Annotated in this window: 50 protein-coding genes (1 of these 50 running past the window's edge); 27 read left to right on the forward strand and 23 right to left on the reverse strand. The window is 43.0% G+C overall.

Annotated features, from left to right (window positions below):
• A partial coding sequence (locus tag R7M72_RS16940) for a cadherin-like domain-containing protein (protein ID WP_318056264.1) occupies window positions 1–1,198 on the reverse strand: 1,198 nt, incomplete at its 3' end.
• A 400-nt stretch (window positions 1,199–1,598) separates the two neighbouring features.
• Here R7M72_RS16940 and R7M72_RS16945 point away from each other — a divergent pair.
• The 6 genes from R7M72_RS16945 to R7M72_RS16970 all read left to right on the forward strand — a co-directional run bounded on the left by R7M72_RS16945 (window position 1,599) and on the right by R7M72_RS16970 (window position 7,798).
• Window positions 1,599–2,909 carry a TolC family outer membrane protein gene (locus R7M72_RS16945; RefSeq protein WP_017635971.1) on the forward strand — a complete coding sequence of 437 codons (1,311 nt, stop codon included), beginning with the start codon at window positions 1,599–1,601 and terminating at the stop codon, window positions 2,907–2,909.
• A gap of 2 nt (window positions 2,910–2,911) precedes the next feature.
• Window positions 2,912–3,526, forward strand: coding sequence for an OmpA family protein (locus R7M72_RS16950; protein ID WP_005377354.1), 615 nt, complete (start codon window positions 2,912–2,914; stop codon window positions 3,524–3,526).
• Window positions 3,527–3,701: 175 nt separating this feature from the next.
• Window positions 3,702–4,055: a DUF2750 domain-containing protein gene (locus tag R7M72_RS16955; RefSeq protein WP_005377352.1), complete on the forward strand. Its 354-nt coding sequence runs from the start codon at window positions 3,702–3,704 to the stop codon at window positions 4,053–4,055.
• 187 nt (window positions 4,056–4,242) lie between these two features.
• Window positions 4,243–6,213 carry a diguanylate cyclase domain-containing protein gene (locus tag R7M72_RS16960; RefSeq protein WP_054577010.1) on the forward strand — a complete coding sequence of 657 codons (1,971 nt, stop codon included), beginning with the start codon at window positions 4,243–4,245 and terminating at the stop codon, window positions 6,211–6,213.
• Window positions 6,214–6,273: 60 nt separating this feature from the next.
• Entirely contained in the window at window positions 6,274–6,999 is a 726-nt protein-coding gene (locus tag R7M72_RS16965) for an IclR family transcriptional regulator (RefSeq protein ID WP_212755904.1), read from the forward strand.
• Between the two features lie 106 nt (window positions 7,000–7,105).
• Window positions 7,106–7,798 carry an SDR family oxidoreductase gene (locus tag R7M72_RS16970; protein WP_054577009.1) on the forward strand — a complete coding sequence of 231 codons (693 nt, stop codon included), beginning with the start codon at window positions 7,106–7,108 and terminating at the stop codon, window positions 7,796–7,798.
• Window positions 7,799–7,996: 198 nt separating this feature from the next.
• Here R7M72_RS16970 and dkgB read toward each other — a convergent pair whose 3' ends face one another.
• Window positions 7,997–8,797, reverse strand: a complete 801-nt coding sequence (dkgB, locus tag R7M72_RS16975) for a 2,5-didehydrogluconate reductase DkgB (RefSeq protein ID WP_053304418.1) — start codon at window positions 8,795–8,797, stop codon at window positions 7,997–7,999.
• 112 nt (window positions 8,798–8,909) lie between these two features.
• On the opposite strand from dkgB, the gene R7M72_RS16980 reads away from it, so the two are divergent.
• On the forward strand, window positions 8,910–9,815 hold the full coding sequence (locus R7M72_RS16980) for a LysR family transcriptional regulator (protein WP_017635966.1): 906 nt from the start codon (window positions 8,910–8,912) through the stop codon (window positions 9,813–9,815).
• Between the two features lie 132 nt (window positions 9,816–9,947).
• Window positions 9,948–10,853, forward strand: a complete 906-nt coding sequence (locus tag R7M72_RS16985; protein ID WP_315956357.1) for a TIGR03571 family LLM class oxidoreductase — start codon at window positions 9,948–9,950, stop codon at window positions 10,851–10,853.
• Window positions 10,854–10,968: 115 nt separating this feature from the next.
• On the opposite strand, the gene R7M72_RS16990 is transcribed toward R7M72_RS16985, so the two are convergent.
• On the reverse strand, window positions 10,969–11,853 hold the full coding sequence (locus R7M72_RS16990; protein WP_315956358.1) for a LysR family transcriptional regulator: 885 nt from the start codon (window positions 11,851–11,853) through the stop codon (window positions 10,969–10,971).
• A gap of 159 nt (window positions 11,854–12,012) precedes the next feature.
• On the opposite strand from R7M72_RS16990, the gene R7M72_RS16995 reads away from it, so the two are divergent.
• The 3 genes from R7M72_RS16995 (at window position 12,013) to R7M72_RS17005 (ending at window position 14,905) form a co-directional block, all read left to right on the forward strand.
• Entirely contained in the window at window positions 12,013–13,194 is a 1,182-nt protein-coding gene (locus R7M72_RS16995; RefSeq protein ID WP_017635963.1) for an MFS transporter, read from the forward strand.
• Between the two features lie 143 nt (window positions 13,195–13,337).
• Entirely contained in the window at window positions 13,338–13,859 is a 522-nt protein-coding gene (locus tag R7M72_RS17000; RefSeq protein WP_115386009.1) for a TetR/AcrR family transcriptional regulator, read from the forward strand.
• Window positions 13,856–14,905, forward strand: a complete 1,050-nt coding sequence (locus R7M72_RS17005; protein ID WP_054577007.1) for an alcohol dehydrogenase family protein — start codon at window positions 13,856–13,858, stop codon at window positions 14,903–14,905. The genes R7M72_RS17000 and R7M72_RS17005 overlap by 4 nt, the downstream gene beginning before the upstream one ends.
• Before the next feature lie 205 nt (window positions 14,906–15,110).
• Here R7M72_RS17005 and R7M72_RS17010 read toward each other — a convergent pair whose 3' ends face one another.
• Window positions 15,111–16,022, reverse strand: coding sequence for a GlxA family transcriptional regulator (locus R7M72_RS17010; RefSeq protein WP_054577006.1), 912 nt, complete (start codon window positions 16,020–16,022; stop codon window positions 15,111–15,113).
• 120 nt (window positions 16,023–16,142) lie between these two features.
• Here R7M72_RS17010 and R7M72_RS17015 point away from each other — a divergent pair, with 120 nt between their 5' ends.
• Together R7M72_RS17015 and R7M72_RS17020 are read left to right on the forward strand one after the other, a co-directional pair.
• Window positions 16,143–16,661: a cysteine hydrolase family protein gene (locus R7M72_RS17015; protein WP_136976242.1), complete on the forward strand. Its 519-nt coding sequence runs from the start codon at window positions 16,143–16,145 to the stop codon at window positions 16,659–16,661.
• A 120-nt stretch (window positions 16,662–16,781) separates the two neighbouring features.
• Window positions 16,782–17,543 carry a transporter substrate-binding domain-containing protein gene (locus R7M72_RS17020; protein WP_005388903.1) on the forward strand — a complete coding sequence of 254 codons (762 nt, stop codon included), beginning with the start codon at window positions 16,782–16,784 and terminating at the stop codon, window positions 17,541–17,543.
• A 98-nt stretch (window positions 17,544–17,641) separates the two neighbouring features.
• Here the strand turns inward: R7M72_RS17020 and R7M72_RS17025 are convergent, their stop codons facing one another.
• Window positions 17,642–18,715, reverse strand: coding sequence for a permease (locus R7M72_RS17025; protein WP_250155405.1), 1,074 nt, complete (start codon window positions 18,713–18,715; stop codon window positions 17,642–17,644).
• Between the two features lie 346 nt (window positions 18,716–19,061).
• On the opposite strand from R7M72_RS17025, the gene R7M72_RS17030 reads away from it, so the two are divergent.
• Window positions 19,062–20,054 (forward strand): zinc-binding dehydrogenase, encoded by a 993-nt coding sequence (locus R7M72_RS17030; RefSeq protein ID WP_213971017.1) that lies wholly within the window; start codon window positions 19,062–19,064, stop codon window positions 20,052–20,054.
• 147 nt (window positions 20,055–20,201) lie between these two features.
• Here the strand turns inward: R7M72_RS17030 and R7M72_RS17035 are convergent, their stop codons facing one another.
• The 4 genes from R7M72_RS17035 to R7M72_RS17050 form a co-directional block, all read right to left on the reverse strand.
• Entirely contained in the window at window positions 20,202–21,104 is a 903-nt protein-coding gene (locus R7M72_RS17035) for a homocysteine S-methyltransferase family protein (protein ID WP_054577002.1), read from the reverse strand.
• Window positions 21,105–21,380: 276 nt separating this feature from the next.
• Window positions 21,381–22,115 carry an amino acid ABC transporter ATP-binding protein gene (locus R7M72_RS17040; RefSeq protein ID WP_005377326.1) on the reverse strand — a complete coding sequence of 245 codons (735 nt, stop codon included), beginning with the start codon at window positions 22,113–22,115 and terminating at the stop codon, window positions 21,381–21,383.
• A 14-nt stretch (window positions 22,116–22,129) separates the two neighbouring features.
• Window positions 22,130–23,077, reverse strand: coding sequence for an amino acid ABC transporter permease (locus R7M72_RS17045; RefSeq protein ID WP_005377325.1), 948 nt, complete (start codon window positions 23,075–23,077; stop codon window positions 22,130–22,132).
• 135 nt (window positions 23,078–23,212) lie between these two features.
• On the reverse strand, window positions 23,213–24,001 hold the full coding sequence (locus tag R7M72_RS17050; protein ID WP_005377324.1) for a transporter substrate-binding domain-containing protein: 789 nt from the start codon (window positions 23,999–24,001) through the stop codon (window positions 23,213–23,215).
• Window positions 24,002–24,462: 461 nt separating this feature from the next.
• On the opposite strand from R7M72_RS17050, the gene R7M72_RS17055 reads away from it, so the two are divergent.
• Window positions 24,463–24,807: a DUF3316 domain-containing protein gene (locus R7M72_RS17055; RefSeq protein ID WP_005377323.1), complete on the forward strand. Its 345-nt coding sequence runs from the start codon at window positions 24,463–24,465 to the stop codon at window positions 24,805–24,807.
• Window positions 24,808–25,416: 609 nt separating this feature from the next.
• On the opposite strand, the gene R7M72_RS17060 is transcribed toward R7M72_RS17055, so the two are convergent.
• Together R7M72_RS17060 and R7M72_RS17065 are read right to left on the reverse strand one after the other, a co-directional pair.
• Complete coding sequence (locus R7M72_RS17060; RefSeq protein WP_025768142.1) at window positions 25,417–26,391, reverse strand: porin; 975 nt, start codon at window positions 26,389–26,391, stop codon at window positions 25,417–25,419.
• Window positions 26,392–26,531: 140 nt separating this feature from the next.
• A complete protein-coding gene (locus R7M72_RS17065; RefSeq protein ID WP_017821684.1) occupies window positions 26,532–27,455 on the reverse strand; it encodes a LysR family transcriptional regulator in 924 nt (307 codons plus the stop codon).
• Between the two features lie 378 nt (window positions 27,456–27,833).
• Here R7M72_RS17065 and R7M72_RS17070 point away from each other — a divergent pair, with 378 nt between their 5' ends.
• The 3 genes from R7M72_RS17070 (at window position 27,834) to R7M72_RS17080 (ending at window position 33,231) form a co-directional block, all read left to right on the forward strand.
• A complete protein-coding gene (locus R7M72_RS17070) occupies window positions 27,834–29,003 on the forward strand; it encodes an efflux RND transporter periplasmic adaptor subunit (RefSeq protein WP_318056265.1) in 1,170 nt (389 codons plus the stop codon).
• A 12-nt stretch (window positions 29,004–29,015) separates the two neighbouring features.
• The gene (locus R7M72_RS17075; protein ID WP_054579511.1) at window positions 29,016–32,156 is read left to right on the forward strand and encodes an efflux RND transporter permease subunit; all 3,141 of its coding nucleotides are present in this window, start codon (window positions 29,016–29,018) and stop codon (window positions 32,154–32,156) included.
• 145 nt (window positions 32,157–32,301) lie between these two features.
• Window positions 32,302–33,231, forward strand: a complete 930-nt coding sequence (locus R7M72_RS17080; protein WP_054579510.1) for a LysR family transcriptional regulator — start codon at window positions 32,302–32,304, stop codon at window positions 33,229–33,231.
• 1,229 nt (window positions 33,232–34,460) lie between these two features.
• Here R7M72_RS17080 and R7M72_RS17085 read toward each other — a convergent pair.
• Window positions 34,461–35,360 carry a LysR family transcriptional regulator gene (locus R7M72_RS17085; protein ID WP_318056266.1) on the reverse strand — a complete coding sequence of 300 codons (900 nt, stop codon included), beginning with the start codon at window positions 35,358–35,360 and terminating at the stop codon, window positions 34,461–34,463.
• A 112-nt stretch (window positions 35,361–35,472) separates the two neighbouring features.
• On the opposite strand from R7M72_RS17085, the gene eamB reads away from it, so the two are divergent.
• The 3 genes from eamB (at window position 35,473) to queC (ending at window position 37,428) form a co-directional block, all read left to right on the forward strand.
• Window positions 35,473–36,057, forward strand: a complete 585-nt coding sequence (gene eamB, locus R7M72_RS17090; protein WP_005388201.1) for a cysteine/O-acetylserine transporter — start codon at window positions 35,473–35,475, stop codon at window positions 36,055–36,057.
• A 308-nt stretch (window positions 36,058–36,365) separates the two neighbouring features.
• Complete coding sequence (locus R7M72_RS17095) at window positions 36,366–36,704, forward strand: helix-turn-helix domain-containing protein (protein WP_005388200.1); 339 nt, start codon at window positions 36,366–36,368, stop codon at window positions 36,702–36,704.
• Between the two features lie 67 nt (window positions 36,705–36,771).
• Window positions 36,772–37,428 (forward strand): 7-cyano-7-deazaguanine synthase QueC, encoded by a 657-nt coding sequence (queC, locus tag R7M72_RS17100; RefSeq protein ID WP_005377298.1) that lies wholly within the window; start codon window positions 36,772–36,774, stop codon window positions 37,426–37,428.
• 309 nt (window positions 37,429–37,737) lie between these two features.
• On the opposite strand, the gene queE is transcribed toward queC, so the two are convergent.
• Window positions 37,738–38,388: a 7-carboxy-7-deazaguanine synthase QueE gene (gene queE, locus R7M72_RS17105; RefSeq protein ID WP_031777254.1), complete on the reverse strand. Its 651-nt coding sequence runs from the start codon at window positions 38,386–38,388 to the stop codon at window positions 37,738–37,740.
• A gap of 216 nt (window positions 38,389–38,604) precedes the next feature.
• On the opposite strand from queE, the gene R7M72_RS17110 reads away from it, so the two are divergent.
• On the forward strand, window positions 38,605–39,414 hold the full coding sequence (locus R7M72_RS17110; RefSeq protein ID WP_315957058.1) for a Cof-type HAD-IIB family hydrolase: 810 nt from the start codon (window positions 38,605–38,607) through the stop codon (window positions 39,412–39,414).
• Between the two features lie 160 nt (window positions 39,415–39,574).
• Here R7M72_RS17110 and R7M72_RS17115 read toward each other — a convergent pair whose 3' ends face one another.
• The 10 genes from R7M72_RS17115 to R7M72_RS17160 all read right to left on the reverse strand — a co-directional run bounded on the left by R7M72_RS17115 (window position 39,575) and on the right by R7M72_RS17160 (window position 53,066).
• Window positions 39,575–41,020 carry a bifunctional NUDIX hydrolase/phosphatase PAP2 family protein gene (locus tag R7M72_RS17115; protein WP_053304405.1) on the reverse strand — a complete coding sequence of 482 codons (1,446 nt, stop codon included), beginning with the start codon at window positions 41,018–41,020 and terminating at the stop codon, window positions 39,575–39,577.
• 384 nt (window positions 41,021–41,404) lie between these two features.
• Window positions 41,405–42,736 carry a trypsin-like serine protease gene (locus R7M72_RS17120; protein WP_031781180.1) on the reverse strand — a complete coding sequence of 444 codons (1,332 nt, stop codon included), beginning with the start codon at window positions 42,734–42,736 and terminating at the stop codon, window positions 41,405–41,407.
• 191 nt (window positions 42,737–42,927) lie between these two features.
• The gene (locus R7M72_RS17125) at window positions 42,928–43,407 is read right to left on the reverse strand and encodes a GNAT family N-acetyltransferase (protein ID WP_005377290.1); all 480 of its coding nucleotides are present in this window, start codon (window positions 43,405–43,407) and stop codon (window positions 42,928–42,930) included.
• Between the two features lie 189 nt (window positions 43,408–43,596).
• Window positions 43,597–45,474, reverse strand: coding sequence for a propionyl-CoA synthetase (locus R7M72_RS17130; RefSeq protein ID WP_318056267.1), 1,878 nt, complete (start codon window positions 45,472–45,474; stop codon window positions 43,597–43,599).
• Between the two features lie 77 nt (window positions 45,475–45,551).
• Entirely contained in the window at window positions 45,552–46,748 is a 1,197-nt protein-coding gene (gene prpF, locus R7M72_RS17135; RefSeq protein ID WP_258470552.1) for a 2-methylaconitate cis-trans isomerase PrpF, read from the reverse strand.
• Window positions 46,749–46,757: 9 nt separating this feature from the next.
• The gene (acnD, locus tag R7M72_RS17140) at window positions 46,758–49,349 is read right to left on the reverse strand and encodes a Fe/S-dependent 2-methylisocitrate dehydratase AcnD (protein WP_017633775.1); all 2,592 of its coding nucleotides are present in this window, start codon (window positions 49,347–49,349) and stop codon (window positions 46,758–46,760) included.
• 156 nt (window positions 49,350–49,505) lie between these two features.
• On the reverse strand, window positions 49,506–50,648 hold the full coding sequence (prpC, locus tag R7M72_RS17145) for a 2-methylcitrate synthase (protein WP_005377283.1): 1,143 nt from the start codon (window positions 50,646–50,648) through the stop codon (window positions 49,506–49,508).
• Between the two features lie 132 nt (window positions 50,649–50,780).
• Window positions 50,781–51,677, reverse strand: a complete 897-nt coding sequence (prpB, locus tag R7M72_RS17150) for a methylisocitrate lyase (protein ID WP_005388185.1) — start codon at window positions 51,675–51,677, stop codon at window positions 50,781–50,783.
• Window positions 51,678–51,689: 12 nt separating this feature from the next.
• Window positions 51,690–52,403: a GntR family transcriptional regulator gene (locus R7M72_RS17155; RefSeq protein WP_005377279.1), complete on the reverse strand. Its 714-nt coding sequence runs from the start codon at window positions 52,401–52,403 to the stop codon at window positions 51,690–51,692.
• Between the two features lie 264 nt (window positions 52,404–52,667).
• Window positions 52,668–53,066, reverse strand: coding sequence for a GFA family protein (locus tag R7M72_RS17160; protein ID WP_318056268.1), 399 nt, complete (start codon window positions 53,064–53,066; stop codon window positions 52,668–52,670).
• A gap of 266 nt (window positions 53,067–53,332) precedes the next feature.
• On the opposite strand from R7M72_RS17160, the gene R7M72_RS17165 reads away from it, so the two are divergent.
• The 5 genes from R7M72_RS17165 to R7M72_RS17185 all read left to right on the forward strand — a co-directional run.
• Complete coding sequence (locus R7M72_RS17165; RefSeq protein WP_005388181.1) at window positions 53,333–54,304, forward strand: tripartite tricarboxylate transporter substrate binding protein; 972 nt, start codon at window positions 53,333–53,335, stop codon at window positions 54,302–54,304.
• A gap of 238 nt (window positions 54,305–54,542) precedes the next feature.
• On the forward strand, window positions 54,543–55,037 hold the full coding sequence (locus R7M72_RS17170) for a tripartite tricarboxylate transporter TctB family protein (protein WP_005377273.1): 495 nt from the start codon (window positions 54,543–54,545) through the stop codon (window positions 55,035–55,037).
• A 19-nt stretch (window positions 55,038–55,056) separates the two neighbouring features.
• On the forward strand, window positions 55,057–56,583 hold the full coding sequence (locus R7M72_RS17175) for a tripartite tricarboxylate transporter permease (RefSeq protein ID WP_318056269.1): 1,527 nt from the start codon (window positions 55,057–55,059) through the stop codon (window positions 56,581–56,583).
• Between the two features lie 279 nt (window positions 56,584–56,862).
• Window positions 56,863–57,378, forward strand: coding sequence for an adenylate kinase (locus tag R7M72_RS17180; RefSeq protein ID WP_206949673.1), 516 nt, complete (start codon window positions 56,863–56,865; stop codon window positions 57,376–57,378).
• An 81-nt stretch (window positions 57,379–57,459) separates the two neighbouring features.
• On the forward strand, window positions 57,460–57,671 hold the start of the coding sequence (locus tag R7M72_RS17185) for a sulfite exporter TauE/SafE family protein (RefSeq protein WP_005377266.1). Its footprint extends 559 nt past the window's final position; only the first 212 of its 771 coding nucleotides appear in the window; its start codon is at window positions 57,460–57,462; its stop codon lies off the right edge, out of view.

Here is a 57,671-nt window from a genome sequence, read left to right on the forward strand (position 1 = left end):
GTGTGAAGACCAGTTTGCCGTCAACAATCTCGACTGTCCCTTGGTCACTCGGCACAGATGCCGAGTCAATCGACAGCGTATCGCCATCAATATCGGTGTCGTTTGGCAGGACATCAACCGTTACTGAGCTATCTTCCTCTGTAATTATTGTATCATTAGAGGCAATAGGCGCATCGTTAACTGAGTTTACTGTTACCGAAACTTGAGCTTCATCCTCTAACTCACCATCTGTGATGGTGTAGCTAATCGTTGCATTACCGTTGAAATTTTCAGCCGGAGTGAAAACAAGCTTACCATCGATAATCTCAACGATACCTTGCTCTTCTGGTACAGAAGCAGAGGTAATGATTAAATCATCACCTTCAATATCACTGTCGTTAGCGAGCACATCAATTACAACCTGGGAATCCTCGTCAGTTTGAATCGCATCATTAGTTGCTATTGGCGCGTCATTAACAGGCGTAATATCTAAGTTAGCAGTGCCATTAATAACACCGCCATCGTTATCAATAATGTCATAGGAGAATGACACTTCAGTGTCATCGTCAGCCTCTGGAATGTAAGTCCAAGATCCATCGCTGTTATCAATTAAGGTGCCATTCCCACTCTCAATAGTGACGTTTGTAATGACAAGAGTATCGGCATCATCAATATTGACGTTCGATAGTAATTCTTCAGTAGTTATCGTGATTGGATCGCTATCTTCCTCAACAGCGCTTAATGTCACTGGAGAATTAGTAAGTGGCTTACTTGAGCCATCCCCACTTGTCTCGATACCTGTTGTGAAGAAATCATTTAAGGTCAACGCTTGAGTTTCAGATAAGCCGAGGGATTCTAAGCCAATAGTTTCAAAGTTTGTTGAGGCTAGCACTTCAGTACCATCTCGTACAATCGTGGCACTATTTTGCAAACTGGAGCCACTATTTTCACCCGCTGCAGGTGCGAGTTCTTCATCAATAGCAGAAGGGTCTTGACCTTGCTCAATAGCACTAATAATCTGTGCTACATCGTCTGAAATATCTTTTAAACCTTGCTCTTGAGCAAGCTGAATTTTCAGGTCTTGAGGCGCAGCATCTGTCATTGCCACTATCACTTCACCTGGTAGAGGCTGCTGTCCTTCTGCAAGGACTCTCAGCTGCCCATCCAAACCTATTACGACGACTTGATTACCGAGTGGCACTAATGCTGTACGATCCATATAAACCTTAACCCTAAATAACTGTCAAGTTTTTGACTAATAATACTAATTTGCTATATATTGCCCGAATATATAGTGCAATAACAGCAATTTGATGCTCAATGAAGTAATTATGTGTCATACATCAATAAGAATCCAGACGCATAAGTGTTTTATTTTATTAAAATCTGGACACTCGTTTCTAGCCATTACCTCCATCTTTAATTTGAGATCTTAATTCAAGTTTTAGGCAGATTTAGTAGGTTGATTTATCAAAATTGAAACAAATGAACAGCGAATCAACAGGTTACTTCATCGCATATTAATGTTATTGTGCGCTAAATTATTGACGCCCTTATAAGTATTCCACTTATAAGCCCTATCACCTCGAGAATTTTTACCATTATCTAGGAGAATCACAGTGAAGTGGACTCGTGCCAACGCCTTTTGTATTGGTATGTTCACCGCTAGTCATGCTTTTGGGCAAACGCTAGAGCAAGCGGTTGAAAACACATTAAAAACCAATCCTGACATCAAAAGTGCGTTCAATGAATTCGTTAGCAAGCAGTATGTGAATGAAGCATCTGGTGGTGCTTACCTCCCATCCGTAGACTTAGATGCCGGTATCGGTTACGAAGGAATCAAACCCGCAGAGTCAGGGCGAGATTCAACCGATCTGACAAGAAAAGAAGCCACCGTGACACTAACCCAGCTAATATGGGATGGCTCAGCGACACTTAATGATATGGATCGAACAGCAGCTGATGCTGAATCGGTCCGTTATCAACTTCTAGCTGATGCCCAAGACACCGCTCTAGAGGTCGCGAAAGTTTATTTAGACTCAGTAAAAGCTTATGAAATTCTTACACTTTCCGAGAATAACTTGAAAGTGCATAAGAAGATCTATGAAGACATTAAAAAGCGAGTTAACTCAGGTATCGGTTCTACAGCAGACCTAACCCAGGTAGAGGCTCGTTTAGCAAAGGCTCATGGTAACTTGGTGGCAGCTCAGAACAACTTATATGACAGCCACACCACCTTTACACGCCTTGTCGGACAGTCACCACAAGGATTGATTTTCCCAAGAGCGGACCAAAACTTTATTCCCTACACCATCGATGAAGCGATTGACTTGGCATTCGAGTCACATCCAGTAATCAAAATTTCGGTAGCTGATGTGGACTCTGCAAAGTTCCAATACAAGCAATCTAAGGGAACTTACTACCCAACGATATCGGTAGAAGCGGCTCAAACATGGCGTGATGATGCAAGCGGTATCGAAGGAAGCAGCGAAGAGACAACAGCAATGTTACGTATGCGTTACAACCTCTTTAACGGTGGTAGTGACGTAGCCAACGCTGAAAGTTTTGCCTACCAACTAAATAAAGCAAAAGACCTAAGAGAACGTGCATACCGCCAAGTAGAAGAAGGTCTTCGTCTATCTTGGAGTGCGTTAGATTTAACACTTCAACAAAAAGAGTTCCTAGCGGATCACGTAGATTCGGCCTCAGAAACTGTCATCGCCTACGAAAAGCAGTATCGCATTGGAAAACGCACTCTGCTGGACTTGTTAAATACTGAAAACGAACTTTTCGAAGCGAGAAAGAACTACTTGGATGCTCGATACTCAGAGCAGTACGCCAAGTACCGCGTTATGAACGCGACTGGCCAATTGTTAAATGCCTTGCGTGTCGATGTACCTACAGAATGGAATGAAAAGGTGGAGTACTGATCATGAAACCAGTGAAGATTCTATTTGCATTGGGTATGCTCGCCATCACTCAACACGTTGTTGCTGAAGACGAATATGAGTATCGTCCTGTACCAAATGCAGAACAAATAGCAGATTTGCAAGATGACGATAACGATGGTGTCATCAATGCTCGAGATATGTGCCCAGGTACACCTGAAGGCTCAGAGGTCGACAACGACGGTTGTGGAGAATACATTAAAGCATCAGATAACATGCAAGTGCGGATACTTTTTGCTAACGACTCTGATGAGATCAATCCAGTCTTCAGAAGACAAGTCCGAGAGCTTTCCGACTTTTTAAAAGAGTACCCTACTACTTCGATAGAGCTGCACGGCTATGCTAGTAAAGTTGGTGGTTCAAAGCATAACCAAGATCTTTCTGAAAGACGAGCACGCAATGTCCGTGAAGCCCTACTAAGCTACGACATCGAACCGAGTAGAGTCCGCATTGTTGGTTTTGGTGACACTCACTTAGCACAGCAAGGGACCGATGAAGTCAGCCATGCTTTAAATCGTCGAGTAACCGCATCAGTCGTTGGTTACAAAGGCGAGATAAAAAGAGAGTGGACAATATTCACAACTCTTCCAGAAAGGTAAAGTACCTGTTTTTGTTTGCTCTGCAAGCACAAAGCAAACAAAAACGAGTGAATGCTTAACCTCAGAAAAGGAGCTTCGGCTCCTTTATTTTTACTCATTTCGACAACCGTATTATGCTTTAGGAATCGGCACTTTAGTGTTACTCTAGCCACGTCATAACAACGAGAGTTTTGAAATGAGCAAACTTACATCAGATATCCAAGCGAACCTTGACCTTTTTGTTGCAGAAACGAAAGAAAACCAATTGGTTTGGGGTTTACGCAATGAAGAAGGTTGGCTATCTTGCGATTCAACTGAATTCGAAAACAGCGAAGTCATGCCTTTCTGGTCTTCTAAAGAAGATGCAGAAGCACATAATGTTGAAGAATGGGCAGATTTTACTGTACTAGAAATCCCATTAGATATCTTTGTTGAAGATTGGCTTTTGACTCTTGCTGAAGATGGTGTTCTTGTTGGAACTAACTGGAACGATCAGTTAGAAGGCAAAGAAATGGAGCCTCAAGATCTAGCAAAGCTTTACATTGATTAAAGATTTCTGACCTCAACTTTATGTTGAGGTCTTTCTTTTTTATGCCTCTTCTTTCAATATCTCGACCAAGTGCATAGTTTTACTACTCTTTTTCTTAGTACACCCAACTTAATCACAACGCTGATGCGTTAAAAGCGCTATGATAACTCAACTTTAAAGGCACCTTAAATTAAAGGCTCGTTTAAACATGCGCGTGCTCTATCCCTTGCTTGCGTCACTTTTGCTCACTCCAGTATATGCAAGCGACACTCAAGATATTGAACCAAACCAAAATATCACACAGTGGCACTCTGTCTACCAAACCACACTACGAAGCAACCCTGAGTCGGCATTGAGCATGCTTCAAGATCGCTACCATACAGCGAAATCGGACAGCGAAAAGCTCTACGTAAGTGGATTGATTTATGAATATATGTCAAACATAAATCAGCCTTACTACGGCAGCAGTCAAGTCTTAGACAACCATTTTTCTCAATTAGAATCAGAATATATTCTTGCCTTAAATGAACGTAAGCATGGTAGTTACGAGGCCTCAGTAGATAGCTTTTCTTCTTTGCGACAGACAATGAAGAAAATATCCGATTCCGAAGGCAAGGCTCTGATGAACTATCAACTTTGTTATACGCTGAATCAACAAGGTCGTTATCACAAAGCAAACTTTTATTGCTCATCCATAGAGAGCCACTTAAATCATAAGCATCAAGAAAACTTCCCTGTTGATCTTGCTTTGCGCGTGGTAGCAAATAACTACAATTACCGTGGTGACTATGAAAAAGCCTTAAGTTTGTATCGACAGTTGATGGCCAACATGTCGACGCAAAGCGATCCTTCAGGGATTTACAATGACATCGGCAATTTACTTGCAGAGCTGGGGCAATTTGAACAATCAGAGCAATATCTCATTCAAGCCTTACTGGTTCGCCAAGATGAAGGGACACCTCTTGAAGTTGCGCAAGTCGAACATAGTCTAGGAGCGATGTACAGAAAATCCAAAGAACTCGATAAGTCCATCAGCCACTACAAAAATGCATTAACGATTCTCGAACAACTTCATTATCCATACGGGCAAGGGTTGACCTATTTAGGGTTATCTGCTGCTTTGGCCGATTCTGGGCAATTGGATACCGCGGTAGATTACATTGGAAGAGCATTAAACATTGCCCAAACTTATGAGAATACGCACCTTGAAACAGAGGGTCATTTGGCTGCTGGATTGGCATATTTAAAGAACCATACACCCGAAAAATCGATTGAACACGGTACAATTGCGTTAAGATTAGCGGTAAAAAACGCTAGGCCCTTATTGCAAGCGCAAGCCCAATTACTCCTCTCAAAAGCATACCAAGCTCAAAATGATTACAAAAAGGCGCTGGAGCATCACAAGGCCTACTCGACGATTGAACTAACGAACCGAGACGCGAGTAATATCAAGGCGTTAGAGGCACTAGATCTCACTAAAAAAGAGTATGAATATGATCTACAAGTCGCGCAGTTGAACAACGAAACTCTTCTAAGTCAGTACCAGTTTGAAAAACTCACAGACCAACAACGCACTTATAATTTTGTTGTTTTCTGTTTATTGATTCTCCTCGCTCTGGCATTGATGGTTCAGCGACAAACACGCTTAAAAGCCAAAATAGACAGCTTAACGTGTGCATTAAACAGAGCGGCAATTATAGAGACGATTAAAAGCCACACCTCCAAAGCGGAAGGAGACTTCCGCTACGTTCTAGCATTAATCGATCTAGATGACTTTAAGGCGATTAATGATCAGTATGGTCATCCGACTGGCGACTTAGTACTACAACAGGTATGCAAAGCGCTTAAAGCTAAACTTAATAAGGGAGAGTACTTGGGTCGTTTAGGTGGAGAAGAGTTTATCTTGCTATTGAAAAACGTCGATGAGATTGACGTTCCCTTTAGAATACAAAGTCTGCATAAAACAATTTCAGAAAAGAGTGTACATTCGCTTAATAACCATCAATTGAATATATCTGCGAGTCTGGCCTATCTATCAACCTCAATGCCACTCACCAACTTTGATGAGCTCTATTCGATATTAGACCAAGCGTTATACAATGCTAAGAAGCAAGGAAAAAACTCCCTTGTGGATGCATACAACGAGCCGATGAGTTTAAGTGCTGAGTATATTCTCTAATAAAACCAAACCACCAGCGTAGTGGTTTGTTATAGGTGGAAGCATCAGTAAGACATTCAGATGCAACACCATCATCAAGGAGTCTTTGTGCCCAAGGCAAGAAAAAACATTCAGTCTCTAGAGCGAGGTTTTCTAATCCTCGAGTTGCTCTCGATGAGTGAGTCTCCCCTATCATTACAGACGATCAGTAATGCGATCCAGTTAAATAAGACGACTGTTCACGGGTTACTTGCGACTCTACACTCTCTTGGATATGTATCCAAACACAACCATAGCTACAGCCTAGGGTTTAGATGCTATGAACTGTCTAAGCCGATTGAACAAAAAAACGAAGCTATCCGACAACATTTTGTTCCATTGCTGAAAAAAATGGCCCAAATGACTAACAACACTGCTTACCTCGCTGTACAAAGTGGCGCTAAAGAGTACTTGTATATCGATGCTATAGAGCAGGATAACCCTCTTACTATCCGTAGCCCGAGAGGGAAACGAGAAGGACTCACAACATCTGCGATCGGCAAGGTTTTTCTTAGTTTTGATGATGAGCTTCGCCGAACATTGCGCCTTGAAAGCCAAATATCCCCCACGTTAGAAACTGAACTTAATCAGGTTGTATTATCAGGTTACGCACTCGATTTAGAAGAGGCAGAGCCAAACCTCAATTGCTTAGCGATCCCCCTTTACTTGGATGGTAAAGTCGTTGCTGTTGCAGGTGTTAGCGGTGCTGCCTCCGAACTGACGGTCACTAGGCTAAAACACTTTGCCAGCATCTTTCTCAAACTTTAAGATTTGACAATGTCGAATCCTAGGCCATTTTTGTACTGTTTTGATTACATGCTTATACGTCGCCTCTAATATAGTCGTTGTTCAACTCAACAACGTAGGAGAAGCGATGTCTACTGTATTAATCACTGGCGCTAACCGTGGCTTAGGCTTGCAATTTGTCCGCCACTACCTTGGAAAAGGTTGGCAAGTTATCGCAACTTGTCGTTCACCAGAAAATGCTAAGCAGCTCAATGAACTAGTAACCCAACCCAATCAACTTCAACTGATGGCTCTAGACGTCACTAACCAACAAGATATCGATCAGTTAGCCACTCAATTAGCGGATCGTCCGCTCGATCATTTAATTCTTAATGCAGGTGTATTAGGCGAAGAGTGTGCAAAGCTTGGCGAAATGACCCAGAAAAAATGGCTAGAAGTACTAAACATAAATACCGTCGCACCTGCCCTGCTAATTCAAGCCCTACAAGACAACGTTGCGAAAAGTCAGCACAAAACCATCGTGGGAATCTCAACCCGAGTTGCGAGTTTAAGCGATAACAGTTCAGGTAACATGTACAGTTATCGAGCATCTAAAGCAGCGCTTAATCAGGTTCTAGTATCAGCAGCACGCAATCTCGAATCGCAAGGAGTAAAAACTGTCGCAGTTCATCCCGGCTGGGTAAAAACCGATATGGGCGGTGAGGACGCAACCTTTTCTGCCGAGGAAAGTGTTGCAGGCATTGTTTCGGTCGCAGAACAGCTAACACTTGAGCAATCCGGAAGCTTCCGCGTATTTGATGGCTCTACAATCGAATGGTAACTGTTCTCTAAATGACGTCTCCCGGCCAAATTGAAGGCCGGGAGAATACAGTAAACTAATAGGCCAAAAAGATAAAAGCTCGCACTATCGTCAGACAAGCGAGCCGTTATCGTCTATGGTGTTGTACTACCGTCAAACGCTGAGGAAGTCAGCGATTGCAGAGGTGTCATTTAGGCAATGATTTCCTGTGAAACTCACTCAATCATCCCACTCAGGCGCTAGCCCTTCAGGGTTTACTTCGCGGCCATTTCTTTCCAACGCATCTATCTTTGCAATCGCCTCTTCACTCAGATTAAGTTCAAGTGCTTTCAGGTTACTTGCTAAATTCTCTCGTTTAGTTGAAGACGGGATCACCGCGTAACCTTTTGACAAAGCCCAAGCAAGCGCGACTTGAGCTGGCGTGGCCTGATAGTCCTCAGCAATACCTGCAATAGTTGGGTCCCCAAGTACTTTCCCATATGCCAAGGTCATGTAAGACGTTACCTGAATATCGTTTTCCTGCATGAAGCTGACCAACTTACGATTTTGCAAATAAGGGCTAAGCTCGATTTGGTTAGTAACAATATTCTCTTTACCGACCACTTCTATCGCTTGTTGCAACAAGTCAATATTAAAGTTGGATACGCCAATATTACGGGTTAAGCCTTGCGATTTAGCTTCAAGTAATGAAGCCATGTATTCGTTCAAGTTATTGTTATTGCCAGGCCAGTGGATCAAGGTCAAATCCACATAATCTGTATTTAGCTTTTCTAAGCTCTCTTTTAGACTTGGAATGAGTTGTTCCGTGTTCATGTTATCAACCCAGATCTTGGTCGTAATGAATAGCTCATCACGTGCAATACCGGACTGTGTCAATACTTCACCGATTTCTGCCTCATTACCGTAAATCTGTGCAGTATCAATTACGCGGTAACCCACTTCTAACGCATTACGGACTGAATCCTTAACTACTTCACCCTCTAAACGAAACGTGCCGACGCCAAATGATGGTACTTTCATCTAAATCTCCTGAATTATCGATTTTATAGTTGATTCGAAGCAAAACTTTACGCCGCAAGAAACTTTCCGTAAAGTTAACAATACTCAAATCTAATTTGAAATATATTCAACAATGAAAGCTACTCTAGATGAAATGCGCACCTTTATGGCCGTGGTCGATACGGGTTCAATCAGCTCTGCGGCTGAACTGTTATCGATGACCGTCTCGGCGGTGAGTCGATCGGTATCTCGGCTAGAAGCCAAACTCGAAACGACCTTGTTAAATCGCACAACCCGTAAGTTAGATGTTACTAATGAAGGAACGATATACCTCGATAAAGTCAGACATATTGTAGAAGCAGTAGAGAATGCCGAAGCACAACTGAAAAGCCAGAAATATAAGCCTTCTGGCCTCCTACGAATAAACGCAGCTACCCCCTTCTTACTGCACGTACTAACGCCGCACATTGCTAAATATCAGAGCTTGTATCCAGAAGTCGAAATCGATCTCAATTCCAATGAGGAAAATATTAGCCTTTTGGGAACAAAAACCGATGTTGCTTTTCGTATCGGTGAGCTACAAAACTCAACCATGCGCGCGATATTTCTTGGTAAAAGTCGGATTCGAATCGTCGCGAGTCCAGAGTATTTAAGACAACATGGTACTCCAACCTCAATAGATCAGTTACTCAATCACAAGCTACTTGGATTCAACAAGCCGGAGTATCTTAAGGAATGGCCGATCATGGATGATAAGAACAAACTTCTGCGTATTATGAGTAGCCTAAGATCTGATAATGGCGAGACGCTAAGATGTTTAGCCTTACATGGTGCGGGGATAGCTTGCCTGTCTGACTTTATGACCTACTCTGACCGACAAGCTGGTCGCTTAGTGGGCGTGCTTAGTGAACACACGCATAATGTCGAACAGCCAGTTCATGCGGTGTATTACAAAAATGCCAGTACCTCACGCCGGATCAGCTCTTTTATTGACTTCATCAAGCAAGAAATCAAGGTAGAGAACCACCAGTTCCTTTAAAGACCACCGCTGTTTGTGGCAAAACACTTTTGTCTTTTTGCCGCTTTTTCTCACAACAAAAATCTCATAGTGTCCTGAATATCAGGGAGGCACCTTGCCTCCTAGTACTCAAAGTAATAGTCAGGCTTCATAATGCATAAAGATTTAAGTAACAGATTCACCATCGGTGTTGAGCTCCCCCTAGATAATGACTGGACCCAAGAAGGCCAGACAAAACGCCTGCTCCAACGAAAACCATTCGGCGTACCAGACATGAGTGCACATAAACAGCGTATTATGTTAGCCGATAAGTTAGGCTTTAACGTAGCGTGGGTGAGAGATGTCCCGTTGTACGACCCTAACTTTGGAGACGCGGCACAAATTTATGAACCGTTCAGTTATCTTGGCTATCTCTCTGCGTGCACCGACAACATTCTACTAGGGACAGCAGCGATAGTATTACCGTTAAGACAACCTTGGCTAGTGAAAAAAGCCGCTGCGACCATCAACGAGTTAAGTGGTGACCGCCTGATACTCGGTGTGGCTAGTGGAGACCGCCCTAGTGAATATCCCGTTTTTAATGCCAACTTTAACAGCCGTGGCTCAGCTTTTCGAGAAAGTGTAGAGATTTTGAAAGATACGCAAAATGATAAGCTGGGTAACGATCTACAGTTATTACCCGAGTTTGCTGATATTCCTATCTATGTCGCAGGGTTAGCGCAGCAAAGTCCACAATGGATAGGAGAAAACCTAGACGGCTGGCTCGCCTACCCAGGCACACCTGATGATCATGAACACCGCGTTGCACTTTGGCGCTCCGTAGCGGGAAACAAACCCTACGCCAGCTTTATTCATCTTGATTTAGTCGATAACCCAAATGCACCAGTCGTTCGGCATCATTTTGGTATCCAGGCCGGAGTCAATGGCTTGAGCGATGAGCTAGAAAAAATGCAAGAAGCAGGAGTCAATCACATCGGGTTGCATTTCCGTCGTAATAGCCAACCAATTGATAAATCAATGGAACAGATCGCTCAGTACGTGTTGCCACGCTTTAACTAAGAGCAAATAAAAATATGTGCCACCTTACTAAGGGGTGGCACGCTAGGCTTGGCAGTTGGAAAAACAAAAGCTGCAATAACGACAAAACTCTTTTGTTAAAACAACAATAATAGTGTTATTTTAAAGTAAGTCTTGGTTGAATAAAGTCGATGAACGCGGAAATACGCTTAGAGACTGAAGAAGATTTGTAGAACACAGCATTGACCTGTTCTCGTCCAGTATTTGTGATTTTTTCCGATTCAAACAATGCCACTAACCGTCCAGAATCAAGATCATCTTTCACCATAAAGCCAGATAAACATGCAATGCCGTTCCCTGCCAGCACTAACTGTCTAACCGTTTCACCACTGCTGGATAGGATATCAGGCTCTATCATCTCAAACCCTCGTAATGGCCACTGATTTAACACTTTAGCGCCAGAAAAACCGATCAAGTTATGACTGCGCAAATCGCTCACCGCTTCAGGGAAACCTCGTTTAGATAAATAACCAGGCGTGGCAACTATAAATAGTGGGCTTGTTCCTAAAGGTTTAGCATGCAGTGTTGAATCCGATAATCGTCCAATACGTATCGCCACATCGGTTCTTTTTTCCAATAGATCCACAAAACCCTCATTAGAGGTAAGATCGAGTTGAATATCAGGATAAGCCTCTTTAAATGGCTTAATTAACGGCACGAGTTGATGTAAAACAAATGGGCTAGCGGCATCAACTCTTAAGCGCCCCTTGGGTAATTCACCTCGTGTGATGATCTCTTCTTCAGCTTGCTGTATTTGTAGTAAACCTAAGCGAACCGCTTCAACAAACTGATGCCCTTCCTCAGTAACTTCCACTCTGCGTGTCGTGCGATTCAGCAAGGTTACCCCCAACTGTGATTCAACTTTACTAACCGCACGAGATACCCTAGCGACTTGAATACCTAGTGCATCAGCAGCGGAAGAAAATCCACCACTATCCACAACTGCCATAAGAATCTCTAATTCATCTGATCGGGTTAACATTTCATCCCCTTTCTTAACTGCGCACTTTCATCATTTATAACAAAAGTATTTTGTAATAAACACCATTTTTCGCAACGAATAACTCTTTAATAATACACGACATGGAAACGGGCTATTCGTTTATCCATTCATATTCAATGATTATAAGAGAGAGTTGTTATGCCTTTAGCTTTACTTGCATTGACGCTTAGCGCCTTTGCTATTGGAACCACGGAGTTTGTAATTGTCGGTCTGATACCGACTATGGCCTCCGACCTCAACGTATCATTACCTTCAGCGGGTCTTTTAGTTAGCCTGTACGCACTTGGTGTTGCGGTTGGTGCTCCCGTTTTAACAGCGCTGACTGGTAACTGGAAAAGAAAGTACGTTCTGCTTTCTGTTATGGCACTGTTTGTTCTTGGCAATCTGTTAGCCTGGCAAGCACCTGGATACAACACACTAGTTACAGCAAGGATACTGACCGGGCTTGCACACGGTGTGTTCTTTTCGATCGGCTCGACTATCGCCACTGGCCTAGTGTCAAAAGAAAAAGCCGCTAGCGCAATTGCTATTATGTTTACCGGTCTGACCGTAGCTCTAGTGACGGGCGTGCCACTTGGAACCTGGATTGGCCAGACATTTGGTTGGCAGGCAACCTTCCTAATCGTCGCGATCCTTGGAATCATCGCACTGATAGGAAGCGCTCTACTAGTGCCGAGTAATCTGAAACAACCACCAGCAACCAAGCTGTCATCGCAAGTAAAAGTCTTGACTCAGCCTCGTCTACTTTTGGTGTACGCAATCACCGCGCTCGGTTACGGTGGTACGTTCACAGCCTTCACTTACTTGGCTCCTATTTTGGAAGAAGTTTCGGGGTTTGGCTCTAGCGCTATCAGCCTAATTATGTTGGTTTATGGTGTATCGGTCGCATTCGGCAACATCTGGGGCGGAAAGATGGCCGACTCTATGGGGCCAATCAAAGCTCTGACAGCGATTTTCTCGGGCCTAATTGTGGTATTGCTCGTGTTTAGTGTCACAGCATTTAATCCAATTTCTGCAGTAGTGACCATTCTTGTCTGGGGTGCCTTTGCCTTTGGTAACGTTCCAGGACTTCAAGTTTATGTTGTCAAACTAGCAGAGAAATATTCACCTGATGCAGTCGACGTCGCTTCTGGTCTCAACATTGCTGCATTTAACGTAGGTATTGCACTGGGTTCTTGGGGCGGTGGCCTTATCGTGGCCAATGCTGGGCTGATGCACACACCTTGGATTGGCGCGATCGTAGTATTAGGTGCTCTACTACTAACCCGTTTCAGCGGAATGCTAGACAAGCGTGGAGAGCAGCACGCAACGGCACACTGATTCACGTTCCGAATCGATAAAAATCACTTAAGTTAGCCCGGCATTACGTCGGGCTTTCAATACAGAGTTTAAATACACCATTGACTGAGGTAGAAAGTTTATTCTACCCTTAGGTAAAACAAACGTTCTACCTGGTATGTCAAATAGTGAAAGAAAAAATCGCAGCAAGCCTAGAAAAAGCATTCAGTCAGTATGGCTTCGCCGAGCCGAGCGTACCTCAACTCAAAGACGCCTGCGAAGTCAGCCTGAGAACCCTGTACAAATACTACCCCTCCAAGGAAGCGATGATTGTTGCAGCTCTCGAGCATCGCCATCAAAGGTATTTGAGTTTTTTGCTCGAAGACGCCCCTGCCAATGGAACACCGGCTGTATTACACCTATTCACTCGCCTCGAGGATTGGATGAAGGAGTTTGCACCGAATGGCTGCATGTCCATCAATGCATTAGCAGCCTATCCAGAAAATCTATCTATTAATCAAGCAGTAAAACAACACAAATTGGCGGTTCGTCAGCTTATGGTCCAACTAAGTCAGCGAGAAGACCTCGCAACCACACTCTTCTTGTTACATGAAGGTCTATCCAACGCATGGCCGGTTCTCGGTCACGCTGCCTTTGCATCCGCTGAACACACTCTGCTAGAACTAATGAAGGAGAACAATCAATGACCACAATCCCGAAAGTCATGAAAGGCGTCCAACTTATCGGTCATGGTGGGCCAGATATGCTTCGTTACCGCGATGATCTACCTGTGCCAGTCCCCTCGCCTGATGATGTATTGATCCAAGTTGCCGCCGCCGGAGTCAATAACACCGACATCAATACCCGAACAGCATGGTATTCTAAAAACGACGCCAATAGCATGGATGCAAGTTGGTCAGGAGACGCGCTATCTCTCCCTCGAATCCAAGGTGCCGATGTATGCGGTACCATCGTCGCTGTTGGTGAGAATATCTGCCCATCACGAATCGGCCAGCGTGTGCTTATCGAACCATGTATTACGCGCTTCCACAGTCAAGCACTTAGCTCGCCTTGGTACTTCGGTTCAGAATGTGATGGTGGCTTTGCTCAGTTCACTGTTGTTGACAGTAAACATGCATATGCTGTGAATAGTAGTTTATCGGATATCGATTTGGCCTCCTTCCCTTGTTCTTATTCAACTGCCGAGAACATGCTTGTCCGCTCTAATGTCACAGCGAGCGATACCGTACTGATTTCAGGGGCATCCGGTGGTGTTGGCTCTGCCGCAATCCAACTGGCGAAGGCGCGTGGAGCATACGTCATTGCTATCGCCAGCCCAGAAAAGAAAGAACAGATCACGGCATTAGGAGCAAACCAAGTTATCCCTCGCGATGCAAATTTGACGGCGACTCTCGGAGAAAACAGCGTTGACGTAGTGATTGATCTGGTCGCAGGAGAGCAGTGGCCACAATTTCTTCAGGTACTAAAACCAGGATCAAGATACGCTGTTTCCGGCGCCATAGGCGGCCCAATTGTCGAGCTGGATGTAAGAACTCTTTACCTTAAAGACCTAGCGTTATTTGGTTGTACCGTTTTGGCACCAGAAGTATTCGGTAACTTGGTTCGCTATATCGAACAGAACGCAATTCGTCCCTTAGTCGCGGAGTCATTTCCCTTGAACCAGATAGGTCAAGCGCAAGAAGTATTTTCACGCAAGCAACATACTGGGAAACTGGTTTTGGAAATCACATAGCTTTTGTGATTAACAGCGGCCTATACAAGTCGTTGTAATTTGAGAAACCTTTAAGCATCCTAAAAAGTTCTCAATATTTAGAAGATCGCTACGGTTGGCTTAGCTTGTTATCCCTTTTCATCACGCTAAGCCAGCTTGTAAAAATATGCGGTGTTTGCTTCTGAGTTATAAATGTTTAATACCAACATTATCTTACTTCTGGCGTTCATGAACAGAACCGAGATCTGAACGACTTCGGTGTTAACCCTACGATTCTATTAAATATTTTCCTGAACGCGCTCACATCTTGGTAACCCACTCTAAATGATATTGCGTCAAATGTTAGGGTTGTCGACTCAAGTAAATCACAAGCTTTTTGTACTCTTAAGCTTTGTATGTATTGGTTAACATTGAAACCTGTCGCCTTTTTAAAGCGTCGCTGCAATGTCCTTTCTGTTAAACAACTCAACTCTGCAAGCTCTTTATTGCTCAGTTTTCCTTGATAATGATCGTTTATATAGTGCTGTAGTTGAACAATTACCTCATCACCATGTTGGAAGTTTGGGGTAAACTGTTGATAAAAGCGTTGCTCTCTCGGACCAGTATCAATAACCAACATTTTGCCTAACAGGCGCATTACTGCCGGTGACGCAAATAAGGAAACCAGCTCCAAACCTAAATCCACCCATGACATCATACCCCCAGCCGTAATGATCGTTCCTTCGTTAATAAGGATGGCTTCTTGTCTTACGTGGATATCGGGAAACTGACTCGCTAATGAAGGAGCCAAGCCCCAGTGTGTCGTACAAGACTTATTGGTCAACAACTGGGTTTGAGCAAGAATAAAAGTACCGGCGCAGGCGGAGGCTAAAATCGCACCTTTACTATATTGGATATTTAACCAGTCGAGTAGCTCTGGCTCTGGTTCTAAGTAATATTGACCAGTGCCGCTAGGCGGAATCATTACCGCTGTTTTCACATCGAAGTGCGTGTTTGACCAGTGAGCCAATATCTCTACTTCAAAGTGCACATCAACGCCCAATTTAGCCGCCGCACGGTTTGCCATCTCGAAGAGTTCGCTTAAACCATATACGGAGGCTTGCGAGCTATCTGGGTAATTAACGAGTGCTATTTTCATTTTCAATTATCTTCAAGTGTCGCTTTTTGACTCTTTTGTGTCATTTTAGACTCTAAAGAAGGTAGCTAAAAGTCTTTATATTATTCGTACCGCAATGATCCTGAATAAAAGGAAAAGAAAATGACTCAAAAAGCCCTACTTGTAATTGATTTGCAAAACGACTATTTCCCAGAAGGAAAGTTTCCTTTATGGAATACAGAATCAACTTTAGACAATGTTAAGAGAGCAATAACTAAAGCCAATGAGCAAAACATTCCTGTGATTCATATTCAGCATATTGCCGATCCTGCCATGGGCATTGCCCCATTCTTCAATGAAGGCAGCGACGGTGCCAATATTCACCCAGAAGTTCTTGCTTTAGCGCCGAATTCCGAAATCGTGGTAAAGCACTTCGCAGATAGCTTTGAAGGAACACGTTTAAAAGAAGTATTGGCAAGCAAAAATGTAACGGAGTTACTTGTATGCGGAATGATGACACAAAACTGCGTCACACATACTGCTATCTCAAAATCTGCGGACAAGTATGATGTTTCGATCTTAATGGATAGCTGTACCACGGTCGATGAAATGATTCACAACATTGCACTTCACGCTGTCTCAACGAGAGTTCCCCTCGTAACTATTGAAGATAAGCTGTAATACACGCAAAACCTTTCGCTCACACAATGCGGGCGAAAGGTCACACATATATGCACTTTCATTGATATTTGCTTACTTTGTGTTAAACATTGGTTTCCAAACAGTTACAAGGAAACGTTTATGAAATGGATAGTCGTATTGTTTATTAGCTTATTTTCAGTTTTCAGCCATGCGAAAGAGTGGAAACAAATTCGCTTCACTGTTGAAGGGGCTTACCCCCCATTTAGCTGGACGACAAAAGAGGGAAAGCTAGAAGGGTTTGAAGTCGACCTCGCTAACGCGTTATGCAAAGAGTTAGAAGTAAAGTGCGTTATCTCAAAAATGGATTGGGATGGCATCATCCCTTCTCTCCTTAGTCGCAAGAACGATGCGATTATTGCTGCAATGACAATCACAGAAGAACGAGAAAAGAAAGTCGATTTCACCGTCCCTTATGCAAAAGTACCGACTCGTTTTGTAATGAAAAATGATAGAGAAATCAACATGGATGACGGCAGCCTAAATCGTTTATCTATTGGAGTTCAAAGAGCCACAATTGGTGATAAGTACCTTTCTGCCTTGTATCCAGATATTGATATTCGTCGTTATGGTACGTTCGATGAGGCATTTACCGATCTACTCAATGGACGGTTAGATGCTGTATTTGGCGGCTCAATCGGTTTAAGTGCTGGTTTTCTTGAAACTGCACAAGGTGAAGGCTATCACTTTACTGGACCAGCGTTTACAGAGGAAAAGTGGTTCGGCCGTGGCATTGGCGTAGCAGTGAGAAAACAAGACAAAGAATTAAAAGCATTACTCGATAGCGGAATACAAAAATTGATCCAGAGCGGTAAGCATAAAACCATCGCCAGCAAGTATTTCTCCTATAGTATTTACGAGTAACCTCTTTATCTTTTTATTGCCTGCGCGGTATAGGAAACTTCCCTTTCCCTATATGGCGACAAAAACAGAGCCCTCGAGCAATCGCCCGAGGGTTATTTTTATAAAAAAGCCCACGTATATAAGTAACCCGCTCCCATGGCCATCGTTAAGATAACGATTAGGAAGGCAGCGATCATTTGGTTCTTAAAAATTGATTTCAACAAAATCACTTCTGTAAGACTTGCGCCAGCACTACCAATAATAAGCGCCATAACAGATCCAAGAGCCATACCTTTTTGTACTAGTGCCGCGCTAAGTGGAATGACCGCCTCTGCACGGATGTACAATGGAATACCAATGATTGCTGCGACCGGAATCGCGTACCACTTCGCTTCACCAGCGAACTCCGCAATGAACTCCGTCGGGATGAAGCCATAGATAAATGAACCAATCGCAATGCCCATCATGAGATAAGGGAACACTTGCTTAAAGTCTTTCCAAGTTGATTGCCAAATACGTGCCCAGCGGCTAGGTTCTTTCTCTTCCAAGACTGTCGCTGTTGCACTACCGTCTGATGAACAGCAAGACACTTCCACTTTAGGTTCAGGTTTTGGTGCATCACCACAGCAAGATGTTTTCGCCGCAACTGGCGTAGGTTCATTGCAGGCGCTGGTACCACAGATTGATGCTGGTCTCGCTTCTTCTTTTTTCTTGCTTGAATCGCCACAAGAAGTACCGCACGAAGAAGAACCTACCGCTTGATATGCTTCTGGTTTGACGTAACGTTCAAACCCTAGTTTTTCAAGTACATAGCCTGCTACCACTGATACTGACATCGCGATAGCAAAGTAAAATACCGCAACTTTCCAACCAAAAGTCACCACAAACAAGCCAATAATCACTGGGTTAAGCAACGGGCTTGCAAATAGGAACACCATCATAGGTCCAAAACCTGCTCTTGCACGCAACAAGCCTTTTAAGAAAGGAATGGTCGAACACGAACAGAAAGGCGTAATCGAACCTAGCAACGCAGCAATGAAGTAACCTTTACCCTTTTTCGAGCTGAGAATAGATTGAATTTTTTCTGGCGTTAGAAAATCTTGCAACACACCGACAATGTAGCTAATTGCCAGAAATAAGATGATAAGTTCGGTTGCTAGAAACGCAAACATATCCAGCGCTTCTTTAGCCATAGTTATAATTTCTGTATTCACATTTACTCTCCTCGTCATTTTTCGCTAACAAGCTTACCTGATAGACAAGCCTTTATTTCGATATTTCTGGAATTATAGAATCACAAAACAAAAGATCAACAAAATATTTCCATAAAAATGGAATAATAAAACTAGTCATTACTTATCATAAAATTACATGTCATTAGCTATGCAGACTGGTTGTCGATGATAATTTCAGAGCATCTCGAATCCTTTTTATCAAACATAACCTAAAATTATCAAAATAAGAAAAAACCATAATTATTACAGTACTACCCTCTGAGTTAGTATGACTTTCGACCATTCTTAATAATGAGGAAAACCTATGAGAGCGATAACTTACCAACGAGATAACGATACTTTCTCTTTATCCGAATTACCTACACCAAAACTAGAAACCCAATTTGATGTATTGGTTAAAGTTAACGCTGTTGGTTTGAACCCTGTCGATGCAAAAATTCATTATTGGTCAGACATGGTCACTAACATGGGTAACAATTTTGTTGGCGGGTTAGACGTATCAGGAGAAATAGTCTCTGTAGGCGATGCGGTCGTTGATTGGAAGGTTGGCGATAAAGTGTTGTATCACGGAAACATGAGACGCCATCACGGTGGATTCGCTGAATTTGCTATCCATGATTCAAGAACGCTCATAAAGCACCCTCAGGTTCCGGTTGAAGTGGCAGCATCTACACCTTGCGCAGCCTGGACCGCATATCGCGCTTTGGTAGACAAGCTCGATATTTCAAATCGAAGCAGCATTTTTATCGCCGGAGGTGCTGGCGGCGTTGGAAGCTTTGCTATTCAGTTAGCAAAGACATTTGGTGTTGAACAGATCATTGCTACTAGTTCAGAAGCTAATCACGCATATTTGTCCTCGTTAGGAGCAACCCATACGATTGATTATCATCATGAAGATGTAGTTCAACGAGTAATGGACATTACCGGAAATCATGGCGTTGAGGTTGCACTCGATTGTGTAGGCGGTGATAACGACCGAATTGCAGCCTCGGTGTTAACCTTTGAGGGAGAAATGGTGGAGCTCGTCAAGACTGTCGACCCTTCTCAATATCCAGATGCCTTCTTAAAAGGCTTGGGCTTCCACCAAATAAGTTTGGGCTCTGGTCATGTCTTTGGCGAGAGAGGGTTTGCAAGTATCGTTAATGCCGGAAAGGAAGTGTCTGAGCTATTAGAAAATGGAGAATTGGAAGTACCGAAACTGAAGATCATCGGCTTAGAGGATGTAGGTAACGCACTCTTGGACATGCGAAATCAGAGAACAGTTGGAAAGATTGTCGTTAATCTGAACCAAAAATAATTAATAAAAATCTCGAGGCACACTGGCAAAGTAATGAGCAAGTTAAAGCATCTTGTTACTTTGCCAGATACGAAAGACTTTTATTTTATCTATAACGATGAATGAAAAACAAAATCTCTTGTCATGCTTCCCTGCACTTCACCAAAATTAGGCGTTTTCGAGAGTGTCTCTCCAAGCCGCTAGCAATTTAATATGACGTGGTTCAATCCCACAGCAACCACCAATAATGCTTGCTCCCTGCGCATGCCACTTTTTAGCATACTCAAGATATTCAGTCGGAGAGAAATGGCGAACTTCCTGAATGGTCTCGTTGGCTTGGTGCGCTTGCTTTATCGGAGCAAAGCTATTTGCGAAAGCACCTATCGTCAATTCTCTACCTGACTCACTCAATACTGCTTGTGTATCTATGATCGCTTGCTCGACAACTTCAGGAATAGAGCAATTGAAAAAGATACCTGAAACATTTGTTTTCAACAGCGTATTAACCGCGACTTTAAGAGATTCCCCTGAGCGAAGGCGAGCCAAAGAGTTAGGCTCATCCATTAAGGTGAAAGCAAGATAATTGGGCTTATCTGTTTTGGCTAAAATTATTGATAGAACTTCAACTTCAGCGAGGCTAGACACGGTCTCAGCTAACCAAATATCAACATATTGATCTTGCGCTTCAAATAACTCAGAAGCCACTTCCAGTGCCCTTTTCGGCTCGAATAATTCAGGCCTGTAAGACCCCATTACAGGAGGAAGAGAACCCGCAACGAGCACTCTATCGTTAGAGCTGGTGACTACATCTCTTGCAATTTTGGCTGCAGATTTTGCTAACTCAGTCCCCCGTTTTGCATAGAGTTCCTCGCCTAAGTGAAATGGAACACATGCATAACTGTTGACAGTGATAATCTCTGCGCCAGCGTCTATGAAATTCTCATGTGCCATTTTTACATATTGTGGTGATTCAATTAGCGCTTGTGCACTCCAAAGCGGCTGAGAAAAAGGGGCGCCAATACGTTTTAACTCTCGCCCCATGCCACCATCTAAAATTGTTACTTTCTTCATTTAGACATCCATACCGCCAAACATCCATAAGCTCTATTCAAACACAATTTTTATCAATTCAAAATGAAATTGTTATGTTTAAAGTGAACAAAAACTTAATGGCTGATTAAACACTCTAGTATTTACCAGACCTTTCATTCGGACCAAGATAATGTTATCGCCATTAACTTCGAGTAAAAAGCCCATTATCTATGTCTCTCGGCGAGGCGGGCGTTACGAGCCACAATAGTGCATGAAGTGATTGAGGGACTAACCCTCAATCAAATTTTCTTTTTATTATAAGACCTTAGATAAAAACTTCTGTAATCTAGGATTGGAGGGGTTATCAAAAAATCGCTCAGGAGAGTCAGAAACCAAAAGCTCACCATCTTCCATAAACAACACCCTATCAGCGACCTCTTTTGCGAAACCCATTTCATGAGTAACCACGACCATGGTCATTCCGTCCTTGGCCAAATCTTTCATCACATCAAGAACTTCTCCAACCATTTCAGGGTCTAGTGCTGATGTGGGTTCATCAAACAACATAATGTTGGGCTTCATTGCTAACGCACGAGCGATTGCGACGCGCTGCTGCTGTCCGCCTGATAAATGATTAGGATAATTATCCATTCTCTCCGACAGACCAACTTTATAAAGCAAATCTTTTGCTTCTTTCTTCACCGATTCAGGGTCACGTTTAGAAACCTTTAAAGGTGCCAACATGACGTTCTCTATCGCCGTTTTATGTGGAAAAAGGTTGAAGCCTTGAAATACCATGCCCACATCAGCGCGTAGTTTATTGATATCCGTAGATTTGTGGTACATATCGATACCATCTACGATTATAGACCCACTATTTATTGTCTCTAATTGATTAATCGTCCGTAAGAATGTTGACTTACCAGAACCTGACGGTCCTACGATGACAATCACTTCCCCTTTTTCTACATTTACCGATACGTCCTTGAGCGCATGGCAGCCATTAGGGTAAATTTTATTAATTGTTTTTGCTGAAATAATGTATTCCATTAATGACTCCACCATTAATCACTTGCTGCCAATTTCTTTTCTAACGTTTGTATAGCCCAAGATAAGGTACTAGTCAGAAGCAAATAAAGGGCCGCTACGGTAAACCAAACTTCAAATGGGGCAAAACTACCACTTACGACTTCCCTGCCCGCTTTTGTCAGATCAGTAATCGAAATCACGGAGACAAGTGAGGAATCTTTTATCAGGTTGATAAACTGCCCGGCTAAGGGAGGTAATGTCTGCTTAAACGCTTGAGGTAAAATGACATAAATCATCGCTTTGGGATAATTCATTCCTAGTGAACGCGCCGCTTCCATTTGTCCTCTTGGGATTGACTGGATTCCTGACCGCACAATTTCTGCGACATAAGCGGCGGTAAACACGGAGAGCGCTATCACTCCCGCAGTAAAACGCTCAAGGTCAAGCACAGTACCAATAAAGAAGTAAACGATAAAAATCTGTACTAAAAGAGGCGTTCCACGAATGACCTCGACATAAACAAGCGCCAGCTTTTTTAATGCCGGATTGCTGGATATGCGCATTAGTCCAACAACTAAGCCTAACGCTAGAGCAATGATAAGTGACCAGAGTGAGATTTTAATGGTCGTCACAACACCATCTAAAATTGGGCCAGAGCGCCACTCTTTTATAGTTGCTAAGGTATCTCCTTCAAAAATAAGATCACCTTCATAGACGTCCACAGACTTATATTGGCTTAGTTCAAGAACAATATCACCATGAATACTCTCCAGAGCCAGTTGGTTATTCTCGTCGAGAATGATGTTCCCATCGACAGGCGCGGTAATGGATGAAGCAGCGTTAGTGGCAATATAAGGAAGGACACGCTCCCAATTCCAGCTGTAATCGATTCGCTTACCTGACAGATAGACAAGACCGCAAATTGATAGCAAAACAAGAACAAAAACAGCGTTCCACAATAGGGATTTAAAGTTATTTTGCATGTGATTCCGAGAATGACTTTGATTAAAGTTGGTTGGGTATTTGAATAAAGAAAAGCGTTAGCTTCACAGCGCGAACCGTTTGGTTGGCGATGAACCGAGCCAGAAGCTAGCCGCTCCTCTACAATAACAAAATGATTACTTAACTTGCTTTAACCATTTATCGTCGTTAAACCACTTATCGTAAATGCGATCGTAAGTTCCATCGCCCTTAATTTGACGTAAATAGTTGTTTAAGAAGTTAAGCGTATCTGGATTTCCTTGCGGCACAGCCCAACCCAAAGGCTCGTAAGTAAACGGTTTAGCCAAGTGCATTAACTGCCCTTTGTTTTCCGCCACATAAATAGAGTTGTAAGGAAAGTCATAAACAAACGCATCTACCTTTCCGTTGGCAACCTCAAGTACCGCTTCAGACTGAGTTTCGTATAGATTTATCTTAGCTTTCGGAAGGTATCGTTTTACCGCTTGCTCACCCGTTGTCCCAAGCTTAGTTGCAACAACATATTCTGGACTATTGAGATCACGGTAACTAGACACTTTACCTTCATGTTTGAGATCTACGAGAATGGATTGACCAATAACCACATAGGGATCAGCGAAATTCACCTGAGTATTTCGCATAGGTGTGATCGTCATCCCGCCCATAATCATGTGACACTTACCAGTCAACAGTGTTGGGATAATGCCATCCCATGAAGTGTTTACCGGCACAAACTTAACATCCATGGCACGCGCCATTTGTTTACCCAAATCGATATCAAACCCGATGTACTGCCCATTTTTTGCTGTCATTTCAAAAGGCATATACCCAGAATCAAAGCAGACTTTTAGCTCCCCTGTACTTTTGATGTCGTCTAAAATTGGGTCTGCATTAACCGTCGTCGAAACAGCTAACCCCAGTGCAGCAAAACACAATAACTTTTTCATGGATATTCCTTTATCATTTGTTGTAAAGTTTTTTTATACACGACAATAGAATAAAAAACCACAAATAATGACTTTTTAATCACTAGAATTTGTAGAATCGTCACTAAGACGGAAGATCTGAATGAAAATCTATACCAAGGCATTGCAATTGAATTGCATGCATTAAGTGATTAAGTTGTAGGCAGGTCACTATAACGACAACAAACATACGCTTTGACTGAATAGTCAGCGTTTCCGAAAGTGGTTTAATTATTAACGAAACCATACAGATATTCGCTTTTTCACATTGACCGTAATGTCAAAAGTGCTTGAGTTTTATTGTTGACAATTCTTCCATAGTCAATGGTCACAAATGTGATGTACAGCACATTTCTATAATGGCACTATCACCTTTGTCGAGAGATATTAACAAGGATTCGTTGGACATCTTGACTTTGTAATACAAATAAAAAGGTGACTATATGAAAAAACTAATGACGCTCTCATCACTATTATTATTCAGTTTATCTGCTACTGCTGGTATTCATGTCGAACACTCTACAAACAAAGTTGTTCTCAATGACTTTACGACAAAAGATGCCGCTTATAGCTCTGCGTTTGATCTTGTCGATGAATACCAAACGCTATCAAAACATGAACTTAGAAATCGTCTAAACATCATTGGAAGCGGTTTCCCTCGTGATATTGCAATCGATGATAGTAAGGTGAGAGTTGAAGAATACGCACTTAACCGTGATGAAGTTAAATATCGTGCAATCATAAACTTCGATTATCACTTCAGAACAAGTGACGGCGGTAAAAACTAAAAAATCATCTGCACCTTTACTTTCTTAGAGCCCTTCCTATTTTAAGAAAGTAAAGGTGTCTAATCACATTGAAACGACGGCTTTTCATAAATCGCTCTCTCCTTACATAAACAGTATCAATCCCTACCTCTATCGTTTACATAAAAATAATTTTTCCAATCTTCATTGAGATACATTTCGTCGTTTGGCGCTTTATCATTCACTTGGTTCGCCATATGGATTCCACATCACTTAAATGAAAAAGACCCTTGAAATTGAGTTCACTTTTTTATGAAGATTAACTCAACCTAAGATTGACAATTGTCGTTATATTTTTCTCGTTTATAGCAATATATAAAAAACTCTTTTTGTTTTAATTAACCATAAGACGTAAAAATAAAAAAAGGCAACAAGATACTTCTTGTTGCCAAAGAAAAAAATCATCATTCAAAAATATGAAAATGAAAACTAGCAGTGGACTAGCTAACAAAACAATTATATCCAAAAGACTTTAACAAGTAACGATCAATATAATCCATTATATATGGATGAAAATCAGCACTTATAAAATTACACCGATAAATAAAAAAGCCTGAAAATAGTTTCAGGCTTTTTATATTTATTAATTTTTTAGAATGAATATCTCGCAGCTATTGCAAGAATATCGTCTTCATTGTCTACATCTGTAATTCTGTATTCTGCTAGTGCTTTAAAATTAGAAGTCAAATCGTACTCTGCACCTAGTGAGTAGTAATCGACGACGTCTTCATCATCACGCTCTAGATTGTTATAGCCAACAAGTGCCCAAAGCTTATCTGTTATTTCATAAGTGGCAACTGCTTCAATACCGGTGTAATCAATATTACTTTCAGAACCATCTTTAGCCCAGTTTTCACCATCACTGTATAAAACAGAGGCATAAAACTTGTCGTATTCAAATGCAATAGCACCCGTTAGCAGCTCTGCATCTTCTGCACCCGATTGCCCTTCACCTTCGTTGTAACCAAGCGCAACTTTGAAGCCATATGGCAACTTGTAGTCCGCCGCCGCACCATAAGAGGCTGCATCTGTTGACACTTCATCGTTTTCAGCCTGATAGCTAACATGAATATTCAAACCTTCATAGCTTGTCGTTAGCTTAAATACTGAATCGGAGCGACCGGTACCATATAGATCCGCACTTACGCCAGCAGCTTCATTACCAAACTCCGGGAAAATATCCGTGTAGTCAGATACTAAAGTGACCGCACCGTATTGACGTCCATAACTTACTGTTCCGTAATCTGCACCAACTCCTACATAGCCTTTTCGGATATCAAATTCATCATCTTCAATCCCATCAGCATCTCTGCGATTAGACTTAAATTCCAACTCATATAAGCCGAAGGCATAAAGATCTTCATTTATTTTAGACTCACCTGCAAGTCCTACACGAATGTAGCTATTATCTCCGTCTGCATTTTTATCATCAGAGAAATAATACATCCCTTGCGCTCGGCCATGAATATTTAATACTGATTCTTGATCTTCATAAACTACGGCTGAATTTGCAGCACTTGCAGAAAAAAGTGCAGCGATTGCGATCGACGTTCTTGTCATTTTCATTTAATTACCACTACTTGTGTTGTTTGAATCGAGTGAAATTATGAACAGTGGCAATTATTTTTAAAGTGCAAATTCAACCATATTCTATGGATAAATATAAACAAGCCCTCAATCTAAAACATTATGTCCTAGTACTCATATTAGTCGAGATAATCCATCCAAACAGGAGGCGTTCCTATTATTTTTTGAACAGTATCAATGAACAGTTTGGCTAATGGTTGTTGATTTCGGTGAGTATACATTGCATATATTTCCCCTATTGCGGGAAGATTATAATCAGGAAGCAACTGTACAAGATCTTGTTTACTCAAACTCTCCTGAAGAAAGAACTGCCCTATTAAAGCATACCCTAGATCAGATTTTACGGCATCGAGCATTAACTCAGTTTCATTCACGAAGTACTGCCCGTTGATATTATACGTTCTAACGTCGCTTGATGACTGGCTTGGCGCTATACGTAGCTTATCCGCCTTAAAGTTAGCATTAGAGTATATTACTGCTGGCATTTTTATAAGCTCTTCTGGAGAGCTCGGGGTTCCATACTTGTCAATAAAACTCTTCGATGCAACCAGTGCCATATTATTGCTTGCCAACTTACGTACTATCATGTTGGACTCTCGGATTGGTCCGATACGAAACACAACATCAAAACCTTCGTGGATAACATCGACTCGATTATCATCGAGCAGCAGCTCTACAGTAATGTTTGGGTACTGTTTTATAAACTCTTTAACTGCCTGATTTAAGTATGCTCTGCCAAAGAAAGTGGAGCTTGATATTTTCAAGTTACCCTTCGGTTCATCCTGAAATGTAGCAGCAATACTACGAGTTTCGGTTAGAACCTCTCTTACTTTCTTGGCTTGCGCCACCATCTCAACACCTGCATTGGTCAGGGATAGCGAACGCGTGGAACGGTTTAACAGCCGTAAGCCCAATTCATCCTCTAGCTTTTTGATCTGTTTTGACAAAGCTGAACGATCTATATGATTTCTGTCAGCAGCTTTAGCAAAAGTTCCGTATTCAGAGACATCCAGTAGTAATTCAAGTTGGCTTGCGAGATCCACTGCACAATTCCTTATTTAGTTTTTATTCTTTATGTGATGGGAAATGGATTTTACAAAATTAATTTCAATTTTTTATGGTTCAAATTGCATCAGTGAATTGCAAATAATGCACGAATTAAAAACGCTTTAATTTTCGTCGCTATCTTTAGCTTCTGTTTAGTTATTCCTATCTATTATGGCTTATTACATTTAACAATACTCCACGTCTTTAAAACCCTAAACTGACCTTTTTCAAACCAAAATGCGAGCATTTTGACCAATATTTAATCGTGCATTTTTATCACTACTCTATGTTCGCTGAGGGCCTATTTACCCATAGGTACAATGAATACAATGCCGTTCCTTTTAGTATGAACAGAATCATTTAGGGCGCGACAAATGTTAAAGAAAGTTTTCGGCATTGGCCTTTTATCCGTTTTAGCTGCTTGTGCAGACGAAGAGATAACCAAACAACCTAATACTCCCTTACCTACGATAGACGTCTCCAAAGTCATCTATGAGCCCGTTCAATCGTGGTTCACCTTTACAACAAGGCTTCAAGCACCAGAGAAAGTTTCTTTAATGCCACGCGTTTCCGGAGTTATTGAAACGGTAGAGTTCAAAGACGGACAGAGTGTCAACAAAGGCGACTTACTTGTCACTCTTGATGATCGAACCTTCAAAGCTCAGGTCTCACGACTTGAAGCGCAAGTTAAGAGTGCTCGAGCTGCGCTAGAGCAAGCAGCAAACGAACAAAAGAGAGCCGCTCAACTGGTTAAGCGAAAAGCCATCTCAGCGGAACAAGCAGAGGCCCGAGATACCGCAGTAAAGCAACGCTCTGCAGAACTAATGGCTTTGCGTGCTCAGTTAGAATCCGCAAAGTTAGATCTTGAGTTTACGAAGATATATGCCCCTATTAGCGGCACTATTTCAAGAGCATTCATTACTAAAGGAAACAATGTAAACGCAAATCAAAGCGTTATATCAAACATTGTCTCTAACGATCAGGTATATGCATACTTTGATGTCGATGAGCGAACTTGGAACCGTTACTTCTCGACAATCAATGCCGACTCTAACTTACCTACTCGTCTTGAACTATCTGGACAAAATGGGCAGGAGTTTTTTGGACGCGTTGACTTTGTCGACAACTCCATCAACGAAAACACCGGTACTTTGCAGGTTCGAGCGGTATTCGATGCAACAAAATCAAACTTAAAAGTGGGATCGTTTGGCCGAGTTCAGATATCAACAGCCAAACCAGTTGAACGAGTTCTCGTTCCAGAGCGTTCTATTGGCACAGATCTAGAAAACCGCTTTGTATTAACACTCAATGAAGAGAATACGTTGCAATACAGCATCGTAACCTTAGGCGAACGTTACGGAACATTTCGTGCCATCGAGAATGGCTTGAACGCCGACTCAGTTATTGCGGTAAATGGCCCAGCAAAAGTTGGCCCAAATAGCAAAATCACACCAAAAAATGTCACGCTAGATGTTAGCAACACTTCATTGATTATGGCTTCAAACTCAACATCGTTGCCAAACAAACGTTTAGCTCAAGACTAAGAAGACAACCGAATGAAATTTGCACACTTTTTTATTCAAAGACCCATATTTGCCTCTATGTTATCGCTATTGATATTAATAGTAGGCGCAATTTCACTTTTACAGTTGCCTGTGAGTGAATATCCAGAGGTTGTCCCTCCTACAGTGGTAGTTACAGCAAACTATCCTGGTGCGAACCCAAAAGTAATCGCAGAAACAGTTGCTACGCCTCTGGAGCAAGAAATTAATGGTACAGAAAACATGTTATATATGTTTTCGCAGGCAACCAGTGACGGCAGAATGACATTGACCGTAACCTTTGCTTTAGGTACGGACTTGGACAAAGCTCAGGTTCAAATTCAAAACCGCGTCACTACAGCTTTGCCCCGATTACCAGAAGCAGTCCAACGGTTAGGAGTTGTTGCCGAAAAAGCCTCTCCTGATCTCACTATGGTTGTGCATATATATTCTCCAGATTCTAGCCGTGAAGTCAGTTATTTAGCTAACTACGCTAATTTAAACTTGAAAGATGAGATAGCTCGGCTCGGAGGCGTTGGTGATGTGCGCCTTTTCGGTGGTGATGAGTACTCAATGCGCTTGTGGTTAAATCCAGATGAGCTCGCTTCTAGAAATCTAACCGTAATGGACGTTGTCTCAGCCGTCCGATCTCAAAACCAACAGGTGGCAGCAGGCTCATTAGGTGCGCAACCAGCCGCTAATGAAAACCAATTCCAAGTTTTGTTGAACGTAAAGGGCCGTTTGGAGAATATTGATGAATTCAACGACATTGTAGTAAAAGTTGACGAAACAGGGGCTTTGACACGTCTTAAAGACGTTGCACGCGTAGAGCTAGGTCAAAACTCTTATGCACTGCGCGCCTTGTTAAATGGTAAACCAGCGGTGGCGATGCCCGTATTCCAGCGCCCTGGTGCTAATGCTATTGAGCTATCTAATCAGGTTCGTTCAACCATGGACCGTTTACAAACAGCCTTTCCAGCTGGAGTTTCATATGAAATAGCCTACGACCCGACCGTCTTTGTTCGTGGTTCGATAGACGCGGTGGTTCATACTCTGCTAGAGGCAATTGTACTTGTTGTTGTCGTAGTCATTTTGTTTTTGCAAACATGGCGCGCGTCTATCATCCCTATCATTGCGGTGCCTGTTTCATTAATCGGTACGTTCGCCGTAATGCAAATGCTTGGAGTATCGATTAACACGCTTTCGTTGTTTGGGCTTGTTCTCGCCATAGGCATCGTCGTCGATGACGCCATTGTCGTCGTCGAAAACGTGGAACGGAACATCCATAATGGTCTTGCACCACTAGAAGCAACGAAACAAGCAATGACCGAAGTTACCGGGCCAATTATTGCAATTGCTTTAGTATTATGTGCGGTGTTCATCCCGACGACCTTTATTACAGGGTTATCCGGTCAGTTTTATAAGCAGTTCGCACTAACAATTACGATCTCGACGATTATTTCAGCAATTAACTCGTTGACGTTATCGCCTGCTTTATCAGCACTGCTATTACAAGATAAGAACGCAAAACCCGATCGGCTAACCAAGCTATTGGATGCGGTTTTTGGTAAGTATGTTTTTGCGCCATTCAATAGAATTTTTGAGTATAGCTCGAACCAATATCAAGCTCTGGTCAAGAAGCTGATTCGTTTTAGCCTTGTTGTTGTGGTGGTATACATTGCGTTACTCGGGGGAACGGTTTCTCTATTCAAAGCGGTTCCTGGTGGATTCATTCCTCAACAAGATAAGCAGTATTTAGTTGCGATCGCCCAACTTCCAGATGCAGCAAGTTTAGATAGAACAGAGTCCGTTATTAAAGAAATGGAAAACCTCGCGCTGGCAACACCTGGCGTAGCACAAACGATTTCTTTCCCAGGCTTATCGGTTAATGGTTTTACTAACAGTCCGAATAGTGGCATCGTTTTTGTTACGCTTGAGGACTTCGATAAACGAAATGATCCAGCTCTCGGAGCAAATGCGATTGTTGCATCTTTGAATAAGAGCTTTTCAATCATTGATGAAGCCTTCGTTGCGATTTTTCCACCACCACCAATCCAAGGACTTGGCTCAACTGGCGGCTTTAAGCTTCAAATCGAAGACCGTGCGAACAAGGGGTTTGATGAGCTCTTCAAGCAATTGAACTTGGTAATAAGTGAGGCATCAACAAGACCCGAGCTGATGGGATTATATTCCACATTTCGTATACAAGTGCCGCAGATGGACATCCAAATAGACCGTGAACAAGCGATGCTGCAAGGTGTTCCTCTAGAGCAGGTTTTTGATGCGCTTCAAGTTTATTTAGGATCATTATACGTCAATGACTTCAATATGTTTGGTAGAACATACAAAGTGAATGCCCAGGCAGACATGAACTATCGTCTCGAACCTGACCAAATACTTAACTACAAAGTAAGAAATGCTGCCGGACAAATGGTTCCTCTCGGCGCTGTACTGGAGATCATACCCACGATTGGGCCTGACCGCGTGATGCACTATAACGGCTACCCTAGTGCAGAACTAAACGGCAGTCCTGCTTTTGGTTACAGTTCAGATCAAGCCCAAACGGCTATTGAGGAAGTACTGGATCAAAACCTAGCAGAGGGAATGGTTTATGAATGGACTGATGTAACCTACCAGCAGATTTTGGCTGGTAACACGATGGTGTATATATTCCCACTTGTTGTTTTGTTAGTTTTCATGGTGCTAGCTTCGCAGTACGAGAGTTTAAAACTGCCATTCGCTATCATTTTGATCGTTCCTATGACCATTTTTTCTGCACTAGCAGGTGTTTGGTTCATTGGTGGTGACAACAATATATTCACACAAATTGCTTTGATTGTCCTTGTGGCTCTAGCGTGTAAAAATGCCATCTTGATGGTGGAGTTCGCTAAAGAACTTAAAGACAATGGCCAAGATACCTTATCAGCGATTTTGGAAGCATGTCGTTTACGTCTTCGACCGATTCTAATGACATCAATTGCATTTACCGCTGGTGTTATTCCATTAATGATTGGTACAGGGGCCGGAGCGGAAATGCGACAAGCAATGGGTATTGCCGTATTCTCGGGTATGGTAGGCGTAACGGTATTTGGATTACTACTCACACCTGTTTTCTACATGTTAGTGAGTCGAAACAAAAAACGTCAAACACTATAACCATAATATAAATACTCATTTAAATTCATAATAAAGGGAGCTATTGCTCCCTTTTCTTTTGGTTATTAAGTATATTAATAATTTCTAGACAGAGCAGCAGTTATACATGAAACTAATACGCTAATATCTAACTTGGATAAACATTGTGGATTTAGCAAATAAACTACACCTGCTTTTAGAAGTCTCTAAAGCTGGATCTTTTGCAAAAGCAGCAGATGGGATGAATATCGACCGCTCTGTTTTATCTAAACATATCAAGCAGTTAGAAGAGCACTTAGGCGTTAGGCTATTAAACAGAACAACTCGCTCTCTTTCATTAACACAAGTCGGCAAGCAAATAGTTGAAAAAGCAGACCAAATATCTCAACTCCTTGATGATACTCAACAAATAGCGGAGAACTTTCAGACTGAGCCTTCAGGGAAAGTACGAATTTCAAGCTCAACATTATTTGGAAAACTCTATCTACAACCTTCGATAGAGAAGTTTTTACATAAGTACCCAAAAGCAAGTGTTGAACTAATGCTAGATGATCTTCATGTAGACGTGATTAGAAGTAATTTTGATATTGCTTTTCGAATCGGACCTATGAGGGATTCATCAATGGTAGCAAGAAAATTAGCAAAAAATACGACTGCAATCATTGCTTCTCGAAATTTAATTGAAAAACATGGTAACCCAGAAACGCCTGATGAGTTAGTTAAGCTACCTTTTATTATTTATTCAAATGGTAATTTTATTGTCGATAAACTTAAATTCTACGACAAAGAAAAATCAGATGGTTTAGATACATACCCAATATCAGGATCATACATGGTCAATGAAGCTGAGCTAATAATTGAAAGCGTAAAGTCAGGTCTGGGCGCAGCACTCATAGGTCAATTTATGCTTCCTAACAACCTAGAGTCTTCTAATTTAGTTCAACTTTTACCAGAATATGAAACTCAAGATTTTGGTGATATTTATGCCATGTACTCACACCGTCAGCAATCACCATTGGTTAGGGCATTCATTGATATCGTTCAAGAAGAAATTGGCATACCACCAGTATGGGAAAAGCATTTCAATAAAAGCTAGGTGATTCTATTTAACCAAAATTAGCAGAAAATAAAAAATAAAATAAAATCAATAAATTAAACCAGGAATGTTTAATATTCATCGAAGTTTAATGTTAGGTGAATTAAGTTCCATTCTAAATGGCGCTTAATTCACTAAATATAAAAAATTCTTGATTTATAATACTAACAAATCCATCACCTATACGAGTTACGATGTATATTAAAGAAAAACACACCTCGGTCACTAGTTTGTTAGTATATAAAATATCTTATCTTATTTTTTTGGTTATTTATACGTTAGCAACGATTTATTTTAGCGTACAAATGGACAAAAGCACATCGGAGAACTCTCTTATAGAAATGACTCAAATAGCATTTGTGCTTTTTTCATCGTTAATGTGTTTGTATAAATCTAAGGAATATCTTGAACTCAAACACATATTAGTAATAATGTCTTCATTTTTTATGGTTATATTCGTTAGAGAAATGGACTACCACATAGAGCAGTATTTCCCTCACGGTTCATGGAAGTATCCTGCTTGGATTATAATAGTCTCGGTCTGTTATTTTTGTTTTAATAATATAGTTAACATAAAAAATGAGGTAAAACTTTTCATTTCTCATTCTAGCTTCACGACATTAACGATTGGATTTTTTATTGTTTTCTTATTCTCACGATTTGCAGGGTATGGTGATTTTTGGGTCGAGTTCATGGGGAACTCATACAATAGAGACGTGAAAAACTTGGTTGAAGAAAGCTTAGAGTTACTAGGTTACGCGATACTTTTAAACGGTGTTTTACTTATTAAAGTAGAAAATCACTAAGTATAAATAAGAGTTCAGAGCTTGTAGTTCAAGCTTTGAACTTTTTTGGCTAAAAAAAAAGCAGCAAATTATATTTGCTGCAAATGATGAAAAAAACAATATGCGTAAGTTAACTTCCTAGCAATGGATGCGTTAACGAGTTAATAATAACGAACCGTAACAATTAAGTCTCGTTGAAAATAATCCATAAAGAATGGCATTTATTACACTGTTAATTATGTAATCTAATCTAGTTATCACACGCCGTCGTTTTTATATCTTATCTCTTTCCGTCAATAAATAGCTCTTCACATCAGATCCCATTTATCATCCCACAACAGTCGGATTCAAAACAAAGCAATAAAAATCAATAAATTAGAAGTAGCCACTTAAAAAATAAAAAGGAGTAAAAACGAAACTATATCAGATAGAACATATTAAAGATCACCGACTCTGAGTAGAAAGCCGTTCATACTCGTTACGCATACAATCAATAAAGACTTCCATCGCCGGCGTCACACACTTCCCAGAATGATAAGCGCAGAGTGGCTTGATCATCTTTGAAAATTCGGTGAACTCAAGCTCTTGTAAACTGCCCTCTTGCAACTCTTTTTCAACCGTAAAACGAGGTAAGTAAGAGATACCAATATTACTCTCAACGCAATTTTTGATCGTATTAATACTGCTAAGTTCGATCATGTTGTCGATGCTAATATCACGCTCTTGAATAATGCTCTCAAACATCTGTCGAAAAAGGCACTTAGGGCCATTGCTTATAAACCCTAAATCAATATGTTGCTCTCTCTTCTTTAAATCTAGCCCTTTTAAAAGCGGTGAAGCAACCAATACCAGTGGCTCCTGCTCAAACTCGTGGACCTTGAGCGTATCGTCATTACCTACTCGATAAAACACACCTAAATCAGCTTTATCCGCTATCAACTCATCTCGAATCTGATAGCAATTTTGTGATTGCAGAGAGAGTCGGACATTGGGCGCTCTGATCCTGAACTCTTTTAAAACATTAGCCATCTTATAAGCAAGTTGAGTCTCAGCAATCAGCACTTTCAATTCACCGGTCGGCTCCGAGTTTTCTTGCTGTGCTGTTCCCTCAATATTTTCCATCACTCGCGCCAGTTCATAGACGTAAGGCAGTATCTTTTCTCCTGCTTGAGTCAAAACCATCTTACGCCCTATTTTTTCGAACAGCTGCAGAGACAGATCTTGTTCCAACTGCTTGATTTGAAAGGTGACGGTTGATTGCGTGCAATAAAGCTTCTGTGACGCTTTTAGAAACGATCCTTCTTCAACAATAGCTTTAAAAGTAAGAAAGCGTTTTAGATTCATGACTAGACTCCACAACCAACAGTTCAATAAATTAAAAGTCTAAGTTTTAATTTATTCAATTTTTTAATCAATTGTAGCGAAGTATAGTGCAGTAAAAACAGGAGAGATAGAGATGACCGCCATCTACACCGCATTTTTTACTTACGTAATCATTACTTCAATTACACCAGGGCCAAACAACATTTTATCGCTCAGCATCGCGACGCAATATGGACTAAAACGCTCAACAAAAGTGATTTCGGGGATGTTTTGTGGCTATGTTGTTTTGATGCTACTTTGTGGCGCTTTCACGTATAACATGATCAGCCTCTTGCCCGTGATTACACCTTGGCTAACATGGATTGGAGCAGCTTATATTGTTTGGTTGGCTTGGGGGCTTGCTACGAGTGAGATCAAAACTTCATCGGATAATTCTAAAGGTATCAGTTTCTTAACAGGTTTCGGTTTGCAGTTCGTTAATGTGAAAATCATTCTTTATGGAATTACCTCTATTTCTACGTTCGTACTGCCCCACACTCAGAATATCTACTGGATCTTAGCGACTAGCCTCATTCTTGCTTTGATCGCACTTCTTAGCAACGTAGTTTGGGCCGTTGCAGGAAAGCTACTTCAATCGCAATTCCAGAGATATGGCAAAGTCATCAATATGAGCTTAGCAGCAGCTCTGATCTATTGTGCGACACAGTTATTTACTTAAGTATATAGTTGATCATCAAGAACAATATTGCTCTTCAACTTAGACGACTACGTTTATGTGAAGAGCAAATTCTGCTCTACAAATCGCTGCGGTTTCTCGTGCCCTTACTCGCTCCTCCCACTCCTTCATACGGCAGTTTTTGAAGAAGTAGATTCAACGTCACTTAATCAACCTAAAGATACGAAATCTTGTTTAGCTATACATACACGGCCTTGGCGACCTCGGTAATAACTAAGTATTACTTAGTATACACAAATCAGAAAAACTAAGATAATCTTAGTCATCCAAGTCCTTCGTATGAACTTTAAGTGTTGTTTAATAACCCACTCCCAGCCCGCCTTAAGCATGCGCGTAAACAAGCGAATCTGTCCCAAAAAGCACTGGGCATCCGTATCGGCATGGATGATAGTTCTGCAAGTGCAAGGATGAATCAATACGAAAGGGAGCGCCATACTCCCGACGTAAAAACGCTCAAACTTATCGCAGATGAGCTAAACGTGCCTCTAAACTATTTTTTTTGTGAAGATGAAATCACCGCTGAACTTGCTGTGAATCTCCACAAGCTGTCAAATGATGACAAGCAAAGAGTGCTTGAGAGCACAGCCCAGCTGATTGCGGACGCAATCGCCACGAAGTCGAGTACGTAATTGGGATTAAACGCCTAAGAATACGTATCAATACCAAAGAATCAAAGAGCATAACTAAGGGTTCAACATGGCTACAACAAAAGCACTTGTGGTTTTTTCCGGTGGGCAGGACTCTACGACCTGCTTAATCGATGCATTAAATACATATGATGAGGTTCATGCTATAACGTTTGATTATGGCCAGCGTCATTCAGATGAAATAGATATCGCTATCGAATTAGGTAAGCAACTTAACATCAAAAGCCACAAAGTCCTGGATGTAAAATCAATTAATGAGTTAGCGATAAGCTCGCTGACAAGAGACAACATTCCGGTATCTAATGACTTAAGCGACGCTAACGTACCCAATACATTCGTTCCAGGGAGAAACATTCTCTTTCTTACTTACGCATGTATCCATGCTTACCAGCTTGGCATTCAAGACATCATTACGGGAGTCTGCGAAACAGACTTTAGTGGTTACCCTGACTGCCGAGACAACTTTATTCGCTCTCTAAATCTCTCTTGCAATTTAGGTATGGATAAAGCCTTCAATATTAAGACTCCTTTGATGTGGCTTACTAAAGCCGAGACCTGGGCTCTAGCTGATAAGCACAATATGTTGGAGTTTGTCCAAAACAATACTTTAACATGTTACAACGGAATCGTTGGTAAAGGCTGTGGTGAATGCCCAGCGTGCCTACTGCGACAAAGCGGCTTAGAAGAATACTTAGCGAGCAAATAGTCTTTGTTAGCGGTAATAGCGGTGGATAAAACCTTTTGCGTTAGCTTCTAAACGTTTTATCTCAGCGTGAAACTCCAGCCAACAGAGCTTCATTTTGATGCCGCCAGATTGGTGGCATCAATTAAATGCGAAACGATTGTCGAACCAAAGATAGCACCACACCACAACAGCCAACACTGCTTGGCTTTTACAACGCTATAAATTGTTTAGATATATCGACAATGTTTCGATAGCAAAGCTACCAACGGCATTACTCGCGAAACCGGAATTAGATAGAAAAGCTACCTCGAATGATGACGAGTCTCTCGTCTAAGCAATACTCAAATATTTATGAGTTTGAACAGACAAACGCCAATTGCGGGCAATGCACGTATCAATACACAATTGCGTAGCACGAGGCTTCTGGCTAATTGGTTGTAGTGCAATGATAGTCTCAGCCGCTACGTTCGCATTTGCTAAAAGGTCATCAAGGTGGTCGATGTCTTTCTGGGTGCCGACTGGATGCTTAATCTCATTTGCTCGCTCTAACGCGCTATTAAGCACTGGCAATTTACCTTTCATTGCCACTTTTGGTGACACTGTCACCCACGTATTTTCTGAAGTAATCACTTCTGATGTGCCACTGGTTTCAATTTGGCATTGGCACCCCATATCTTCAAACGCCTTTGTTAAAGGGCGCAGATCATAAATACAAGGCTCTCCACCAGTAATCACGATATGCTTAGCATTAAAGCCTTGCTGTTGGTATTGCTCTACGATGTTCTCGGCAGATGCAACACACCAAGTCGGAGAGTCTTCCGTTTTCACCAGAATATCGCCTATTTGACGTTGATCATTCTCATCTGCATACCACGTCTGTTTGGTATCGCACCATGAGCAACCAACCGGACACTCTTGAAGCCGAACAAAAACAGCAGGGACTCCAGTGAAAATCCCTTCCCCTTGGATGGTTTCAAACATCTCATTTAGCTTATACAACGCAGAACTCACTCAACTCATAACATTTCAAGGCGAAGACCATAATGGACACGCGTGTCTAGGTCAATTTAAACCAAAAATTAATTGTTAAAATAGACCATTTTGTAGTTTCATAGCGTAATGAATGCAGGTTTCTGGTTAACGTTAAACCAAGCCTTTTTCACTGACAGATCCCAAAAAACTTTAAGGTAAGAAATGATGTATAAACTGATCGCACTAGATATGGATGGCACGCTACTCGATAGTGATAAAGCCATTTCTGAAGAAAACAAACAAGCGATCGCAAAAGCTCGAGAAGCAGGCGTTACTGTCGTTCTCGCTTCTGGTCGCCCATTAGAAGGAATGCAAGACAAGCTCGACGAACTGAATATCCATTCCGATCGAGATTTTGTTCTTTACTACAACGGTTCGATGGTCAAGAACGTAGGCACAAACGACATCATCCACCAGCAAATCATAGATGGTAAAGCTGCAAAATTGGTGGCGCGAAAAGCCGAAGAGCTAGGTGCGTACGTCCATGCTTTTAGTCAAGTTCATGGTTTAATCACCAACGAACACAACCCTTACACCGATATTGAAGCAAAGATAAATGGCTTAAATGTCACCGAGATGAACTTCGAATCACTAGAAGACGATCATCCAATCATCAAAGCTATGATGGTTGCAGAGCCAAGCAAACTAACAGAAGTTATAGCAGCACTGCCAGCTGAAATGCGCGAAGCGTTTACGGTTGTTCAAAGCGCTCCGTTTTTCCTTGAGTTTCTTAACCCTGCGAGCAACAAAGGTATTGGTGTTGCCGCAATTGCCGAGTATCTGGGAATTAAACCGGAAGAAGTTATCTGTATGGGTGACGCAGAAAATGACCACCACATGCTGAAATACGCTGGCCTTGGTATCGCGATGGCAAATGCAATGGAAGAAACCAAGCAAATCGCTGACTACATTACGGCAAGTAATGATGAGCACGGTGTCGCTAAAGCTATAGAAAAGTTCGTGCTCAATGCATAGCCCTTTCCGCCATGTCTGTTGCGTTAAGCTTCTTACGTTTAACACCCCTAGCCGTCCAAGATAGGCAAGCGGCGTTGTTCGTGGACTAAACGTGTAAAAGCCTTGCTGTAATGCAAGGCTTTGTTTTTACTCAAATACTAATAGATAACAAATACAGCCATCAATCTAGCAACGTTTTGCTCGGTTGGTTTTCACAAGTCAGCTTCCTTGCAAGCAGCATAAATAACAACATTAATAATGGATAATGTAACGTCGACAAGACTAATGACCACAAACCGCTAAACGATACGATATTAGCCGAGTACAAATAGAGTTGATCAACAAGCAACAATGCCAGCGTTACAAAGATCATCTGCCGAGTATCTAAATGTGCTTTCGACTCTTTAAATGTCATGACCAACGCTGATGCAGTGATTAAAATTGCTAGCCAGCGACCAAACACAGGTAATGGCCAGATGACGGAGATGACCGCTGTTGCCGCAGTCATAACGAACCAGACGCCTTTTGAGCTTAGAACTTGATCAACGTTCACATCTTGATTTGTCTCCAGTCGAAGAACATGCCAAGCCACCAAGCTGCCTAACAGCGCGCCAAATAACATATCTAAAATAAAGGCACTGCCGAGGAAAAACTTACCTAACACCACAGTAAGAGTGATGAACACGAAGACTGCCGTTGTTCCATTCAAACCAAAATACTGGGTTCTATGAAACAAGAACGTCAGCACACAAAACCACACAGCGATAGGCAAGCTAGGAAAACTAAAGCCAAAGCTGTGCGTTAACTCCATCATTGGTATATAGACATGTGGGCGCGGTAGCGAAAAGCCTTGTTGAGCGACAAGCACCATAAGCGACGTTGCACTAATTGCGAAAAAGAGTCGGTACACAAACCGGCTACCAAAGCGCATCATGGCAAAAGGAAATAGAAAGAGTAGTACCGTTGGTTCTGTCAGATCTATAACGAGTTTCGAGATCTGACTAGCTACCTCGTAACTCGTTTCTGACAACGCCCCTACCCAACTCTGTAAATCTATCAGCCACGCCAATTCAACCTGACGAAATGAAGGCGCGGATTCGATCAGCTGAGTAACATAAGATACTGATTGCTTGGTAGCTTGATCAAAAAACTGAGTGACTTGTGGCCATTGCTCAGGATAACGATACAAAGATGATGGTAATTCAGATGGGCTAAGCAGCATCGCTGACGCAACTTCTACTCCATAATGAGGGGCAAACCAAATAGGCAGTTCATTTCCACCTAAAGAATTATTCATAGAAAAAGCGATAATGTCAGAGTCTGATATACAGTCGTAAAAAACCGCAGTGTCCGTTCTGCCAAGCTCCTCTCCAACCGTAACCACTATACCGGTTTCTTCCCACGTTTCTCGTTGAGCAGCAACTTGTGGAGACTCACCATCAATAATGGTTCCGCCAGGTAGAGAAATCTTATCCGTTAATACTTCATGAACTAGCACTAACTTGTCATCAGCGCGAACAATACAGAGCGCTCCTTTAACTTCGCTCGCAGTGGCTTTAGCCGTAGAGATCGGTGAAACAGGTAACAAAATAAAACAAAGGATGAGTAATAACAGCTGTCTCAACACAAAATATGACCTTAAATAAACATAATGATAACCAATGAATCATGGCAGTTAATCTTATCTTTTTCGACAAAAATTAAGTAACGAGTTATGCCAAACTGAGTTGATCGCGTAAAACCTGAGCTCAACGCTCACTGGAGAATAATTTAATGCAAACCTGACAAAAATCAGACAAAACATAAAATGTTGATCGCAATTCTGCCAGTTATATAAAGATAACGTCAGGAAAAAGTCATACACATTTTGTGGGTTCTCATAGTTGACACAATAAAAAGGGCTTATTATTCGCAAACAATAAACCCCAGTTATAATAACTATGTACTGATCGTTGAAACCAAGAATGAATCTTATCTCATGGTCAACGAATCAAGTTCACTGGCCCGATAGTTAGTTAGACTTGCAATTCGCATCGCCTACTTTTTGCCAAACACCCCAAGGCCCTGAGTCTGCTGGATTATCACCTTGAGTCCACCACTGCGCTTGCCAAACTTTACCATTCCAAGTAACCGTATCTCCTTTGAGATACACTAAGCTGGCTTGCCATACAGTTGTACAGCTATCTGTGGGAGGCGTTGTCACCGTTTTCGCTTGAGCGGATACTAACGCTTGGTATTGTGTGCTGGTCTTATCAACGTTGAAGTTCAAAGCCACTCTTGCTTCTCCGCTCTGAGTAGCACCAAATTCAACATCAACACGACAACTTGCATTCATTGCTAACGTCGCCTGAGAGCACTGATCATTGGCAATAACAGCTGCATCAGTAACACCCGAAGCAAACGCGCGAACATTTTCCACAGTGAAGGTGGTGCTCCCTGAATTCTGGATAACAAAGCTATGTTGCTGTAACTCCCCAACATTAAATGATGCCAGTGTCTGTTCGGTGGTGTATCCAACAGAAACATTTTCTTTTGGTGGTGTTGCTGTTCCGATAACACCATCGACAAAATTGCGCATAGCAGCGATATCGCTATAAACCCCATACATACCAGGACGAGCACAACCTATTCCCCAACTGACCACACCAAGTTGAGTAATTACACCACTGCGATTAATAACGATTGGACCACCACTATCTCCCTGACAAGAATCTATCCCACCTTGAGGAATACCCGCACAGAATGACACTTCTCCAACCGTTGTGTAGTTGCCACCGGCTTGACGGCAAGTCATATCCGACACAAGTGGGACGTCAACCTCTTGCAATCGAGACGGAGAGCTTCCTCCTTCAGAAGTTCGCCCTAAGCCAGCAACACTAAGCCAATCTCCGATGCTCGCGTATTGCGTTAGACTGCCATTCGCAATCTCAACTGAAGAAACACCTTGAGGCACAGAGTCGAGCTTCAATACCGCGAGGTCATGAGAAAGCGTCGCGCGGCGATATGCCGGGTGCATATGGATCTCACTGACGTTTGCACGAACACCGTCACTACCGTTATAAACAACGCCACCGATTTTAACCGCTATCTGATTCGGAGAATCACCCTCAACACAATGCGCAGCAGTCAGGACGTAACCATTCCCGATATAACTGGCCCCACAATATGATCGGTTACCATAACGACTAACAATTTGGGTGTAGAATTTCCAGTCACGTGGGTCGGCAGTTACTCCGCCTACGATCTGGGGTTGGATAGTATGATTTTGCGTCTGTGACAAATCATCAGCACTTGCGAACATTGGCAAAACGGCTAAAGCAAGTAACGATTTTGTTAGTTTCAAAATATTGTCCTCTTGTTTTTGTAAGCACGATCCTCGTGCTACTAATAAACAAGCAGACAAAAACGCCGATACCAATGTGGGTGCATATCAATTTGTTAACATTGCGAGCAACTTATAGAGAAAAGTCTATTGACGAACTGAATGATTTCAATTCGATAGAACCTAAATCACAATATTAAAGTTAAATACGATTATTCGTTCAGCGGTTTTCTTAAATAGTGGATATGATGTGCAAATCCTTGTTTTTCATACAAAGATATTGCGCCCTGGTTAAAATGCCATACTTCAACAAACATCTGTTTTGCACCGTAATCAGAGAACGTTGACTCAATTTTATTAATCAATGCCTGCGCCGTACCTTGTTTTCGATATTCAGGCAGCACATAGAGCTCATCCACACTTCCCATCATAACTGGCTGGCTGACGGTAGAAATAAGTTCACAGAAGTGACCAGAGATAAAGCCAATAATTTCATCTCCTTGTTTTGCTACGTAAACAAGGCACTCAGGGTCGTCAATATATCGAGCAATGCTTTTTTCTTGTTCTATCTCCTCTGCCGTTTTGAAAAGCTCAGGAGATTGAAGATGATGCTCATCATGAAGCTCGAACATAAGATCGTTGAGCAACTCTAGGTCGCTAAAACACGCAGGTTTAATCGCAAACGTGGTCATACAAAGGGTCACTAAAAATGGAATGGCTGTAGTTTGTGAGGAAAACGTCGTATTGGCAAGTCACAAATGCTTTCACGATACGTTTGTACTGTTTGAACAACAAAAAGGCCCCTGTACTTAATAAACGTACAGAGGCAGAACCAACCTACAGAGTTCGAGGATCAGGGGTTAGTTAGAATTGAGTTTTTATCAGCGTCGTAGCACTCGCTCAATTTCGTTCAAGCTACTTGGGTCATCAATCGTTGACGGAACGGTGTATTTTTCACCATCAGCTATTTGACGTATAGTTCGACGCAAAATTTTACCTGAACGTGTTTTCGGTAAACGGTCTACAACCAACGCATGCTTGAAGCAAGCAACTGCACCTATCTCACTACGCACTTTGCCAACAAGCTCACCTTCAAGGTCTAGCTCATCCACTTTGACGCCGTCTTTCAGTACAACAAAACCAAGTGGAAGCTGACCTTTTAGATCATCGTGGATACCGACCACCGCACATTCTGCAATCGCTGGGTGGCCTCCTACTATTTCTTCCATTTCACCTGTCGACAATCGGTGTCCCGCGACATTAATCACGTCATCAATACGTCCCATAATAAACAGGTAACCGTCTTCATCCAGATAGCCACCATCACCTGACACGTAGTAGCCTGGGAATTGGCTAAGATAACCAGTTTCAAAACGGTCATGATTACGCCAAACCGTTGGCAGACAACTTGGTGGTAGCGGACGTTTTAATGCGACAAAGCCTTGTTGGTTAGGCCCGACAGCCTCTCCAAGTTCATTCAGAATCTCGACCTGATAACCCGGAATGGGCTTCGTCGAAGAACCAGCTTTAACTGGCATCATTTCGACACCTGTCGGGTTGCCAGCGATGGCCCAGCCCGACTCGGTTTGCCACCAGTGGTCAATAACGGGCTTGTCCGCTTTGCTCTGAACCCACTCCAGTGTCGGAGGGTCAAGGCGTTCTCCCGCCATAAAGATGGTTTTCAGATTCGACAAGTCGTGCTGTTTTAAGTGCTCGCCTTCCGGGTCCTCTTTCTTAATCGCACGAAACGCCGTTGGTGCAGAGAACAACGCATCTACTTTATATTCATCACACACTCGCCAAAATGCGCCAGGATCCGGTGTTCGAACAGGCTTGCCTTCGAATAGGATAGTAGTGCAACCGTGAATCAGTGGAGCGTAAACAATGTAAGAGTGCCCTACTACCCAGCCCACATCAGATGCCGCCCAAAAGACGCCATCTTGAGGAATGTTATAGATTGCGCTCATGGAGTACTTCATCGCGACAGCATGGCCACCGTTATCACGCACAACGCCTTTCGGCTTACCTGTCGTGCCCGATGTATAAAGTATGTAGAGCGGATCGGTTGCTAACACCGGAACACAACCATGTGGCAGCGCTTGTTTGTACTCTCGCTGCCAATCTAAGTCTCTTTCTTGGTTTAGCTCAGCGTCGCACTCTGGACGTTGGAAAACAAACACTTTCTCAGGCTTCCAACGGCTGTCCATAATGGCTTTGTCTACCATTGGTTTGTATGGAATGACTTTGTTGATCTCAATCCCGCACGACGCCGTCATGATCACTTTCGGCTCTGCATCTTCAATTCGTACAGCAAGCTCATTAGGTGCAAAACCACCGAATACTACGGAATGAATCGCCCCCAAACGCGCGCAGGCAAGCATCGCCATTGCGGCTTCTGGGATCATCGGCATATAAATAACGACTCGGTCGCCTTTTTCAACACCTTGAGCAGACAGCATGCCAGCAATTTTTGCTACTTGGTCACGTAGGTCGCTATAGGTGTACGTGGCTTTACGACCTGTCACTGGCGAGTCATAAATGAGTGCAGTATTATCACCGCGTCCTTGCTCGCAATGGTAATCTAATGCTAACCAGCACGTATTCATTACACCATCTGGAAACCAACGTTCTATGCCGTTTTCATCAGATTTCAAGATAGTTTTAGGAGATTCAAACCAATCGATATTCTCCGCTTGAGCGCGCCAAAAACTCTCCGGTTCATTCTTCGCCCATAAGTATTCTTTTTCGTATGAAGACATATTGCTTCCTCCAGTATGTCCTGACATTGCTCTCGTTCTACTCAAAGATCGCTCTTTTAATCCAAAGATCGTCTCTTTTAATCGAAGACATAGAAGGGTACACGCACAAATCCCTCCATCAGTATTCTCGCACTTCGGCTCATAATGGCTTTTTGCACCACCCAGCCCTGCTCAGTTTGCTTCGCTTGTGCCCCAACTTTTAACGTTCCTGAGGGGTGGCCAAAAGTCACTGACTCTTTTTCACCGCCACCAGCAGCCAAGTTAACCAACGTACCCGGTACACACGCCGCTGAAGCGATAGCAACAGCTGCTGTTCCCATCATTGCATGGTGAAGTTTGCCCATCGACAACGCACGAACCAACACATCTATGTCCGACTCATTAACGGCTTTACCACTTGAAGACAGGTAACTTTTCGGTTTAGAAACAAACGCAATTTTCGGTGTGTGCTGGCGTGTTTGAGCTTCTTCTAAATCAGAAATCAGGCCCATTTTTAACGCGCCATATGCACGGATAGATTCGAACATCGCCAATGCGGCATCATCGTTGTTGATATCGTCTTGTAGCTCAGTGCCCTGATAACCAACCGATTCAGCATCAATAAAAATGGTTGGAATGCCCGCATTTATAAAGGTGGCGTTAAACGTACCTACGTCCGGTACCACTAAATCATCGACTAAGTTGCCTGTTGGGAACATGCTGCCTTCGCCATCAGAAGGGTCAACGAAATCGACTTGAATCTCAGCGGCTGGAAACGTCACGCCATCGAGCTCAAACTCGCCAGTTTCTTGGACGAAACCATTAACAATTGGAACGTGAATCAAGATGGTTTTGCTGATGTTCACCTGCCAAACACGCACCGTCACAATGCCATTTTCTGGAATGCAATCTTGTGGAATCAGCCCAGCATGAATGGCGAAGGGACCAACTGCCGCAGACAAGTTGCCGCAGTTACCACTCCAATCGACGAATGGTTTGTCGATCGACACTTGTCCAAACAAATAGTCAACGTCATGACCGTCTTGGCTACTGCGCGAAACAATCACTGTTTTACTGGTGCTGGAGGTTGCACCACCCATACCGTCGATTTGCTTCGCGTAAGGATCCGGGCTGCCGATAACACGTAACAACAGCTTGTCACGCGCGGCTCCAGCCATTTGCGCTTCTTGAGGTAAATCCTCTAGGTTGAAAAAGACACCTTTACTCGTGCCGCCACGCATGTACGTCGCGGGCACTTTTATTTGGCTTGTTTGATTCGGAGTATTATTTGCCATACGCACTCCTTATTGTGCCAAGAAATCTTGCGCGAAACGCTGCAGAACACCGCCCGCGTTGTACACGTGAACTTCGTCAGCGGTATCTAAGCGACAAGTAACCGGAACATCGACTTTATCGCCGTTGCTGCGTGTGATAACCAGCGCTAAATCAGCGCCCGGCTTGATTTCTCCAACCACGTCGTAAAGTTCCGTACCATCCAGCTCTAGCGTATTGCGGTTAACGCCCGACTTAAATTGCAGTGGTAGTACGCCCATGCCAACCAAGTTAGTACGGTGAATACGCTCAAAGCCTTCAGCAACAATGGCTTCTACGCCCGCCAGTCGAACGCCTTTTGCTGCCCAGTCACGGGATGACCCCTGACCGTAATCCGCGCCAGCCACCACGATCAATGGTTGTTTACGATTCATGTAGGTTTCAATCGCTTCCCACATACGAACCACCTGCCCTTCTGGCTCTACACGCGCCAGAGATCCCTGCACGACTTCGCCGTTTTCCTTTACCATTTCATTGAACAGCTTTGGGTTAGCGAAGGTCGCGCGTTGCGCCGTTAAGTGGTCACCACGGTGAGTCGCGTAAGAGTTGAAATCTTCTTCTGGCACACCCATTTTCGCTAAGTATTCACCTGCTGCGCTGCTAGCGAGAATCGCGTTGGATGGTGATAAGTGATCAGTGGTGATGTTGTCGCCCAGAATCGCCAATGGACGCATACCAGACAATGTTCTTTCTCCCGCTAGCGCACCTTCCCAGTACGGTGGTCGGCGGATATAGGTACTCATCGGACGCCAGTCGTACAGCGGGTTGGGATTTTGCTCTTGATCATTCAGCTTAAACATCTGAATGTAAACTTGCTTAAACTGCTCAGGTTTAACATGAGTACCGACAACTGCATCGATCTCTTCATCGCTTGGCCACAAATCATTGAGATAAATTGGTTTGCCGTTTTGGTCCGTGCCCAATGCATCGCGCTCGATATCAAAACGAATCGTACCCGCTAGCGCATAAGCGACAACCAATGGTGGTGAAGCCAAAAAAGCTTGTTTGGCGTACGGATGGATTCGACCATCAAAGTTACGGTTACCAGAAAGCACCGCTGTCGCATATAAATCACGGTCGATGATCTCTTGTTGGATTTTTGGATCCAGCGCACCACTCATACCGTTACAAGTTGTACATGCGTAACCAACAATGCCAAAGCCAAGCTTCTCTAGCTCTGGTAATAAGCCCGCTTCTTCCAGATACAAGCGTGCAACTTTAGAACCCGGAGCAAAAGACGATTTCACCCAAGGTTTACGTACAAGACCAAGTTCGTTGGCTTTCTTCGCCACAAGGCCTGCAGCAACCACGTTTCTTGGGTTACTAGTATTCGTACATGAGGTAATAGCAGCGATGATCACTGCACCATCTGGCAACTCGCCTTCTTTCTCTTCCCACGCTCCAGAAATACCGCGCTGTGCCAACTCAGAAGTTGGTAAACGACGATGAGGGTTTGACGGACCAGCCAAGTTACGGCTAACTGATGATAAATCGAACTCAAGTACGCGCTCGTAAACGGCGCTATCAAGATCGTCTGCCCAAAGACCGGTTTGTTTTGCGTAATTTTCTACTAGAGCAACTTGTTCTTCATCTCGACCAGTTAGTTTCAAGTAATTGATGGTCTGCTCATCAATATAAAACATGCCAGCTGTTGCGCCGTATTCTGGTGTCATGTTTGAAATCGTTGCGCGGTCTCCGATCGTTAGATCACGTGCGCCTTCTCCAAAGAATTCAAGATATGAAGATACCACACGCTCATTACGAAGAAACTCAGTAATCGCGAGGACAATATCCGTTGCGGTAATGCCCGGTTGACGTTTACCCGTCAGTTTGACACCGACAATATCTGGTAGACGCATCATTGATGGTCGGCCAAGCATGACGGTTTCTGCTTCCAGACCACCGACACCTATCGCAATAACACCAAGAGCGTCTACGTGAGGTGTGTGACTGTCCGTACCCACACAGGTGTCTGGGTAGGCAATGCCCTGCTTTGCTTGTACCACAGGAGACATTTTTTCCAAGTTGATTTGGTGCATGATGCCATTCCCAGCTGGAATCACGCTGACGTTTTCAAACGCTGTTTTACACCACTCGATAAAGTGGAATCGGTCTTCATTACGGCGCTCTTCAATCGCGCGGTTTTTGTCGAAGGCATCAGGGTCAAAGCCCGCATGTTCAACCGCTAAAGAGTGGTCAACGATCAATTGTGTCTCAACCACTGGGTTCACTTTTGCAGGATCACCGCCCTGATCTGAAATGGCATCGCGCAGACCCGCTAAATCGACTAGAGCGGTCTGACCAAGAATGTCATGACAAACAACGCGTGCTGGATACCAAGGAAAATCAAGATCGCGTTTGCGTTCAATTAACTGTTTCAGGCTATCTGTCAATGTGTTCGGGTCACAGCGGCGGACCAGTTGCTCAGCTAGCACGCGAGAGGTATAAGGGAGTGTTTCATAGGCTCCAGGAGAAATGGCATTGACGGCTTCGCGTGCATCAAAATAATCCAGTTGAGTTCCCGGAAGCGGCTTACGATATTGAGTATTAATATTTGTGTTCATGGTTTGCTTCCATTCAGTCTTTACATCTTGCCTTCATCAAGGTTTTCCATTGCTCCAGAAACACAGTGATGAGAGGATCTCCTTCCTCTGTTAGAGAGAATGACAAAGGAAGGAGGTGGTCAACCAAAGCATATAATGCCCTCGTTGACCTTCGCGCTAGCGATTCTCGATAGGCACCCATTCTTGATGATCTGGGCCCGTATAATCGGCACTTGGGCGAATAATACGGTTATTGGCACGCTGTTCATAAACGTGTGCAGCCCAGCCCGTTAAACGACTCATCACAAAGATTGGGGTAAATAGTTTGGTTGGAATGTCCATGAAGTGGTAAGCCGATGCATGGAAGAAGTCCGCATTACAGAACAGACCTTTCTCTCGCTTCATCACTGATTCAACACGCTCAGAAACCGCATATAGATGTGTATCACCAACTTGTTTCGATAGCTCTTTGGACCATCGTTTTATTAAGGCGTTGCGAGGGTCACTTTCACGATAAATCGCATGACCGAAGCCCATGATCTTGTCTTTATTGGCTAGCATTTTCATGATGTTCGCTTCCGCCTCGTCGGGCGTTTGCCAATCTTCAATCATTTCCATCGCCGCTTCGTTCGCACCGCCGTGAAGTGGTCCACGAAGCGTACCGATTGCTGCCGTGATACAAGAATGGATGTCTGACAACGTTGATGCACAAACGCGTGCTGCGAATGTAGAAGCATTAAACTCATGTTCAGCATAAAGAATGAGCGAGCAATGCATCACTTGTTTGTGCAGCGCAGATGGCGCTTTGTCTGTAAGTAATCGCAAGAAGTAACCACCGATGCAATCTTCAGTCTGATCCTCGGTGTTGATACGCACTCCATCATGACTAAAGCGGTACCAGTAACAGATGATGGCAGGGAACAAGGCTAGCATACGTTCGGTTGCTTTCAGTTGCTCCTCAAAGCTCATTTCCTGCTCTAGGTTACCCAATACAGAACAACCCGTGCGCATTACGTCCATTGGGTGTGCGCTTGCAGGAATTAACTCTAAAGCTTGTTTTAGCTCGGCTGGCAAACCTCTAAGGCTGAGTAGGTGTGTCTTGTACGCATCAAGTTCTTGTTGATTTGGCAAGTGACCGCGTAACAGAAGGTGAGCCACTTCTTCAAACTGTGCGTTGTTCGCAAGATCAGTAATATCGTATCCACGATAAGTTAAACCAGTTCCCGTTTTTCCGACAGTACATAAAGCTGTGCTTCCTGCGCTTTGACCACGAAGGCCTGCGCCACCTAATTCTGCTTTCTTTTCTGCAGTTTGAGACATTGTTTGAACTCCTTTTCTGTCTGACTTTTCCCTCTCTGGGGTGTTTTTAGCCAAACGAATTTCACGTTATTAGATGAGATAAATTCCGATTATCTTTTTCTTAGGCTTCCGTTTATTTTTGCTTTTCCCCCGCTATTTCCCTTCAGAGAATAACTGGTCAAGTTTGTCTTCGTAGTCGTGGTAATTCAGGTGCTGATACAACTCTTTACGTGTTTGCATCGAATCAACCAGTGCTTCCTGATTACCCACTTCTAGCAAATGTTTGTAGACCGTTTCAGCAGCTTTGTTCATGGCACGGAACGCACTTAATGGATAAAGCACCATGTCCACTTTTGCTTTCGCTAGCTCATCGCAGCCATACAGCGGTGTCGCGCCAAATTCTGTAATATTCGCCAGAATAGGAACGTGCTTTCCGGTCGCTTGCTCAAGCGCATTTGAAAACTGAAGGTACTGGTCCAGCTTGTTCATCGCTTCTGGGAAGATCATGTCTGCGCCAGCTTCCACACACGCAATCGCGCGCTCGATTGCGCTGTCCATGCCTTCAACAGCTAACGCGTCAGTACGAGCCATAATCACGAAACTTTCATCATTGCGTGCATCAACCGCGGCTTTTACACGATCAACCATCTCTTGCTGGCTGACTATTGCTTTGTTCGGACGATGACCACAACGTTTCTGTGCGACTTGGTCTTCCATGTGCACCGCTGCCGCGCCCGCTTTTTCCATCGCTTTGATCGTGCGAGCAATGTTAAATGCACCGCCAAAACCCGTGTCGATATCAACCAAAAGAGGCAAATCACATGCGTTAGTGATGCGGTCAACGTCAACCAAAACGTCGTTTAATGTTGTGATACCGAGATCCGGCAATCCGTATGACGCATTTGCGATACCGCCACCAGACAAGTAGATCGCTTGGTGACCCAAGTTTTTTGCCATCATGGCGCAATACGGGTTTATAGTGCCGACAATTTGTAGTGGATTATTTTGTTCAATGGCGAGTCTGAATTTCGCTCCCGGTGTTAAGCTCATGACGAATTCCTTCTAGTCTTTGTCTAAACTTTCTGTATGTATAATTTGAGATTGGATGAGCTTTCGACTTCCTGATATGTGTCTTCTCATCAACATTTCTGCAAGCTCTTCATCGCGATTGCGAATGGCTTCCAAAATGAATTTGTGTTCGGTGAGCGCCTCATTCGGGCGAGATTGCGCACGTGGCGACTGGTAACGATACATCCGTAATAAGTGATAGAGTTCATCACACAGCAGAGATATTAACTTACTGTTTCTGCTCGCTTGGATGATGCGATAGTGAAAATCAAAGTCACCATGTTGATGGAAGTAAGACGCGCCTTCCATTTGGTCTATATGCTTGGAATGTGTCGACAATAGCATTTCCAAGCTTAAGAGCTCTTCTTGCGTAATGTGTCGCGCAGCTAACCTTGCCGCCATGCCTTCCAATGCTTCTCGAACGGCATAAAGTTCTATCAGCTTTTCCGGAGAAAAAGTGGTCACTCTAGCCCCAACATGAGGAATTCGCTCGATGAGCCCTAGCCCCTCTAAGCGCATCAATGCTTCACGCAAAGGCCCACGACTGACTTGATATTTCTTTGCTAGCTCAGGCTCTGATATCTTATGGCCAGGCTTCACATCGCCATTAACAATGACTTCAATCAGTGTTTCGGTCAGCGTTTCGGATTTGGTGTGTTCTTTCTCAGAACCCAGCACTTTATAACGAGCTTTCAACTCAGAGTTCATATTCAGATACTCTTGTTACCGACATCGAAATGTCTACAATTTCTTAACCTGAATATAAAGTAGTCGATCAAAGTGTCGACAATCAAGTAAATTGTCGACAATTTAGACTAAGGTCGTAATTTAAATGGGCATAAAATGCCCGTTAAGTGCCTTTTTTAGCAGAAATAAAGAATGGTGAGTTCACATTGTCGACAACTTATAAACCTTTAAGCTTATGATCTAAAAACTAAAAGCTCAGCTGTCGAACAATAATCGGATAAAAAACTATTCTTTAGGTACAAATTGATCAAAGACTTGTTGCGAAGTCATCTTTTGTGAAGCGGAATTGAGGTCATAATAAGCTGGCTTTTCATCGGTAAAAATCTCTAAAGTGAGTTTGAAATCTGGGTTATCGAACAAACCAGCGGAAAGAATGTACTCATCTGTCGGCAACAAATGATAGAAAAGGTTTGTGCCGCATTCGCCACAAAAACCTCTCACCGCCCAGTCAGACGATTGATAACGCTTTGGCTCGGCCCCCTTAAACGTCACGTTAGGCCCACAATGCACCGCATGAAGTGCGCCACTCGACCATTTTCGACACATAGAGCAATGGCACAGGCTAACCTCATTTTTAACCTCAGCGATGACTTCAATTGCGCCGCACAAACACGTCCCTTTCATTCTCTTTTCCTCGTTCATTTTCCGTCATTTAATTATGGCCTACCAAAGCGTAAAGCCGCGTGACCTAACACCAACTTCTCGCCGTGAACTTTATGAACAAAATAACCGAAATGCTCAATATTCTCTTTATATCTCTTTTACAGACAGATATTTAACACTTAATTAACCTTTACACCAAGTTCAGCTTTAACGCTTACAAGGCATGACAACTGAGCAAAAACAATAAGGCTCAACTAAATAGAGTCGCTAACATAAGGAACGTGAACATGTTAAAGGTACTCAAACCAACGCTCGCCGCTTCAATCATCGCAGCTTCATTTTCATTCAACGCTCTTGCTGCAGATATTGAAAAAATGCACTTTCTTATCCCTGGAGGTGCCGGTGGCGGTTGGGACATGACCGCCCGAGGTACTGGTGATGTATTAATAAAATCAGACATCGTCGAAACCGTATCATTTCAAAACCTATCTGGTGGTGGCGGTGGCAAAGCAATCGCACATTTGATTGAAACGGCTGATCGTCAAGAAGACACACTCATGGTGAACTCAACACCGATCGTCGTTCGCTCGCTCAGTGGGATCTTCCCACAATCTTTCCGCGACTTGACACCTGTTGCCGCAACGGTTGCCGATTATGGCGCCATTGTTACATCAGCCGATTCTCCTTATAGCTCTTGGGAAGATGTCGTTAAAGCTTTTAAAGAAAACCCACGTAAGGTGAAGGTTGCTGGTGGCTCTGCTCGTGGTTCTATGGATCATTTGGTTATAGCAGCAGCTTTCAAAGGTGAAGGTTTTGATGCGCGCAAAGTTCGTTACATTGCCTATGATGCAGGTGGAAAAGCCATGGCTGCCCTACTTTCAGGCGAAACACAACTGCTCTCTACAGGGCTAGGTGAAGTACTCGAAATGTCTAAGTCTGGGCAAGTGAAAGTGTTAGCGATTACAGCACCAAAACGTTTAGAAGCTGCGCCTAACATTCCAACTCTCACCGAATATGGTAATGAAACTGTCTTTGCTAACTGGCGTGGATTCTTTGCAGCACCAGGCACAAGCCAAGAAAAGCTAGATGAATGGAATGCCGCATTTACTAAAATGTATAACACCGACGAATGGCAAGTCGTTCGAGACCGCAATGGTTGGATCGACAACTATAAAGCGGATAAAGCATTCTTCGCGTTTCTTGAAGATCAAGAGCAACAGATGGGTGACTTAATGCGCGAGTTAGGCTTCCTGAAGTAACAGTCGAATTGGGGTCCCTCAGATACCAACCTCAATGAATAACGTAGGTTGGTATTTCCCCATTGTATTTGCACTCTAAGTTTCACCGCATATGGACATTGTCGACAATCGGCATGCACACTCCTTTGTTTATATACCCAAAGCGGCTCGACTAGCAGCGAAATGCTTAATTGTTAATGGTTTAGTTTATTCATTGACGTCCATATGCGGTCTTTTTTACTTTTGTTAGGAGTTGAATATGCCTCGTTCAACCAACTTTTTCACCAAAGAGTACTTGCTCTGTCGTGACCGCGTCGGCGCAATGATCTTTCTACTCTTCTGTCTTTGCTACGGTTATCAAACCTCGCAGATTCCATTGTTTCCAGGTGATGAGTATGAACCATTCACCGCACGCACTCTGCCAACCATCCTGACTTACGTTGGTGTCGGCCTTTCTTTGCTATTGCTGGTGACAGGACAACCAGATAAACAAAGTGGCGCAGTGCTGACCTTCAATTGGAAGTTACTGATTGCCTTTTTAATTTTAATGGCGCTCTACGGCGTGGGCCTGACTTATCTAGGTTTTGTGATAGCTACTGGCTTGTTTTTATTGGCTGGCTTTTATCTGCTCGGGGAAAGACGTAAACCCGTTCTGTTTGGCGCGTCGTTTCCATTCGTGATCGCGTTCTACTTATTACTCACTCAAGGTTTGGACATCTATCTCGAACCGGGTTTGATTTTCACCATCTGGTAGCCAAAGAAAGGACTGAATTATGTTAGATGGAATTCTACAAGGTTTATCCACCGCAGTAATGCCAATGAACATTATGATGGTGATCGTTGGTTGCTTCGTCGGTACATTTATCGGCATGTTACCTGGACTTGGGCCGATCTCAGCCATTGCTTTGATGATCCCAATTACTTATGGTCTAGAGCCCTCCTCTGGCCTTATTTTAATGGCGGGTGTTTATTACGGTGCGGTATTTGGTGGTTCTACATCGTCGATTTTAATTAACGCGCCGGGTTGTTCTTCAACCGTGGTCACAGCATTCGACGGCTACCCAATGGCTCAAAAAGGCCAGGCAGGTAAAGCATTAGCTTTGGCAGCTTATTCGTCTTTCACTGGCGGTACGCTATCTGCCATTATGTTGCTTGTTGCCGCACCAGCATTGGCTAGCGTCTCCCTTAGCTTCCAATCGTCGGACTATTTTGCGTTGATGCTACTTGGGTTATCAGCAGTCGCGGCTTTTGCGGGGAAAGGTCAGGTAATCAAAGCGTGGATGATGACCATTCTTGGTTTGATGCTATCTACAGTTGGAATCGATAAAGGCGTAGGCGTTGAACGCTTTACCTTCGGTTTAACGGATTTAATGGATGGCTTTAGCTTCTTGTTGCTTGCAATGGCGACATTCGCACTGGGTGAGACACTGATGGGCATCCTTAAACCATCAAAAGACACCAGCAATGAAGAACAAGAAAAGCTGAGCAACATTGGCTCAATGAAAGTGACCAAGGAAGAAATCAAAGATGTTGCGCCTGTTTCAATTCGCTCTTCAATATTAGGTTTCTTCACTGGCGTTCTTCCTGGCGCAGGGGCAACCATTGCTGCTTTTTTAAGCTATGGTATGGAGCGCAACCTCGCACCTAAAGAGAAAAAGGATGAGTTCGGTAAAGGCAGTATCCGTGGCTTGGTTGCGCCAGAGTCTGCGAACAATGCAGCATCTAGTGGTTCATTTGTACCGCTATTAACGCTTGGTATTCCGGGTTCTGGTACAACAGCAATAATGCTCGGTGCGCTGATCGCTTATGGTATCCAGCCTGGCCCTCGCCTATTTGTTGAACACCCAGATGTGTTCTGGTCAGTGATCATTTCCATGTACTTCGGCAACATCGTACTTGTGATCCTGAACTTACCGTTGATTCCGTATATTTCAAAGCTTTTGGCGGTTCCAAGAACGGTGCTTCTACCGATGATTTTATTCTTCTCAATCACCGGGGTTTATTTGGTCTCTTTTAACACTATGGATGTGTTCGTGATGCTGATTGTGGCTATGGCTGCCATTGTACTTCGGCTCGCTAACTTCCCGCTCGCACCTTTATTGCTGGGCTTCATCCTTGGAGGATTAATGGAAGAGAACTTACGCCGCGCATTAATGATTTCAGATGGAGAACTGAGTTTCCTATGGGAGCGTCCTATTACCCTTACCTTTACTGTTTTAGCTGTATTGGTATTGGCAAGTCCACTAATCGTAAAGCTGATTCAAAAGTTTAAAGCACAGCCAGTCAGCGTTGAGCAGTAATCGCTGTCTCTTTCAACCTAGATAAAGCCATCCATCGTGATGGCTTTATCTTCCGCCCTCCAAATCGTTCGCTTATTGTGCAGATGGTATTGACAAATCACTGTCGTTATATAAAGGTGATTGTATGAACACACACTTAGCGCAACTTAACCAACGAATTATCATCATTCCATAGGAATGGTGGGATTTTTTGATGCGCTCAGTATTTATCGAACCCACCCATAGCGGTGGGTTTTCTGTCTCTACCGTATGGGAAAAGCTCTCTTGGAGGCGGTCACAATGCAAAAAATAGCAGTTTTTGGTAAACCCGGCAGTGGAAAATCGACGGTAAGTAAAGCAATCGCGTCTGCTACCGGTCTTCCTCTTCATCAATTAGATTCAATAGTTTATAAACCAAACGGTGATCCCGTTGAGCGTAACGTTTTTGATGAAGCCCATAGCAACATACTAAGCTCAGATCGTTGGATTATAGATGGCCTTGGACCGTTCAGCTCTTTCAACGCTCGTTTAGATGCAGCCGATACTCTCATTTATATTGATCTACCATACTCAGTAAGCTATTGGTTTGTGACGAAACGTCTCCTTAAAGGACTATTCATTAAACCTGAAGGTTGGCCTGATGGTAGTTCGGTACTGAAAGGAACGTTACAAAGCTACAAAGTTCTTCAGCAATGCCCCGCATTCTGGAATGATGACTTTATGTATCGCCTCGAAGGGTACTCTCAAAGTAAAGCCGTTCATGTCATCAAAAACGTTACAGAACTGAACAATTTTGTTTTAGAGCGGGTAAAGTAAACCTCATATCATAACATTAGAGCATGTAGGTTAGATCATCTGAAGCTCTAACAATAAAAAAGAACATAACAAGGATTGTTTATGCTTTTAGAACTCTCACTTTTATTCATTGCTGGCGTAATTGGTGGGATCATTAACTCCATAGCGGGAGGCGGAAGCTTTATTACTTTTCCGGCTCTATTGGCAGTTGGTGTTCCTCCTATTATGGCTAACGCAACAAACACATATGCTTCATGTGCGGGTTACATTAGTGGAGCCGTCGGGTTCAGAGAAGAGATCATGAAGAACAAGCA

Source organism: Vibrio sp. YT-18 (assembly GCF_033337345.1).
In the GTDB taxonomy this organism is placed as follows: domain Bacteria; phylum Pseudomonadota; class Gammaproteobacteria; order Enterobacterales; family Vibrionaceae; genus Vibrio; species Vibrio alginolyticus.

What these genes read in the sequence shown, in the direction of transcription:
- R7M72_RS16950 (WP_005377354.1), top strand. Translation starts at nt 2,912, where the DNA reads ATGAAACCAGTGAAGATTCTATTTGCATTGGGTATGCTCGCCATCACT.
- R7M72_RS16955 (WP_005377352.1), top strand. Translation starts at nt 3,702, where the DNA reads ATGAGCAAACTTACATCAGATATCCAAGCGAACCTTGACCTTTTTGTT.
- R7M72_RS16960 (WP_054577010.1), top strand. Translation starts at nt 4,243, where the DNA reads ATGCGCGTGCTCTATCCCTTGCTTGCGTCACTTTTGCTCACTCCAGTA.
- R7M72_RS16965 (WP_212755904.1), top strand. Translation starts at nt 6,274, where the DNA reads ATGCAACACCATCATCAAGGAGTCTTTGTGCCCAAGGCAAGAAAAAAC.
- R7M72_RS16970 (WP_054577009.1), top strand. Translation starts at nt 7,106, where the DNA reads ATGTCTACTGTATTAATCACTGGCGCTAACCGTGGCTTAGGCTTGCAA.
- dkgB (WP_053304418.1), bottom strand. Translation starts at nt 8,797, where the DNA reads ATGAAAGTACCATCATTTGGCGTCGGCACGTTTCGTTTAGAGGGTGAA.
- R7M72_RS16980 (WP_017635966.1), top strand. Translation starts at nt 8,910, where the DNA reads ATGAAAGCTACTCTAGATGAAATGCGCACCTTTATGGCCGTGGTCGAT.
- R7M72_RS16985 (WP_315956357.1), top strand. Translation starts at nt 9,948, where the DNA reads ATGCATAAAGATTTAAGTAACAGATTCACCATCGGTGTTGAGCTCCCC.
- R7M72_RS16990 (WP_315956358.1), bottom strand. Translation starts at nt 11,853, where the DNA reads ATGTTAACCCGATCAGATGAATTAGAGATTCTTATGGCAGTTGTGGAT.
- R7M72_RS16995 (WP_017635963.1), top strand. Translation starts at nt 12,013, where the DNA reads ATGCCTTTAGCTTTACTTGCATTGACGCTTAGCGCCTTTGCTATTGGA.
- R7M72_RS17005 (WP_054577007.1), top strand. Translation starts at nt 13,856, where the DNA reads ATGACCACAATCCCGAAAGTCATGAAAGGCGTCCAACTTATCGGTCAT.
- R7M72_RS17010 (WP_054577006.1), bottom strand. Translation starts at nt 16,022, where the DNA reads ATGAAAATAGCACTCGTTAATTACCCAGATAGCTCGCAAGCCTCCGTA.
- R7M72_RS17015 (WP_136976242.1), top strand. Translation starts at nt 16,143, where the DNA reads ATGACTCAAAAAGCCCTACTTGTAATTGATTTGCAAAACGACTATTTC.
- R7M72_RS17020 (WP_005388903.1), top strand. Translation starts at nt 16,782, where the DNA reads ATGAAATGGATAGTCGTATTGTTTATTAGCTTATTTTCAGTTTTCAGC.
- R7M72_RS17025 (WP_250155405.1), bottom strand. Translation starts at nt 18,715, where the DNA reads ATGGCTAAAGAAGCGCTGGATATGTTTGCGTTTCTAGCAACCGAACTT.
- R7M72_RS17030 (WP_213971017.1), top strand. Translation starts at nt 19,062, where the DNA reads ATGAGAGCGATAACTTACCAACGAGATAACGATACTTTCTCTTTATCC.
- R7M72_RS17035 (WP_054577002.1), bottom strand. Translation starts at nt 21,104, where the DNA reads ATGAAGAAAGTAACAATTTTAGATGGTGGCATGGGGCGAGAGTTAAAA.
- R7M72_RS17040 (WP_005377326.1), bottom strand. Translation starts at nt 22,115, where the DNA reads ATGGAATACATTATTTCAGCAAAAACAATTAATAAAATTTACCCTAAT.
- R7M72_RS17045 (WP_005377325.1), bottom strand. Translation starts at nt 23,077, where the DNA reads ATGCAAAATAACTTTAAATCCCTATTGTGGAACGCTGTTTTTGTTCTT.
- R7M72_RS17050 (WP_005377324.1), bottom strand. Translation starts at nt 24,001, where the DNA reads ATGAAAAAGTTATTGTGTTTTGCTGCACTGGGGTTAGCTGTTTCGACG.
- R7M72_RS17055 (WP_005377323.1), top strand. Translation starts at nt 24,463, where the DNA reads ATGAAAAAACTAATGACGCTCTCATCACTATTATTATTCAGTTTATCT.
- R7M72_RS17060 (WP_025768142.1), bottom strand. Translation starts at nt 26,391, where the DNA reads ATGAAAATGACAAGAACGTCGATCGCAATCGCTGCACTTTTTTCTGCA.
- R7M72_RS17070 (WP_318056265.1), top strand. Translation starts at nt 27,834, where the DNA reads ATGTTAAAGAAAGTTTTCGGCATTGGCCTTTTATCCGTTTTAGCTGCT.
- R7M72_RS17075 (WP_054579511.1), top strand. Translation starts at nt 29,016, where the DNA reads ATGAAATTTGCACACTTTTTTATTCAAAGACCCATATTTGCCTCTATG.
- R7M72_RS17085 (WP_318056266.1), bottom strand. Translation starts at nt 35,360, where the DNA reads ATGAATCTAAAACGCTTTCTTACTTTTAAAGCTATTGTTGAAGAAGGA.
- eamB (WP_005388201.1), top strand. Translation starts at nt 35,473, where the DNA reads ATGACCGCCATCTACACCGCATTTTTTACTTACGTAATCATTACTTCA.
- queC (WP_005377298.1), top strand. Translation starts at nt 36,772, where the DNA reads ATGGCTACAACAAAAGCACTTGTGGTTTTTTCCGGTGGGCAGGACTCT.
- queE (WP_031777254.1), bottom strand. Translation starts at nt 38,388, where the DNA reads ATGTTTGAAACCATCCAAGGGGAAGGGATTTTCACTGGAGTCCCTGCT.
- R7M72_RS17110 (WP_315957058.1), top strand. Translation starts at nt 38,605, where the DNA reads ATGTATAAACTGATCGCACTAGATATGGATGGCACGCTACTCGATAGT.
- R7M72_RS17125 (WP_005377290.1), bottom strand. Translation starts at nt 43,407, where the DNA reads ATGACCACGTTTGCGATTAAACCTGCGTGTTTTAGCGACCTAGAGTTG.
- R7M72_RS17130 (WP_318056267.1), bottom strand. Translation starts at nt 45,474, where the DNA reads ATGTCTTCATACGAAAAAGAATACTTATGGGCGAAGAATGAACCGGAG.
- prpF (WP_258470552.1), bottom strand. Translation starts at nt 46,748, where the DNA reads ATGGCAAATAATACTCCGAATCAAACAAGCCAAATAAAAGTGCCCGCG.
- acnD (WP_017633775.1), bottom strand. Translation starts at nt 49,349, where the DNA reads ATGAACACAAATATTAATACTCAATATCGTAAGCCGCTTCCGGGAACT.
- prpC (WP_005377283.1), bottom strand. Translation starts at nt 50,648, where the DNA reads ATGTCTCAAACTGCAGAAAAGAAAGCAGAATTAGGTGGCGCAGGCCTT.
- prpB (WP_005388185.1), bottom strand. Translation starts at nt 51,677, where the DNA reads ATGAGCTTAACACCGGGAGCGAAATTCAGACTCGCCATTGAACAAAAT.
- R7M72_RS17155 (WP_005377279.1), bottom strand. Translation starts at nt 52,403, where the DNA reads ATGAACTCTGAGTTGAAAGCTCGTTATAAAGTGCTGGGTTCTGAGAAA.
- R7M72_RS17160 (WP_318056268.1), bottom strand. Translation starts at nt 53,066, where the DNA reads ATGAAAGGGACGTGTTTGTGCGGCGCAATTGAAGTCATCGCTGAGGTT.
- R7M72_RS17165 (WP_005388181.1), top strand. Translation starts at nt 53,333, where the DNA reads ATGTTAAAGGTACTCAAACCAACGCTCGCCGCTTCAATCATCGCAGCT.
- R7M72_RS17170 (WP_005377273.1), top strand. Translation starts at nt 54,543, where the DNA reads ATGCCTCGTTCAACCAACTTTTTCACCAAAGAGTACTTGCTCTGTCGT.
- R7M72_RS17175 (WP_318056269.1), top strand. Translation starts at nt 55,057, where the DNA reads ATGTTAGATGGAATTCTACAAGGTTTATCCACCGCAGTAATGCCAATG.
- R7M72_RS17180 (WP_206949673.1), top strand. Translation starts at nt 56,863, where the DNA reads ATGCAAAAAATAGCAGTTTTTGGTAAACCCGGCAGTGGAAAATCGACG.